This is a genomic window from Fusobacterium sp. SYSU M8D902 (assembly GCF_040199715.1).
GTDB lineage: Bacteria > Fusobacteriota > Fusobacteriia > Fusobacteriales > Fusobacteriaceae > Fusobacterium_A.
Window position 1 is genome coordinate 1 of the sequence record NZ_JBEFNA010000009.1, and the last position, 57,671, is coordinate 57,671.

The 57,671-nt window shown below is 30.8% G+C and carries 57 protein-coding genes and 1 riboswitch (1 of these 58 running past the window's edge); of the genes, 22 read left to right on the plus strand and 35 right to left on the minus strand.

Annotated elements, in window-relative coordinates:
• Positions 1-401, minus strand: a 401-nt coding sequence (locus ABNK64_RS05090; protein ID WP_349763701.1) for a Na+/H+ antiporter NhaC family protein, incomplete at its 3' end; no start/stop codon positions are given.
• Between the two features lie 99 nt (positions 402-500).
• Positions 501-675: riboswitch (Lysine riboswitch) on the minus strand.
• 167 nt (positions 676-842) lie between these two features.
• On the opposite strand from ABNK64_RS05090, the gene ABNK64_RS05095 reads away from it, so the two are divergent.
• A complete protein-coding gene (locus tag ABNK64_RS05095) occupies positions 843-1,529 on the plus strand; it encodes a Crp/Fnr family transcriptional regulator (protein WP_291256637.1) in 687 nt (228 codons plus the stop codon).
• Positions 1,530-1,568: 39 nt separating this feature from the next.
• On the opposite strand, the gene ABNK64_RS05100 is transcribed toward ABNK64_RS05095, so the two are convergent.
• From ABNK64_RS05100 to hpt, 10 genes are all read right to left on the minus strand, one after another.
• The gene (locus ABNK64_RS05100) at positions 1,569-1,847 is read right to left on the minus strand and encodes an HU family DNA-binding protein (RefSeq protein ID WP_291256636.1); all 279 of its coding nucleotides are present in this window, start codon (positions 1,845-1,847) and stop codon (positions 1,569-1,571) included.
• Positions 1,848-1,947: 100 nt separating this feature from the next.
• On the minus strand, positions 1,948-6,297 hold the full coding sequence (locus ABNK64_RS05105; protein WP_349763702.1) for a PolC-type DNA polymerase III: 4,350 nt from the start codon (positions 6,295-6,297) through the stop codon (positions 1,948-1,950).
• 18 nt (positions 6,298-6,315) lie between these two features.
• Entirely contained in the window at positions 6,316-6,879 is a 564-nt protein-coding gene (locus tag ABNK64_RS05110) for an RNA methyltransferase (protein ID WP_291256634.1), read from the minus strand.
• Positions 6,880-6,888: 9 nt separating this feature from the next.
• On the minus strand, positions 6,889-7,407 hold the full coding sequence (locus tag ABNK64_RS05115) for a gamma carbonic anhydrase family protein (RefSeq protein ID WP_291256633.1): 519 nt from the start codon (positions 7,405-7,407) through the stop codon (positions 6,889-6,891).
• Complete coding sequence (gene trmD / locus ABNK64_RS05120; RefSeq protein ID WP_291256632.1) at positions 7,407-8,132, minus strand: tRNA (guanosine(37)-N1)-methyltransferase TrmD; 726 nt, start codon at positions 8,130-8,132, stop codon at positions 7,407-7,409. Before trmD ends, ABNK64_RS05115 begins: the two co-directional genes overlap by 1 nt.
• A 1-nt stretch (position 8,133) precedes the next feature.
• Positions 8,134-8,685 (minus strand): ribosome maturation factor RimM, encoded by a 552-nt coding sequence (rimM, locus tag ABNK64_RS05125; RefSeq protein WP_291256631.1) that lies wholly within the window; start codon positions 8,683-8,685, stop codon positions 8,134-8,136.
• Between the two features lie 8 nt (positions 8,686-8,693).
• Positions 8,694-8,933: a KH domain-containing protein gene (locus tag ABNK64_RS05130; protein ID WP_291256630.1), complete on the minus strand. Its 240-nt coding sequence runs from the start codon at positions 8,931-8,933 to the stop codon at positions 8,694-8,696.
• Positions 8,934-8,943: 10 nt separating this feature from the next.
• A complete protein-coding gene (locus ABNK64_RS05135; RefSeq protein WP_291256629.1) occupies positions 8,944-9,204 on the minus strand; it encodes a DUF4911 domain-containing protein in 261 nt (86 codons plus the stop codon).
• A 47-nt stretch (positions 9,205-9,251) separates the two neighbouring features.
• The gene (gene rsmA / locus ABNK64_RS05140) at positions 9,252-10,046 is read right to left on the minus strand and encodes a 16S rRNA (adenine(1518)-N(6)/adenine(1519)-N(6))-dimethyltransferase RsmA (RefSeq protein WP_300390002.1); all 795 of its coding nucleotides are present in this window, start codon (positions 10,044-10,046) and stop codon (positions 9,252-9,254) included.
• An 11-nt stretch (positions 10,047-10,057) separates the two neighbouring features.
• Positions 10,058-10,579, minus strand: a complete 522-nt coding sequence (gene hpt / locus ABNK64_RS05145; protein WP_291256627.1) for a hypoxanthine phosphoribosyltransferase — start codon at positions 10,577-10,579, stop codon at positions 10,058-10,060.
• A 165-nt stretch (positions 10,580-10,744) separates the two neighbouring features.
• Between hpt and ABNK64_RS05150 the strand changes: the two genes are divergently transcribed.
• From ABNK64_RS05150 to ABNK64_RS05170, 5 genes are read left to right on the plus strand one after another with little or no spacing between them, the layout of a single operon-like run.
• Complete coding sequence (locus ABNK64_RS05150) at positions 10,745-11,455, plus strand: PASTA domain-containing protein (RefSeq protein WP_291256626.1); 711 nt, start codon at positions 10,745-10,747, stop codon at positions 11,453-11,455.
• A 37-nt stretch (positions 11,456-11,492) separates the two neighbouring features.
• On the plus strand, positions 11,493-12,359 hold the full coding sequence (rsgA, locus tag ABNK64_RS05155) for a ribosome small subunit-dependent GTPase A (protein ID WP_300340483.1): 867 nt from the start codon (positions 11,493-11,495) through the stop codon (positions 12,357-12,359).
• Positions 12,352-12,990, plus strand: a complete 639-nt coding sequence (rpe, locus tag ABNK64_RS05160; protein WP_349763703.1) for a ribulose-phosphate 3-epimerase — start codon at positions 12,352-12,354, stop codon at positions 12,988-12,990. Before rsgA ends, rpe begins: the two co-directional genes overlap by 8 nt.
• A gap of 12 nt (positions 12,991-13,002) precedes the next feature.
• Positions 13,003-13,677, plus strand: coding sequence for a MarR family winged helix-turn-helix transcriptional regulator (locus tag ABNK64_RS05165; RefSeq protein WP_291256640.1), 675 nt, complete (start codon positions 13,003-13,005; stop codon positions 13,675-13,677).
• Positions 13,678-13,692: 15 nt separating this feature from the next.
• Positions 13,693-15,321 (plus strand): Rqc2 family fibronectin-binding protein, encoded by a 1,629-nt coding sequence (locus ABNK64_RS05170; RefSeq protein WP_349763704.1) that lies wholly within the window; start codon positions 13,693-13,695, stop codon positions 15,319-15,321.
• 88 nt (positions 15,322-15,409) lie between these two features.
• Here the strand turns inward: ABNK64_RS05170 and ABNK64_RS05175 are convergent, their stop codons facing one another.
• The 10 genes from ABNK64_RS05175 to ABNK64_RS05220 form a co-directional block, all read right to left on the minus strand.
• Positions 15,410-15,844: a globin domain-containing protein gene (locus tag ABNK64_RS05175; RefSeq protein WP_349763705.1), complete on the minus strand. Its 435-nt coding sequence runs from the start codon at positions 15,842-15,844 to the stop codon at positions 15,410-15,412.
• A gap of 89 nt (positions 15,845-15,933) precedes the next feature.
• Positions 15,934-18,396 (minus strand): AMP-binding protein, encoded by a 2,463-nt coding sequence (locus tag ABNK64_RS05180; RefSeq protein ID WP_349763706.1) that lies wholly within the window; start codon positions 18,394-18,396, stop codon positions 15,934-15,936.
• Positions 18,397-18,727: 331 nt separating this feature from the next.
• Positions 18,728-21,220 (minus strand): AMP-binding protein, encoded by a 2,493-nt coding sequence (locus ABNK64_RS05185; protein WP_349763707.1) that lies wholly within the window; start codon positions 21,218-21,220, stop codon positions 18,728-18,730.
• A gap of 12 nt (positions 21,221-21,232) precedes the next feature.
• Positions 21,233-21,379: a hypothetical protein gene (locus ABNK64_RS05190; protein WP_291256618.1), complete on the minus strand. Its 147-nt coding sequence runs from the start codon at positions 21,377-21,379 to the stop codon at positions 21,233-21,235.
• Positions 21,380-21,395: 16 nt separating this feature from the next.
• Entirely contained in the window at positions 21,396-22,073 is a 678-nt protein-coding gene (locus tag ABNK64_RS05195; RefSeq protein ID WP_291256617.1) for a response regulator transcription factor, read from the minus strand.
• A 79-nt stretch (positions 22,074-22,152) separates the two neighbouring features.
• Positions 22,153-22,902, minus strand: coding sequence for a tRNA 2-thiocytidine biosynthesis TtcA family protein (locus ABNK64_RS05200; protein WP_291256616.1), 750 nt, complete (start codon positions 22,900-22,902; stop codon positions 22,153-22,155).
• 2 nt (positions 22,903-22,904) lie between these two features.
• Positions 22,905-23,702, minus strand: coding sequence for a PP-loop family protein (locus ABNK64_RS05205; RefSeq protein WP_349763708.1), 798 nt, complete (start codon positions 23,700-23,702; stop codon positions 22,905-22,907).
• Between the two features lie 126 nt (positions 23,703-23,828).
• Positions 23,829-24,449, minus strand: coding sequence for a uridine kinase (gene udk, locus ABNK64_RS05210; RefSeq protein WP_291256614.1), 621 nt, complete (start codon positions 24,447-24,449; stop codon positions 23,829-23,831).
• A gap of 248 nt (positions 24,450-24,697) precedes the next feature.
• Positions 24,698-27,904, minus strand: coding sequence for a carbamoyl-phosphate synthase large subunit (gene carB, locus ABNK64_RS05215; protein ID WP_300341893.1), 3,207 nt, complete (start codon positions 27,902-27,904; stop codon positions 24,698-24,700).
• Positions 27,905-27,958: 54 nt separating this feature from the next.
• Positions 27,959-28,993: a carbamoyl phosphate synthase small subunit gene (locus tag ABNK64_RS05220; RefSeq protein ID WP_291256612.1), complete on the minus strand. Its 1,035-nt coding sequence runs from the start codon at positions 28,991-28,993 to the stop codon at positions 27,959-27,961.
• Positions 28,994-29,353: 360 nt separating this feature from the next.
• Here ABNK64_RS05220 and ABNK64_RS05225 point away from each other — a divergent pair, with 360 nt between their 5' ends.
• Both ABNK64_RS05225 and ABNK64_RS05230 read left to right on the plus strand, forming a co-directional pair.
• Entirely contained in the window at positions 29,354-29,755 is a 402-nt protein-coding gene (locus ABNK64_RS05225; RefSeq protein WP_349763709.1) for a GrdX family protein, read from the plus strand.
• 13 nt (positions 29,756-29,768) lie between these two features.
• The gene (locus tag ABNK64_RS05230; protein ID WP_349763710.1) at positions 29,769-30,404 is read left to right on the plus strand and encodes a hypothetical protein; all 636 of its coding nucleotides are present in this window, start codon (positions 29,769-29,771) and stop codon (positions 30,402-30,404) included.
• Positions 30,405-30,512: 108 nt separating this feature from the next.
• Here the strand turns inward: ABNK64_RS05230 and dtd are convergent, their stop codons facing one another.
• Positions 30,513-30,971, minus strand: a complete 459-nt coding sequence (dtd, locus tag ABNK64_RS05235; protein WP_349763711.1) for a D-aminoacyl-tRNA deacylase — start codon at positions 30,969-30,971, stop codon at positions 30,513-30,515.
• A 136-nt stretch (positions 30,972-31,107) separates the two neighbouring features.
• Here dtd and ABNK64_RS05240 point away from each other — a divergent pair, with 136 nt between their 5' ends.
• The 11 genes from ABNK64_RS05240 (at position 31,108) to ABNK64_RS05290 (ending at position 42,148) form a co-directional block, all read left to right on the plus strand.
• Positions 31,108-32,619, plus strand: coding sequence for a nicotinate phosphoribosyltransferase (locus tag ABNK64_RS05240; protein WP_349763712.1), 1,512 nt, complete (start codon positions 31,108-31,110; stop codon positions 32,617-32,619).
• A gap of 24 nt (positions 32,620-32,643) precedes the next feature.
• Entirely contained in the window at positions 32,644-33,546 is a 903-nt protein-coding gene (locus tag ABNK64_RS05245; RefSeq protein WP_349763713.1) for a phosphatidylserine decarboxylase, read from the plus strand.
• A 3-nt stretch (positions 33,547-33,549) separates the two neighbouring features.
• Entirely contained in the window at positions 33,550-33,945 is a 396-nt protein-coding gene (locus tag ABNK64_RS05250; RefSeq protein WP_349763714.1) for a NusG domain II-containing protein, read from the plus strand.
• A gap of 9 nt (positions 33,946-33,954) precedes the next feature.
• Entirely contained in the window at positions 33,955-35,049 is a 1,095-nt protein-coding gene (locus tag ABNK64_RS05255; RefSeq protein ID WP_349763715.1) for an AI-2E family transporter, read from the plus strand.
• Entirely contained in the window at positions 35,042-36,196 is a 1,155-nt protein-coding gene (locus ABNK64_RS05260) for a THUMP domain-containing class I SAM-dependent RNA methyltransferase (RefSeq protein ID WP_291256604.1), read from the plus strand. Before ABNK64_RS05255 ends, ABNK64_RS05260 begins: the two co-directional genes overlap by 8 nt.
• Positions 36,177-36,848: a V-type ATP synthase subunit I domain-containing protein gene (locus ABNK64_RS05265; RefSeq protein WP_349763716.1), complete on the plus strand. Its 672-nt coding sequence runs from the start codon at positions 36,177-36,179 to the stop codon at positions 36,846-36,848. Before ABNK64_RS05260 ends, ABNK64_RS05265 begins: the two co-directional genes overlap by 20 nt.
• A gap of 144 nt (positions 36,849-36,992) precedes the next feature.
• Positions 36,993-37,517, plus strand: coding sequence for a peptidylprolyl isomerase (locus tag ABNK64_RS05270; RefSeq protein WP_291259584.1), 525 nt, complete (start codon positions 36,993-36,995; stop codon positions 37,515-37,517).
• 181 nt (positions 37,518-37,698) lie between these two features.
• Positions 37,699-39,501: a translation elongation factor 4 gene (lepA, locus tag ABNK64_RS05275; protein WP_291256602.1), complete on the plus strand. Its 1,803-nt coding sequence runs from the start codon at positions 37,699-37,701 to the stop codon at positions 39,499-39,501.
• Between the two features lie 369 nt (positions 39,502-39,870).
• On the plus strand, positions 39,871-40,344 hold the full coding sequence (locus tag ABNK64_RS05280) for a hypothetical protein (protein ID WP_349763717.1): 474 nt from the start codon (positions 39,871-39,873) through the stop codon (positions 40,342-40,344).
• Between the two features lie 30 nt (positions 40,345-40,374).
• Positions 40,375-41,277, plus strand: a complete 903-nt coding sequence (locus tag ABNK64_RS05285) for a toxin-antitoxin system YwqK family antitoxin (RefSeq protein WP_349763718.1) — start codon at positions 40,375-40,377, stop codon at positions 41,275-41,277.
• Between the two features lie 169 nt (positions 41,278-41,446).
• Positions 41,447-42,148, plus strand: coding sequence for a hypothetical protein (locus ABNK64_RS05290; RefSeq protein ID WP_349763719.1), 702 nt, complete (start codon positions 41,447-41,449; stop codon positions 42,146-42,148).
• A gap of 174 nt (positions 42,149-42,322) precedes the next feature.
• On the opposite strand, the gene gltX is transcribed toward ABNK64_RS05290, so the two are convergent.
• From gltX to ABNK64_RS05340, 10 genes are all read right to left on the minus strand, one after another.
• Positions 42,323-43,837 carry a glutamate--tRNA ligase gene (gene gltX, locus ABNK64_RS05295; RefSeq protein WP_291256584.1) on the minus strand — a complete coding sequence of 505 codons (1,515 nt, stop codon included), beginning with the start codon at positions 43,835-43,837 and terminating at the stop codon, positions 42,323-42,325.
• A gap of 97 nt (positions 43,838-43,934) precedes the next feature.
• A protein-coding gene (gene prfB, locus ABNK64_RS05300; RefSeq protein ID WP_349763720.1) for a peptide chain release factor 2 occupies positions 43,935-45,036 on the minus strand; the annotation gives its coding sequence in 2 pieces (ribosomal slippage) (positions 43,935-44,963 and positions 44,965-45,036; 1,101 coding nt in all).
• Positions 45,037-45,048: 12 nt separating this feature from the next.
• A complete protein-coding gene (locus ABNK64_RS05305; protein ID WP_300342695.1) occupies positions 45,049-45,504 on the minus strand; it encodes an NADH-quinone oxidoreductase subunit NuoE family protein in 456 nt (151 codons plus the stop codon).
• Positions 45,494-45,877: a holo-ACP synthase gene (gene acpS, locus ABNK64_RS05310; protein WP_349763721.1), complete on the minus strand. Its 384-nt coding sequence runs from the start codon at positions 45,875-45,877 to the stop codon at positions 45,494-45,496. Before acpS ends, ABNK64_RS05305 begins: the two co-directional genes overlap by 11 nt.
• A 2-nt stretch (positions 45,878-45,879) precedes the next feature.
• Entirely contained in the window at positions 45,880-46,704 is an 825-nt protein-coding gene (locus ABNK64_RS05315) for a putative RNA methyltransferase (RefSeq protein ID WP_349763722.1), read from the minus strand.
• Between the two features lie 9 nt (positions 46,705-46,713).
• On the minus strand, positions 46,714-47,472 hold the full coding sequence (locus ABNK64_RS05320) for a TatD family hydrolase (protein ID WP_349763723.1): 759 nt from the start codon (positions 47,470-47,472) through the stop codon (positions 46,714-46,716).
• A gap of 22 nt (positions 47,473-47,494) precedes the next feature.
• Complete coding sequence (gene hslO / locus ABNK64_RS05325) at positions 47,495-48,385, minus strand: Hsp33 family molecular chaperone HslO (RefSeq protein ID WP_349763724.1); 891 nt, start codon at positions 48,383-48,385, stop codon at positions 47,495-47,497.
• A 19-nt stretch (positions 48,386-48,404) separates the two neighbouring features.
• The gene (locus tag ABNK64_RS05330; protein WP_349763725.1) at positions 48,405-48,926 is read right to left on the minus strand and encodes a ComEA family DNA-binding protein; all 522 of its coding nucleotides are present in this window, start codon (positions 48,924-48,926) and stop codon (positions 48,405-48,407) included.
• A 21-nt stretch (positions 48,927-48,947) separates the two neighbouring features.
• Positions 48,948-50,363: a coproporphyrinogen III oxidase gene (locus ABNK64_RS05335; RefSeq protein WP_349763726.1), complete on the minus strand. Its 1,416-nt coding sequence runs from the start codon at positions 50,361-50,363 to the stop codon at positions 48,948-48,950.
• A 12-nt stretch (positions 50,364-50,375) separates the two neighbouring features.
• Positions 50,376-51,395, minus strand: coding sequence for a type IV pilus twitching motility protein PilT (locus ABNK64_RS05340; protein ID WP_349763727.1), 1,020 nt, complete (start codon positions 51,393-51,395; stop codon positions 50,376-50,378).
• Positions 51,396-51,519: 124 nt separating this feature from the next.
• Between ABNK64_RS05340 and ABNK64_RS05345 the strand changes: the two genes are divergently transcribed.
• From ABNK64_RS05345 to adiA, 3 genes are all read left to right on the plus strand, one after another.
• Positions 51,520-52,329 carry a Cof-type HAD-IIB family hydrolase gene (locus ABNK64_RS05345; RefSeq protein WP_300342708.1) on the plus strand — a complete coding sequence of 270 codons (810 nt, stop codon included), beginning with the start codon at positions 51,520-51,522 and terminating at the stop codon, positions 52,327-52,329.
• A 143-nt stretch (positions 52,330-52,472) separates the two neighbouring features.
• The gene (locus ABNK64_RS05350) at positions 52,473-53,903 is read left to right on the plus strand and encodes a basic amino acid/polyamine antiporter (protein ID WP_349763728.1); all 1,431 of its coding nucleotides are present in this window, start codon (positions 52,473-52,475) and stop codon (positions 53,901-53,903) included.
• A gap of 32 nt (positions 53,904-53,935) precedes the next feature.
• On the plus strand, positions 53,936-56,245 hold the full coding sequence (gene adiA, locus ABNK64_RS05355) for an arginine decarboxylase (RefSeq protein WP_349763729.1): 2,310 nt from the start codon (positions 53,936-53,938) through the stop codon (positions 56,243-56,245).
• A 74-nt stretch (positions 56,246-56,319) separates the two neighbouring features.
• On the opposite strand, the gene ABNK64_RS05360 is transcribed toward adiA, so the two are convergent.
• The 3 genes from ABNK64_RS05360 to minE form a co-directional block, all read right to left on the minus strand.
• Entirely contained in the window at positions 56,320-57,027 is a 708-nt protein-coding gene (locus ABNK64_RS05360; protein WP_349763730.1) for a hypothetical protein, read from the minus strand.
• Positions 57,017-57,538, minus strand: a complete 522-nt coding sequence (locus tag ABNK64_RS05365; RefSeq protein ID WP_349763731.1) for a DUF1007 family protein — start codon at positions 57,536-57,538, stop codon at positions 57,017-57,019. Before ABNK64_RS05365 ends, ABNK64_RS05360 begins: the two co-directional genes overlap by 11 nt.
• 96 nt (positions 57,539-57,634) lie before the next feature.
• On the minus strand, positions 57,635-57,671 hold the 3' portion of the coding sequence (gene minE / locus ABNK64_RS05370) for a cell division topological specificity factor MinE (RefSeq protein ID WP_349763732.1). It continues 227 nt past the right edge of the window; only the last 37 of its 264 coding nucleotides appear in the window; its start codon lies beyond the right edge, outside the window — the gene reads right to left on this strand; it ends in the stop codon at positions 57,635-57,637.

Sequence of the window (57,671 nt, forward strand, 5' to 3'; positions counted from 1 at the left end):
TGATTTAACCATAAGAATATTGGAGCACAAGCAGCAAAAGTACCCCAGCTTGATCCAGTAGCTATTGAAAGAATAGAGGTAACAACAACTCCAACCAAAGCAACTGTTTTTCCTGTAATTCCCAATCTCAAAGCTACATTGATGATAGCAGCTCCAACTCCAGTAGCCATAAATACCTCAGCCATAGCATAAGCCAACATCAGAATAAATAGAGCAACAGTAATCTCCCTTACATTTGCCAATGCTGCATCTACCACCTCTGAAAAGTTTCTTTTTTCTGTTACCATAGCAACTATTGCTGCAGCAACTGTTGCTAAAGGGGCTGCAAGTAAGGCATCAAACCCTGACATCATAAGTGCCGCTAAGATAAAAACCGGCATTAATTTAATAAATTCAACCATTTTAATTTTCCTCCTAAAACTTTTTTGATTTAATAAAAAAAGCACAGTCTTGAAAAGACTGTGCCATAAATTTACAATACAAAAAAAACATTGTATAAAAACACAGATAGCTCTCCATTGACTTTTATCAATGACAACAATATGAATATTCTTCATATTGCCAACAGAAAAAATTAGCATTTTTTTCTATTTCGGCAAAATCCCCTTTCTAACTGTTTCATTGCCTGCAAAACTCCACAGTTATAATCTTGTCATTTGCTCCTCTATCATTTTTTATTCGGTTTATTTTACTTCAATTTTTTATTTTTGTAAAATATATATTATATATACTTTTTAAATTTTCCTTATTTTCTATATTCTTTATCTCTTTACTAAAAAATTTATTGTAAAATCTTTTGCTTTCCTATATAATATATTATCAATATGTAAAAGGTGGTGTAAATGAAAAGAGCATTAAATAAAATTGCTTTACTTGACAACTTAGATAAAGAAACAAAAGATAGCTTATCTGCTATCTCAAAAATAAAGGAGTATAAAAAAGGTGATCTTCTATACTCACATAAGGAGAAGATAAATACTATTTATTTTATTTTAGAGGGTGTAGCTGGACTTTATAAGGCTAATGATGATAATTCAAGAAAAGTTATCTTTCTTTTAGGAGAGGGAAATCTTATAAATGAGGTAATCCTTTTTGAAAACGTTACAACTTTAAGCTGTGAGCTACTCGCTCCTACAAAGCTTCTAGAGATACCTAGATTAGAGTTTGTTAAGATTTTAGAGAGCAGTCACTCATTATCTAAGGCTGTTATTGAATCTTTAATCAAAAAAAATAAAAAATTAACTCATCAATTAAAAAATATCTCTAACTCAATCACTGTTGATAGACAGATAGCTTTCAAACTTTGGAAATTGGGAAGAGATTTTGGAAAAGAGACTCCAGAAGGAATTTTAATTGACTTTGATCTTCCAATAACATATTTAGCTGAGATGTTAGGTGCTAAGAGGGAGACTGTTTCAAGACAGGTTAAACTTCTTACTGAATTGGGATTGATAAGTGTTAATAAAAAGAGATTCACTCTTCATAAATACTCTGAATTATTGGATTATTTCCATAAAGATAGTAAATAGATTAAAAAAAAAACTCCCAAAAGGGAGTTTTTTTTATTACTATTTATTTACTTTTTCAGATAAAGCTTTTCCTGGTTTGAATTTAACAACTTTTTTAGCCTCAACTTTCATCTCTTCACCAGTTTGAGGGTTTCTACAAGTTCTAGCAGCTCTTTCAGATACTTCAAATTTTCCAAATCCTAAGAATGATACCTCTTCTCCTTTTACTAAAGCCTCTTCTAAAACATTAAGAAATGCCATAGCTTTTTTCTCAGCATCAACTTTAGTTGTAAACTCTCCCTTTTCACAATATAAATCTACAAATTCTTTTTTAGTCATTTGATTATCCTCCTTAATCTTTATAGCAATTACTATAAGTACTCATACTATCTTTTATACCACATCACTGCTAATTTTACAACTATTTTTATTTTTTTTTCTAAAAAAGAGAAATCTGGTTTGTTTCACTCAATGAATCAATAGCTTTTAAACTTTTTAATTTGTCAACTATTGTCTGAGAAACCTTTGTTCTTCTCTTTAGATCTTCAAAAGATAGGAATTTACTCTCCTCTCTCTCCTTTATAATATTATCAATAACAGCTCCTCCCAATCCTGCAAGTGCAATTAAAGGAACTCTAATCTTTCCATCTTCAATTGTAAATTTAACACCACCAGATTTATATATATCTATTGGCAAGAACTCCAATCCTCTAGCATACATCTCTACAATAATCTCACAAATAGCCATTTCAGCCTTCTTTTTAACATCCAATTTTGGCTCTTTATTTAAGATCTCTAGATGTGCCTTAGCTGATTCTGGATTTCCCATAATCTCATAATCAAAATCCTCTGCTTTTCTAGATAGATATGCAGCATAGAAAGCCAACGGATAGTGAACTTTAAAGTATGCTATTCTCATTGCCATCATTACATAAGCCACAGCATGTCCCTTAGGGAACATATATTTTATTCTTCTACAAGATTCTATATACCACTCAGCTACATTATGTTCTTTCATCAAGTCTGAATATGCTTGCCAACCTTCAGGATTTTTTGTAGGCTGTCCCTTTCTTACAAACTCCATTATCTTAAATGATGTTCCTTTCTCTATACCTTGGTCAATAAGATAGTTCATTATGTCATCACGAACTGTTATAACTTGAGAAAGTGTTGCTTGTTTTTGCCTTATAAACTCTTGAGCATTGTTTAACCAAACATCTGTTCCATGTGATAGCCCTGATATTCTAACTAATTCAGCAAAAGTCTTAGGCATTGTATCTATCAACATCTGACGTACAAATGGAGTTCCGAACTCTGGTACACCAAATGTTCCTACAACTGAATTTATCTGTTCTGGAGTTACACCTAGTGACTCTGTACTTGAGAATATCTTTAGTGTCTCTGGATCTGCAAGTGGAATTGAGTATATATCCACTCCTGTATACTCCTGTAGTAGCTTTATAGTAGTCGGATCATCATGTCCTAATATATCTAGTTTTACAAGCTGTTCGTCCATTACGTGATAGTCAAAATGAGTTGTGATTGAGTCATTTTTCTCATCATTAGCTGGTTTTTGCACTGGACAAAACTCATAGATTGTGTGGTCTCTTGGTACTACTACCATTCCTCCTGGGTGCTGTCCTGTTGTCTTTTTAGCTCCCTCACACTTCTTAGCAAGTCTAATTATCTCAGCTCTGTTATTTTTCATATCATGCTCTTCAAAATACTTTTTAACATAACCTTCAGCATTTTTTTCTGCTAGTGTAGAGATTGTTCCTGCTTTAAATACATTCTCTTTTCCAAACATCTGCTCACAATATCTATGTATCTCAGATTGGTACTCTCCTGAAAAGTTAAGGTCTATATCTGGAACTTTATCTCCATTAAATCCCATAAATACTTCAAATGGTATTGAGTATCCATCTCTTTTATACATCTGTCCACACTTTGGACATACCTTCTCTGGTAAGTCAATCCCCACTCCCTCTCTCTCTATAAATTCAGAATGTTTACACTCTGGATTGGTACAGATATAGTGAGGATAAAGGGCATTAACCTCTGTTATTCCCATCATAAAAGCTACAAGTGAAGATCCTACTGATCCTCTTGACCCTACTAGATAACCACTATCTAATGATTTTTTTACCAGCTTTTGTGCAGAGAGATAAAGCACTGAGAATCCATTTCCTATAATGGCATTTAACTCTCTTTCCAACCTTGCTGCAACAATCTCTGGAAGTGGATCGCCATAGATTCTATAAGCTTTTTCATACGTCATCTCTTTTACTATATTCTCAGCATTATCTATCTTAGGAGGATAAAATCCATCTGGAACTGGTTTTATCTTCTCTATTCTATCAGCTATAAGATTAGTATTCTCTATAACTATCTCCTTAGCCACCTCTTCTCCTAAATAACTGAACTCTTGTAACATCTCATCAGTTGTTCTAAAGAAAAATTTATTATCTATCATATATTGATTTTTTCTAAAAACTGTTCCACTACCATATAGCAAAATACTTCTAATCTTGTAATCTTCCTCTTCTAAATAGTGAACATTAGAACTAGCTGTAACCATAATTCCCTTACTCTTTGCTAATTGATAGAAATAGCTGTTCATGCTTTCAATAGCTGTAAAAGATGAGATACTTCCCGTTCCATCCTCTTCATATAGTTCAGCATAAGCTCCTTTAGGTAACAGTTCTATATAATCATAAAACTCTATATTTTTTTCTATATTTTCATAATCATATCTCATATAGTAATCAGATAACTCACTATCATTAGAAAAATGTACAGTCAATGAGTTTCCAACTATCAAGCCCTCTCTATATTTTTGAAGGTGTGACTTTAAAACTCTTGGTTTTTTATTTCCATAGTTATCTATATGAGCTTCTGAAACAAGCTTATACATATTCTTTAATCCAGCTAAATTCTCCACTAACACCATTACATTATGTGTATCTTGCTTCTTCAAATTTATTGGAAATGCTCCTGTTATCTCATTTAGATTAGTAACTCCCTTATCTAAATATCTCTCCATAAAGATGATAAACATATTTGCAGTAGCTTGTGAGTCATCTACAGCTCTATGGTGACTCTCTAAAGATAGTCCTAAGACCTTATTTAAGTTTTTCAACCCGAAGCTCTTTAAATCTGGATAAAGATCCCTAGCCATCTGAAGTGTATCTATTACTGCAGGAGTATAATCATAGCCTAACAACCTCTTTACATCTCTTCTTATAAATCCCATATCGAAAGCTGCATTGTGAGCTACCATAGTTGCATCTCCAACAAACTCCATAAACTTTGGTAACACCTCTTCTATAGTAGGCATATTGTCCACCATATCCTGAGTTATATTAGTAAGCTCCTGTATCTTTTGTGGTATAGCTTTCTTTGGATTTACTAGCTGTGAAAATCTATCTATAATTCTATTTCCTTGTAATTTCACTGCTCCTATCTCTATTATCTCATGCTCATGTGAGTTAAGTCCCATTGTCTCCAAGTCGAATACAACAAAATATTCCTCCATAATAGGTGAGTCCTTACAACTTCTTACCATCTCTGCCTCATCATCTACCATATACATCTCACAACCAAGTATTGGCTTAATATCCTTTCCTTTAGCTGCTTTATATGCAAATGGAAAAGCATGAACAACAGAGTAATCTGTAATTGCAACTGCTTGGTGTCCATAGGCAATAGCTTGTTTGATTATATCAGATATATCTGCTACCCCTACCATCTCACTCATTTTACTATGAGTATGTAATTCTACCATTTTTAATTCAGATTTATCTACTCTTGTTTCCTTAACTCTATCCAATTTATTTATAGAGTTTATCATCATTATCTCTTCATTATCTGAAAATCTATCTGTCTGTTTCTTTCCACTTATCTTTACATAGTCACCTATTTTTATCTCAAGAGGTTTATCCTTTTCTAAAAATATCTTTGTAGTTAGAGATGTCTTATTGTCAGTTACTCTAATAGTCATAATTACCCTATCATTTTTTATATCTCTTGACTCCAGTGCAAATATCTCTCCTTCAACTACACAAGTATCATCATCATATAGTTCAAAAAACTCCTCTAATGGTATTGATTTCCCTTTAATCTCCTTTGTCTTATTAGCAGAAAATCCACTTTTTGAGAATCCAGCACTCTTAACAAATACCTCTTGCGATCTATTTTTATTAATATTTTGCTGAGCATTCTTTTGATTTTCCATATCTATTTTAGCTGATAAAGTGATAATCTCATTCTGTTTCTCTTTTTCAATTTTAGAAACCTCTTGAGTAAAATCTCCCAATACAAAATTTACCCTAAAATTATATATTCCAAAGTTCTCTAAAATACTCTCTAACTTCTCATCAATTTGTGAGTTTTTTAATATATCTATAGCACTCTGTTCAGCTAATGTTATATTTATACGTTCATCTTCAATAGTTATTCTATATAGATATAAAAAAGATTTAGAGATAGCATTTCTAGCTTTCAATCTTATGATTGCTCTCTCTACTATCTCTATCAACTGCTCTTTTCTTATATCTTTCTCTAAAAAGCTTACTGTAAAATCAACTTCCAGCTCTTTTCCAAAATTTTTCTTTATATTCTCATAGATGACATCTAATTCATTTAGATCATTAACTGAAGGAACAGAACATTTAAATCTCATTTTTTTATTTCTTTGTGAGAATACAATCTCTGCAACATCTACATTTTTTATTCCCATCTTCCTAAAAATTCCATCTTGTGGTTTTATTCTTATCTCATTTCTATCCATTTGTTCCTCCAAAATAGACTATTTTTCTCCTAATAATCTATCCAATATTATAGCCACAGCAGCTCTAACTGATAGGTGATTATATTTTGTATTTCCTCTAATTGGCTCTAATATATAATCTGACATATCCATTACCTCATCAGTTAAGCCCCAACCTGTTCCAAATAGTAATAAGTATGGTCTATCATCTTCAAATATCTTCTGAGATAACTCTCCATATCCTACTGTATTAGGAAATATTCTTGCTGATGTAGTTATAATTACAGGCTTTTGTCCCTCTTTTGCCTCTATCTCAGCTATTGTATCCTCTATGCTGTTCATCACTCTAGTTATTGAGAAAGCATCCTCTCTATCCTTATTAAATTGTCCTCCTGTACCCTCTTGCCAGTACCCTATAATTCTCTCTGTCAACATTTTTTGAGCATCTACAGGAACTACTAATCTATATCCTGCTAGATCATATGTTCTACAACTTCTAGATATATCATGAATATCAAAATTTGTAACAGATGTACAAACTACACTATTATTTTTATTATAAACAGGATAGTGAACTAATCCTAAATAAACTTTTTCTCTCATTTTTTTCTCCTAAATTTCCTCTAAATTTGACTTGTATTTTTCTATATCTTCAACATAAACCTTATAGGCATATTTTAAATACTCTCTATTCTCCTCTGTGAGAGTTCTAACTACTCTAGCTGGAGAACCAGCTATGAGATCTCCCTCTTTTGCTTGAAGTTTTGGAGTGACAACTGATCCTGCTGCTACTAGACAGTTATTAGGAATTACACTACCATTTAAAATAGTGCTTCCCATTCCTATTACACACTCATCTCCAATAACACATCCATGAATAATACAGTTATGTCCTATAGTTACTCTTTCACCAATTGTCACTGGATATGGTGTATCTCCATGTACAGTTGAATTATCTTGAATGTTTGAATCTCTTCCTACTGTCACCCTACTCATATCAGCTCTTACCACTGCTCCAAACCATATAGAAACATTCTCTGAAGTAACTACATCACCTATTACAGTGGCATTATGAGCTATATAATTATTTTTTCCCAGTTTAGGGATCTTCTCTCCAAATTTATATATCATTATCTTTCCTTTCCAAGTTCCTTTTTTATCTCAGCTAGGAGCTTTTTCTCTACTTTAGTTAATTCTCTTCCCTCTAGTAAATCTTTTCTTCTGATATATGTTCTCTTCAAACTCTCTTTTAATCTCCAAGTCTCAATATTTTTATGATGCCCTGATAGCAATACAGCTGGAACTTTTAATCCTTCATACTCCGCTGGTCTCGTATACTGTGGATAATCTAGTAGTCCATTGAAGAAAGAATCATTCTCATAGGACTCTTTCTTTATAACTCCAGGAACTAATCTAGCTATACAATCAGCCATCAGCATAGCTGGTAACTCTCCTCCAGTCAAAACAAAATCCCCTATTGAAACTTCTAAATCAACTTTATTCTCCACTACTCTCTCATCTATTCCCTCATAGTGTCCTGCTATAATCGTTATCTCCTCTTCCTGTGATAAGGATATAGCTAACTGCTGATTAAATTTAACCCCTTGAGGAGTGGTATATATAACCTTTCCTTTTACTGTTTCTAAAGCTCTAAATAGTGGCTCTATCTTCATAACCATTCCAGCTCCACCACCAAATGGCATATCGTCAGCCTGCTTATGTTTATCGTAACAAAAATCTCTAATATCGATTATGTTTATCTCAAGCAATCCTCTCTCTAAAGCTTTACCTATTATACTTTCACTTTTAAATCCTGAAAACATCTCAGGAAAAAGAGTAAGAATATTTATTTTCATACTATTCCTCGTCCATTCCATCATCTTGTTGATATTTTTTACCTTTTTCCTCTTTCATTCCTTCAATTAAATGGATATATATCTCTCTTTTATCAAAGTCTATTCTCTTTACAAACTCATCTATATCTGGAACCATTATCTCTGTCTTCCCTGATTCTATAACAAGAATATCGTGAGCAGCTGTTTCAAAAATATCTACAACTAATCCTAACTCCTCATTGTTATCCACATCTATAGCCTTCATATTCAATAGATCGTTTAAAAGATACTCATCTTCTCCTATTCCTAATAGCTCTCTTCTAACCTTTATAAAACCATTTTTTAACTTTCCAGCCTCTGTTTTATTAGTTATCTCTTCAAACTCTAGAACACACTTATTTCCAACTAAATGTGATGCTGATTTTACTGTAAGGATTCTCTGATTATTAGAGTCACTCTCTATAACTATTCTATTTCCTAAAAGTATCTCTATATTCTCTATATTTGATACAACTTTTACAGCTCCTTTTAAATGATGAGTTCCTGATATTTTTCCAATTGTTAAAAGTTCCATGCACCCTCCTAATCTAAAAACTCAACGTTTACATTAAGTTTATCTTTTACTCCAGCAGCTTGCATAACTCCTCTTATAGCATTTGCTGTCAATCCATTTTTTCCAATTACTTTTCCCATCTCGCCTTGAGCAACATTCACTTTAAATACTACAGTATCATCTACCATATCATATGTAATTCTTGTTTCTGAATTATTATCCACTAACTCTTCTATGATGTATCTAATTAATTTTTCTAATTTCTCCATTTTTTCCTCCCTATTTTTTATTTATATAAAGCGATCCCTTCCAGGCTCCCTCTTCAATTATTTTTGCTTCTACTCCATAGTTTTTATCTAAATCTTCAATAATAGTTCTTGCATAATCTTTGAAATCATCAGTTGAGATCACATTTAAAAGTCCTGCATTAGCATCCACTGTTCTCACAACTCCTATTCCCTCATAGGCTTCTATTATCTTATTGATAAAATCTATGTCCTCTTTTCTACTTTGAATTAAAAATTCGTAGCTTGTTAACATAGTTCCTCCAATATTTTAAAATAGAGAGTGATGCCACTCTCTAAATTCTATTTATTTTCAAAAATTGAAATCAAGTTTAAGAAATCATCAATTGATAGATTCTCTGCTCTCTCATTTTCAGCTATTCCAGCTTTTTCTAAAACAACTCTTAACTCATCTTTAGAATATCCTAGACTTGAGAAGTTGTTCAAAAGATTTTTTCTTTTGTTAGCAAAAGCTGCTTTAACATATTTAAAGAAAATTTCCTCTTGAATCTGATTTTCATATCTCTTATCTTTATATAGTTTAATTGACATAAAAGCTGAATCCACTTTAGGAACTGGTGTGAAAAACTCCTTAGGGATAGTGAAAAGATACTCAGCCTCACCATAATATTCAACTGCTAAAGTTAAAACACTTCTCTCTTTTCCTTTTTTAGCACAGATTCTCTCTGCCACTTCCTTTTGAACCATAATATATATCTCATCTATTATCTCTCTATTTTCAATCAGCTTATTGATTATAGGTGATGTTATATAATAAGGTATATTGGCAACAACCTTTGTCCCTTCTCCTACATACTCTCTTAAATCAGTCTCTAGTACATCATTCATTACAAGAGTGTACTTAGGATTTCCATCAAATTTTTTTCTTAATATTTTTTCTAAATCTCTATCTATTTCAACAGTTACAACCTTTTTAGCTGTGTCCAAAAGTAGTGCTGTCAATGCTCCTTCACCAGGCCCTATCTCTAAAACAGTATCCTCAGCTTGAACATTTGAAACTTCCATAATCTTTCTCAACACTTCTCTCTGATCAGTTAAAAAGTTCTGTCCAAATTTTTTCTTATGTTTAAAGGACATTTTCCCTCCAATTAATTTTTTACAACTACTCCTATATAAGGTAAATTTCTATAATATTGATCATAGTCTAATCCATATCCTATTACAAATTCGTCAGGGATTTCAAATCCTACATACTCACCTTTCATCTCAACAGTTCTTCTACTAGGCTTATCTAATAGAGTACAAACTTTTAGAGATTTAACTCCTCTATCTTGGAATAATTTTTTTACGTGACTTAAAGTTAATCCAGTATCAATTATATCTTCAACTATTAAGATATCCTTATCTTTTAAATCAATAGTAGTATCTTTTGAAACTTTGATTACACCAGTACTTGTTGTTCCAGAGTAACTAGAAACACTCATAAAATCAATTACAAGAGGTAGGTTTATCTCTTTTATAAGATCACTCATAAAAACTATAGAACCTTTTAATAGTCCAATAACTACTAATTCTTTCCCTTGATAATCCTTTTCAATCTCTTTAGCTAATTCTTTGATTCTTTTTTCAACCTCTTCTCTTGTTAAAAGAGTTTTAATAGTATAATCCACTCCATATCCTCCTTTTAAAATACAACTTTGGGAAGTTATATTTTAATAAAATCAATTACGATATATTTTATCATTTAATCTAGAAATTATCAAGTAGTTATTGATATTTTATGTATCTTATGATATTATCATTATTATAAAGAAATTAAAATTATGGAGGAATTAATGGATAAAAAATTAATCTCTATTTGGGGTGGAATAATTTTAGGATTCATTTTATTGGGGATATTTTTTCTAAATATCTTTCAAATTATCTACTTTAATGAAAAATATTATAAGGTTCCTGACCTAAAAACATACACTTTAGAAAGAGCTCAAGAGATGTTAAAAGGGAGTGAACTTCATATCAGAGAGGTTGGAGAGGAGTTTTCTGATCTCCCAATAGGTGAGATATTTTTGCAAGAGCCTGAAGCTGATGCTATTGTCAAAAAAAATAGAAATATTAAGGTTTGGGTGAGCAAGGGATCTGCTCTTATTGACGTTCCCAATCTAACAGGAATGAACTTTTTAGATGCAAAAGTTATTGCTGAACAAAAGGGACTTATTGTTGATAAAGTTGTATCTATAAAGACTCAAGGTATGTATAATGAGGTGGTGGCAACTGATCCTCCTACTAATACGTTGATGACAAAAGGACAAAAAGTATCATTTCTTGTAAATGGCTCAGAACAGGTAGCTGAGATTAGAATGCCTGATATAATCGGCAAGAGTTTTGATTCAGCTTTAGAACTTCTTACCAAAAATGCACTTATAGTTGGAAATGTTGAATTTTCTTCTGTACCTGAAGTTAAGAAAAATGTTATAATAAAGAGTAGTGTAAGTGCTGGAACTAAAATTCCTGCTGGATCATCTATTGATTTAGTTATAAATAATTAAACTACTTTAGGAGGTATTAAAAATTAAAGGAAGAGTGATCAATAAAATACAGGGTTTTTACTATGTTAAGTGTGAAGACAATGTTTACGAATGTAAACTAAGAGGTATTTTAAAAAGAAAAGAGAGTAAAGATAACTGTGTCGTTGGAGATATTGTAGAGATTTCTGAAGACAATTCTATTGTAAATATCTATGAAAGAAAGAATTTGGTTGAAAGACCTTTAGTAGCAAATATAGATTATCTTGTGATACAATTTGCTGGAAAGGATCCAGATATTGACTATGAAAGATTAAACATTTTACTTTTGAGAAGTTTTTTCTACAAAATAAAGCCAATAGTTATCATCAATAAGATTGATCTGCTCACTGATGAGGAGTTAGATGAGATAAAAGAGAGATTAAGATTTTTAGAGAAATTAAACATAAGATATTTTTTAATCTCACAGAAAAAAAACATTGGAGTAGATGAGTTAAAACTATTCCTAAAAGATAGAATTACTGCCTTTGGTGGTCCGAGTGGTGTTGGAAAATCAAGTATTATAAATCTCTTGCAAAATGAGAAAAAACTTGAAACAGGTGAAACTAGTAAACGTCTGAGAAGAGGAAAGCATACTACAAAGGATACTAATCTCCTTGAATTGGAAGATGGTGGTTATATAATTGATACACCTGGTTTCTCTTCAGTAGAACTTCCAGATATAAAAGATGCTCAGGAATTGATAGCTCTTTTCCCAGAGTTTGAAAATAGAGGTGCTTGTAAATTTAACAACTGTTTACATCTGAATGAACCCTCTTGTGGAATAAAAAATGCTGTAGAGAGTGGAGAAATAAGCAAGGAAAGATATGAGTTTTATAAAAAAGTTTATGATAAATTAAAATATGAGAGGTGGAATAGATATGAGTAATATAAAAATAGCTCCTTCTATATTATCTGCTGATTTCAGCAAATTAGGAGAAGAGATTATAGCAATTGATAAGGCTGGTGCAGATTATGTACACATTGACGTTATGGACGGGATTTTTGTTCCTAACATCACTTTTGGTGCTCCTGTTATAAAAGCTATTAGAAATAAAACTGAATTAGTTTTTGATGTTCATTTAATGATAGATAAACCTGAAAGATATATTGAGGATTTTGTTAAGGCTGGTGCTGATCTAATTACTGTTCATGCTGAGTCAACTATACATCTACACAGAGTTATTCAACAGATTAAATCATTTGGAATTAAAGCTGCTGTTTCTTTAAATCCTGCAACTCCTGTTGATGTTCTTAAATATATAATTGATGAATTAGATATGGTTCTTGTTATGAGTGTTAACCCTGGATTTGGTGGACAAAAATTTATAGAGAGTTCTATACAAAAAATAAAAGATGTTAGAGCTTTGAGCAAAGATATTGATATCCAAGTAGATGGGGGAATTACTGATGCTACAATCGGAAGATGTATAGAAGCTGGTGCCAATATATTTGTAGCTGGTTCTTATGTTTTCTCTGGAGACTATAAAGAAAGAATAGAAAATTTAAAGAGAGGTTAATATATGACTGTGATGACTGAAAATATTAATAAAGTAAATGAGATATTAGAAGATTTTTATAAACTATTTTATAAAACTGAAGATATGGCTCTTAAAAGAGGTATAAAATGCTTAACTCACACTGAGTTACACCTAATTGAAGCAATTGGTGGAGAATCTCTTACTATGAATGAACTTTCTGATAAGATTGGAATAACTATGGGAACTGCTACTGTGGCTGTATCTAAGCTTACAGAAAAGGGATTTATCACTAGAATCCGTTCAAACTCTGATAGAAGAAAGGTATATGTTTCTTTAACTGACAAGGGAAGTAAAGCTTTAACTTATCACAATAACTATCATAAAATGATTATGTCTAGTATAACTGAAAATATAGCTGATAAAGATCTAAGTCATTTTATTGAGATCTTTGAACTAATTCTTGGTGCTTTACAAGAGAAAACTGATTACTTCAAACCACTTACAATCGTTGATTTTGCTGTTGGTGAAAAAGTATCAATAGTAGAAATAAAAGGAACTCCTATTGTTCAGAAATACTTTGCTGGTCACGGAATTGAAAACTTTAGTGTTGTAGAGGTTATGCCTCACTCATCTAAAGAGGTATTTGTTATAAAATCTCCTACTGGTGAGATTGTTGAATTAGATATTTTAGATGCTAAAAATCTAATTGGTATAAAAGCTGACTAAAGATGGTGATATATAATGTTTTATATTGATGGAGTATCTTTAAATAAGATAAAAGATGAACTAAAAAATAATCTTACTGGAAAAAAAATCAATAAAATTACAAAAAATACAGAGACTTCTCTATCAATATACTTTGGTAAAATGGAGCTTGTATTTTCATGTAATCCAAATTTTCCAATATGTTACATTACAAATTCAAAAGAGGGAGTTCTTGAAAGTAGTGCTGGTTTGGCAGCCAATATGAAGAAACACCTTCTCAATGCTATGCTAACTGATATCGTTCAATTGGGATTTGATAGAATACTTAATTTTAAGTTTTCTAAAATAAATGAACTTGGTGAGATCAAAAACTATAATATATATTTTGAAATTATGGGAAAATACTCAAACTTTATCTTTACAGATGAAAATGATAAGATAATTGATCTTCTTAAAAGATTCTCTCTTGAAGAGAACAGATTGAGAGCACTGTTCCCAGGCATCAGTTATGAACAACCAATTATTGAGAAAAAAATATCTCCTCTTGAACTAGATGAAAAAAGATTTGTAGAGTTTTCAGAAAATGGAACTCTTTTAAAGAGTGTAGAGGGTGTTGGAAAAGTTCTTTTACAAAGTCTCAACAGCTTTCAAGATTTTAAAGATATTTTAAATAGTAACTTAGCTCCAAAAATATTTTTAAATAGTAAAAGAATTGTCCTAGCTACTGTTCTTAATATCACTCCAAAATCTAAATATGATGAGGTTTTAGAGTTTGAATCATTCAGAGAGATCATCAACTACTACATCTCTTCTGAAAATCTTTCAAGTAGTTTTGATTCTTTAAAAAGTCAACTTATGGATAATATCATAAAGAGAGTTAAAAAGGATGAGAAAATACTTAAAGTACTAGCTAAAGAGAAAGAGGATAAGATCGATTATGAAAAATATAAGGAGCAAGGAGATATTCTAGCTTCTTGTATATACTCTGTAAAAAAAGGTATGTCTTCAGTAGATGCTTATGATTTCTATAACGATACTATGATAAAGATACCTCTAGAGCCACAACACACACCTCAAGAGAATCTTGAAAAAATCTATAAAAAATATAATAAATTAAAAAGAGGACTTGAAGCTAACTCTAGAAGAGTAGTTGAGGTTTCTCAAGATTTAGATTATCTAAACAGTATCAAACTTTTTATTGAAACAAGTAACGATATTAATAATTTAAGATTGATACATGAGGAGCTTATATCTCAAGGATATTTAAAACAAAGTAATAAAAAAGGAAAATCTAAAAAACAGAGTAGAGAGATTGGTTATGGAGTAGTTGAAGGTGAAAACTACAAAATTTTATATGGTAGAAACAATATAGAAAATGACAATCTGACTTTTAAAGTCGCTGATAAAAATGACATCTGGTTACATAGTAAAAATATTCCAGGTTCTCATGTCATTATAAAGTGTGAAGAGTTAACTGATGATATACTTTTTAGAGGGGCAGAGATTGCTGCTTTTTATAGTAAGGGCTTCACTGGAGATAAGATAAGTGTTGACTATACTCAAAAAAGATATATCAATAAACCAAAGGGTGGTAAACCCGGTTTTGTTACCTATATCAATGAAAAAAATATCCTTGTTGTAAAACCTGAAAAACTATCAGATTAAAACAACTTAAAGGAGTAAATGAAAAGGAAAAAAATTACTTCAATGTAACTTTTTTCCTTTTTTACTAACTTAATATTTTGTAACAGATCTATTTTTTATTATACATATCAGCTTCAACTTTAATAAATATATCTGCTATTACACCATAAGCTTCTCCCCAAGCTGTTAAGATCTCATCTGTTGCTGCATCTCCTAACACCTCTTTAATTGCACCTAACAAATACTTTCCAACTATTGGATAATGCTCTGGTTTAACATTTAAATTTACATGTGTCTTTCCTATTTTTTCAACAGTAGGCATTAAAACTCCTAAGTTCTCAATGTTTTGAGCAGCTGCTAAAACTGTCATAGCCAGTGCTTTAGGCTGTGATCCATCCTTTTGCTTATCTTGATCAAACATAGCTTTTATCTCTGGATTCTCTCCCAACATATTTTTATAGAAAACTTGAGTTATCTCTACACCTCTTTCCTTCAATACAGGTACTGTTGATTTTATTATATCTATTGTTTTTTGTGATAACATATTAATCCTCCTCTAAATAGTTTACTAATATAGTATACTATATTTTTCAGAAAAAATCTGTAACATATGTTACCAAATTTCAATTTTTTTTATTTTTCTACCCAGTTTAATAAAACTTCTCTAGTTTCATCTACTATCTCATCATAACTTTTATCCTTTGGAGATATAGGAGGGAAGAATTTTATCTCAACCTTAGCTGGTTTAGGGAATTTTGAGTTGCTTGGGAAGGCTTCATAAGCTCCTTTTATTCCAAAAGGTAATATATCCACATTCAACTCTTTAGCTAAAATAGCAAAAGATTTCTTAAACTCCAACATCTTTCCATCTCTTGATCTAGCTCCCTCTGGGAAGATAACTATATTTTTTCCATCTTTTAACACTTTTGCCATAGTTTGTAATACTTCACCTAGATTTTTATTTATATCTACTAATATTACATTGGAATGGTTTGCTAAAAATTTCATATGCCCTTTATTAAAGTGCTTTATCTTAGCTAGTGAGTATGAGTTCATCAAGTTTTTAAATGGTGTAGCATAGCCAAATACAAAAGCATCTAAAAAGCTTTGGTGATTTCCAGCAAAAATAACTGGTCTGTCATTAGGGATATTCTCAACACCATATTTTTTTACTCTTACATAGACAGTTAAAGGTAGCCACAATATAGCCTTTATTATGTGAATAGCTATACTCGAAGCTGGAAGATTTATCTTTCCTGCTTTATTCAAATACTCTTTCCAGTTTAGCTCTTCAAAGTTTCCTGTTCCTCTATTCTCCTTTATATAGAGAGCTAATTTTTCTACAGTTGCATTATTTACTATTATACTCTCTTCACTCTTTATTCCATAGTTAGTCTCTAAATATGTAAGTAACTCTACCATATCAAGTGAATCCAACCCTAAATCCAATTCCAAATGAGCCATTGGAGTTATCTTTTTATTTTTTATCTTTTCAAGATAAGTTTTCAACTCTTTATACTCTACATAATTAGGTTCTTCAATAGTTATATTCTCCTCCTCTTTTTTATTTATTATGGAGTTTAACATAAATCTTCTAATTTTTCCTAACTTAGTTTTTGGTAGTTCCTCTTGAACTATTCTTATATCCAGTATCTTTCTATAGTTTGGAGCTTTCCCATTATATTTGTCTATTACTCCCCACTTCAATGTCTCTTTTATATTACTAATCTTTTCATCTACTATTTTTTGGAAATTTGGGTAGACAATAGCAGTTAATACTGAATCAACCTCAGCTATGGCTATCTCCTGTATTAAGTTTGTATTAGCCATTACCCATTGTTCAATCTCAACAGGATTGATATTTTTTCCATTTGATAGAACGATCATCTCTTTTTTACGTCCTGTTACATATAGGTATCCATCTTTCATCTCTCCTAGATCTCCAGTATGTATCCAACCATCTTTATCTATTGTCTCTGCAGTTGCTTCAGGTCTTTTATAGTAACCTGCCATTACATTTCTACCCTTAGCTAGTATCTCTCCATCATCTGAAATTTTCACCTCTACACCTGGTAGTATCTTTCCAGCTGATCCTGGAACTATCTCATTTATTGGAGTAAAAGCAATCATTGGGGCAGTCTCAGTCATTCCATATCCTTCACATATTTGAATACCAAGTGTTAAAAAATCTTTTGATATTTGTGGATCTAGTTTTGAACCTCCAGATACAAAAAATCTTATACTTCCACCAAATCCTTCGTGAACCTTCTTAAATATTCTCTTTCTTATTGAGATACTATCTATCTTTTCTGCTAATTTAAAGATGCTCTTAGTTATTTTTGAAGAGTTGATCTTCTCCATAATTTTTTTATGTAGCATCTCCCAAAGTCTTGGAACTCCTATCATCATTGTTACCTTATGCTCTTGCATTGCTGTCAACATAGCTTGTGAAGACAATTCTTTTAAAAATATGATAGTAGCCCCTTCTGATAGAGGTACAACTCCAGCCCCTAGTAATGGAAATATATGGTGCATAGGTAAAAGAGCCAAAACTATATCCTCTGGTAAAAACATCTTATACTTATCAATTCCCTCTATATTTACCAAAATATTATCAAATTTTAACATTACACCCTTAGGATTTCCTGTTGTTCCTGAAGTGTATAACATCAGAGCTATATCCTCTCTGTCAGGAGCTTTTAGAACATACTCATCTATCTCTATGCTATTGCACTCAATCTCATCTACAACCACTATCTCTATCTCTTTGCCACTTAAAGCTATAGCTGACTTAGTAGCTTCTAGATTATTTTTTGAAGTATAGATATACTTAGCATCTGAGTCATTTAGATAGTATACTAACTCCTCGCCACTAAAACTAGCATCTAAACATACACAAGTTCCTCTTCTATCCCAAATTCCTAAAAAACTATATAGTAACTCAGGTCTATTTTCCATAAAGATAATTACCTTATCTTGTACTCCTATATCCACCTTTTTTGAAAAAATCTTACTCTTTTCAATTACCTCTCTATAGCTAATTTTATTTCCATCATAAATAATAGCTGTCTTATTATAATCTTTTACAAAATTCACTAAATCCCCCTCGAAATACTAAATCTCCGTTACCTCAATATTCAATAGCATCACTTTGCTAAAAACACTAAACAATCTACTTATCTTAATCCCGCAAACCCCATTTAAATTTAGATACTCAGGGATAAACACTTTTATCCCCTCAATATCTTCTACACTGTATCTAATATTTTTTGTATTTAAAACTGAACTATCTTTTATAAATTCACCTTGAATTATATCTCTACAACCAGCTCAGCCAAAAGATTGTATCTCTCTTTTCAAGACAATCCCTTCATAGCTATTTATTTCAATATAATTTCTTACTTTATCATCAATTTTAATCTCCATATTAACTCTCTTTTAACCAGTCGTTTATATCTTTTCTAGCATCATTTACTATCTCATCAACAGTTAGTTCCTCTGGCTCTATCTCATCAAAGAATTTAATATCTATTGGTGACGATTTTGGCATCTTACTTCCATATGGCATAGACTCATAAGCTCCTCTTATTCCAAAAGGAATAACAGGAATATTTAGCTCTTTTGATAAAATTGCAAATGTCTTCTTAAACTCTTGTAACTCTCCATCTCTAGTTCTAGCTCCCTCTGGGAAAATAACTAAATTTTTACCCTCTCTCAATACTTTAGCTGATATTTGTAAAGTCTCCTTCAGATTTTTATTTATATCTATTATTATGATATTTCCTTTATCAGCTAAATATCTTCTCATAGGTGTATCAAAGTGTGTTGCCACAGCTATAAAATATGTATCTTTCAATTTTTTATTTGGCATAGCTTGGTTAAATATTAAAGCATCTAGGAAACTTTGGTGATTTCCTACATAGATACTTGGTGCTTCTCCAATCTTCTCTGTATCCAATTTACGTAGACGGAAATATAGAGCAAATATTGGTTTTAATATTAACTTTGTAAATCTTGTCATAAAACTTGAACTAGGTAGCTCTAGATCTATATCTTGATTTAGAATGCTCTTCCAATCTATATTTTCCTCGTGGAACTCTCCACCTTGCTCCTTTATAAATTTAGCTATATCTAAAATATTTTTTAGGTTACTAAACTCCTCTTCATTTATCTTTACACCAAAACTTGACTCTATAAATGAAAGAATTTCAACTATATCTAAAGAGTCCAAACCTAAATCTAATTCTAGGTGAAACTGTGGTTCTACCTCAACATTGAAGCTCTCTTCAATATATTTTTTTAGCTTTCTATACTGTAAACTTATATCTTCTGGAATAGTAGCACTCTCTTTCTTTATCTCCTTGTTCTCTTTTACATTTTCATCAGCCTTATTAAGAAAATCTTTCAACATAAATCTTCTAATTTTTCCAAGCTTAGTCTTAGGTAACTCCTCTTTTACTACTTTAACTTCCAATATTTTTCTATATTTTGGGGCAGTTACATTGTATTTATCAATGATCTCCCATTTTAAAGTCTCTTTGATATTAGCTATCTTTCTCTGCTTTATCAGATCAAAATCTGGGTATACAACAGCCATTAAATGGTTGTTATACTCCATTATAGCTATCTCTTTTACCAAATCTGTTTCCTTTAATATAGAGGATTCTATATCTCCTGGATTTATATTTTTTCCATTAGATAAAACTATCATCTCTTTCTTTCTTCCAATTATGAATAGAGAATCCTTTTCAAATTTTCCTAAATCTCCTGTGTGGAACCAACCATCACTATCAATAGCCTCAGATGTTGCTTTTGGGTTCTTATAGTAACCCTTCATTACATTGGCTCCCTTTACTAATATCTCCTCATCTTCTGCTATTTTAACCTCAATATCTGGAATCAATTGTCCAACAGAACCAATAACATTGTTATTTGGACGATTAAAAGCTATTATAGGAGATGTTTCAGTAAGTCCATATCCCTCTATTATTGGTAATCCTAATGCTTTGAAATTAGCTGAAATATCTGCATCAAGCTTTGCTCCACCTGATACTAATACTCTCATTGAGCCACCTAGCTCATCTGAAACCTTTTTAAATACCTTTTTACTCAAAGCTAAACTGTCCACTTTTTTACATAAATTAAACAATTTATTGATTACATAGCTCTTAGTTATTTTTCCCATTATCGCCTTATGCAACATCTCCCATACTCTTGGAACACCTATTATTACACTTATCTTGTGTTTCTTCAAAGCTGTTTTTAACGCCTCGGAAGATAACTCCTCCAATATTACCAAGAATGTCCCAAAATACATAGGCATAAGCATTGTCAAGTTCAATGGTAGTATGTGGTGATATGGAAGTATTGCCAGTACTCTATCTTTATCATTTACCAATTCTATCTCTCTTACAGCCTTAATATTTGATTCAATATTATTAAAAGTTAACATTACACCTTTAGGATTTCCTGTTGTCCCTGAAGTGTATAGCAATAGTGCTATTTTCTCCATATCTGCTATATCCACCTCATAACTATTTGGTTCAAAATCCTCTGGAACAACTATATCATCAACTGTAATTATCTCTATCTCTCTCTTAGAAAGTTCAACTCCCTCTTTAACTCTCTCATATATTTTTTTAGATGTAAATATATAACTAGGTTCAGAGTCTGAAAATGCATAGGCAAACTGTTCACCAGTATATCCTGAATCTAGAACTACTGCTGTATTATCCCTATCCCACACTGCAAAAATAGAACAGATCATCTCAGGTCTATTCTCCATTGTAACTACAACTCTTCCCTCTGTAACATTCAACATTGTTGAGTAATACTTTATTCTACGAATAATATCTCTGTAACTATACTCCTTCTCTCCAAATATTACAGCGGTCTTATTCCTATCATATATAAACTTCATTTTTCCTCCTGATTATAGACTGTCGATTAGCTCCTCTAGCTCTTTTTTATCCTGTGTACTCAAGTCTATTCCCGATTTTAATTTTTTTAGTATCTCGCTATCCTGTGCTGACATACTTTTTTCTAAAACTTTTATTAACATTCTTTCATAAAAACTCATCTCTTTTTCTCCTTAATCACCTTAATACATAGCCAGCTCCTCGAACTGTATGAAAAAGTTTCTCTTCAAAATTTTTATCAATTTTATTTCTTAGGTGAGTTATATATACATCTACTATATTTGTATCTGATATAAAATCTATCCCCCAAATCTTCTCCTTTATCATAGTACGAGTCAAAACTATATTCCTATTTCTCATAAAATACTCTAGTAATATATACTCTCTGGTTGTCAACTCAATTGTTTTATTCCCTCTTTTAACCTCTCTAGTTAAACAATTTAGAGATAAGTCTTTTACAACTAAAATATTATCTTGAGAATCTCCTGTTCTGTCAGAACTTCTTCTCACAACTGCTCTTATTCTTGCAAGTAGCTCAACAAAAAGAAATGGTTTGACTATATAATCATCAGCTCCGCTATTTAATACTCCTATCTTAGTCTCTATATCTGTATCACTAGATACAAATATCATTCCAATTCTTTTATCTATACCTCTTATATACTTACAAAACTCAATTCCTGAGATATCTGAAATAATAGTATCAGCTATAATAAAATCATAACTTGCTATTGAAAAAAAGTGTTGTGCCTCCTCATAATTACAAGTATAATCTGCACTATACCCTGATTCCTTCAAACCTTTTGCTATATACTCTCCCTGTCTCTCATCTCGTTGAATAATTAGGATATTCATATTTTCTCCCTGTTTTCTTCATAAAAAATAATATTACACTTATAATTATACCATATTCTAAAAAAAATAGTAGTTAATTTTAGTTTAACATATCTTTTATACTATTAAATATTACACTTCTAACATCTTTGTTCTCTAACGATAACTCTTTAACTAGGTTTTTAACTCTCAACCTCTTTGAGTTTTCACTAGTTTCATATGGGCAATCAGATTGTACAACTGGTAATTCCTGTTTTTTTACATATCTTATTATATCTTTTTCCTCAACATATGCTAATGGTCTAATGACTCTTACCCCATACTCCTCTGAAATATAACTAGGTTTCATCATCTTCATATTACCTTGATAGAATACATTCATCAAAAAAGTTTCAATTATATCATCTTTATGGTGCCCTAAAGCAAGTTTATTAATATTTTGCTCCTTCATTATTCTATATAGTATTCCTCTTCTAATTCTTCCACATAAAAAGCAAGGATTTTTTACCTCCTTTTCTCCAAATAGTAGATCACTTAGATTAGTAGGCTCTACCTGTAATTTAAGCCCAAGCTCATTACAGTACTTTTCAATTTTTTCATAAGATGATTTATCAGTATTTGGATGTATGTGTATCGGAATTATCTCAAAATCTATCTGAGCTATCTTCTTTATTCTCACTAGAGCATTTAAAGTGGTCAAGCTATCCTTTCCTCCTGAGATTCCAACTGCTATTCTATCTCCCTCTTCTACCATATTATAGGTATGCATAGCTCTACCTATTGGACTCCAGATAGTTTTTCCAAACCCCTTTCCCTCAATATTTTTTAAGATCGAGTTCTTTTTTTCCATTACTATATCTCACCCTTATTTTTATTTCCTTTAGTATATCCCATTACATAATCTATATTTATATTTTTCAACGAATTAAAAATACTCTGTTTTACATTTGAGTTTGTCTTCTCTAACTCTGCTAATAGGTTTTTTATCTCTCTTCTTTTTGAGTCCACTTTTCCAGATTCAATTGGACATCCACAACTCATTGCCTTTATCTCGTTTCTTTGAGTATATGAGATTATATCCTTCTCTTTAATATAGACAAGAGGTCTAATTACAGCCATTTTTCCACTTGTAGAGCTAACCTTAGGTATCATAGTTTTCACTGTTCCTGCATAAAACATATTTATCATAGCTGTCTCTACAACATCATCAAAATGGTGTCCTAAAGCTAATTTATTATATCCTAACTCTTCAACCTTGTTATAAAGTACACCTCTTCTCATCTTAGCACATAGGAAACAAGGATTATCTGGATCCTCTCTAAAAGCTACCTCCCACACATTTGCATCAAATATTTCACAAGGAATATCAAGCTCCTCTAGATTTTTTTTAAATTGTTCCATATCCATAGAACCAAATCCTGGATTCATAGAGATAAATGCTACCTCAAAATTCTTACTTCTATCTTTTTTTAACTCTTGAAATAACTTACATAATAGTAGACTATCTTTTCCTCCTGACACACCAACTGCTATCTTATCCCCATCTTCTATCAAATTAAAATCTTTTATTCCCTTTATAAATTTACTCCATATTTTCTTTCTATATGTCGTTCTAATACTTTCTAAAACTAATTCTCCTTTATTACTCATTTGCCCTCCTAAAAATATAGTAAATACAATACATTATAATATTTTTTACTATTTATGTCTACAATTTTAATTTTATACAATATAAAAATAAGAACACTTCAAATAAAGTGTCCTTACTATTATACTCTATTTATTTAGATGTCCTCTTAAAGTGCTTAAAATCATATCAATAGCCACTTTATTCTCTCCACCTCTAGGAATTATTATATCTGCATAACGTTTGCTTGGCTCACAAAACTCTAAATACATTGGTTTTACTGTTGTAAGATATTGATTCTTTACTGATTCAAAACTTCTTCCTCTCTCGTTCATATCTCTCTCTATTCTTCTCAATATCATTTCATCTGCATCTGTATCAACATATATCTTTACATCAAATAACTCTCTTATTTCAGGTACTGCAAAAATTAGTATCCCTTCAACTATAATTATCTTTGACGGATTGATCTTTACAACACCATCTTTTCTAGAGTGAGTTGTAAAATCATAAATAGGTCTCTCTATAACTTCACCATTTTTTAAAGCTACCAGATGTTTTCTTAATAAATCAAACTCTATTGAATCAGGATGATCAAAATTTACCTTTGCTTTTTCCTCTAAAGTCATATTTGTTAATTCTCTATAGTATGCATCTTGCTCTACTAAAGCTGCATCATCAGCTTTAAAAGCTTTTACTAAATTGTTTGCAACAGTTGTTTTTCCACTTCCACTTCCTCCTGCTACTCCAATTAAAATGCAATCTCTCATATTTTATTTCCTCCCATATCAATATACTGTTTTTTTCTTATTTTTATTATTATATCATATTTTTATATAAAAAATAAATAATTATCTTTATTAAGAAAAAAATAATAATTTAAAACCGAGGTAAATAAAAAGGGAAAAATCACTATAATCAGTATTATCTAAACACTAATTTTAAAAGTAACTTTTTCCCTTTTCTAAAGATTATTTCAATAATCTCAATTTAAATTTTTAATATCTACAATCTCAAATTAGATTTTACTTACATCAAATACATCTAATTTATTCTCATCAATATGGCTATCTTGCATTCTTAAGATTGCATTGATTGTATCTAATGAAGTAAGTACATCTACACCATATTCAATAGCAGCTCTTCTCATTTTAAATCCATCTCTTTGAGCGTCATTTGCTTTTGTAGGTGTATTGATTAATAGATCTACTTGTCTATTTTTTAATACATCATCAATGTTAGGTGAAGCCTCTCCCATTCTATTGATTAAAGTTGATTCAACTCCGTGTTCAGCTAGGAATTTTTGTGTTCCCTTAGTTGCAAACAGAGTAGATCCATGTCTTACTAAGCTCTTAGCTATTGGTAAGAACTCCTCTTTATCTTTATCTCTAATAGTTACTAATATCTTTCTATCTTGAATTAAGTGAACTCTCTTAGCTCCTAATAATCCCTTATAGATTGCCTCATCTACATTATTTCCTACTCCTAGTACCTCTCCTGTTGATCTCATCTCTGGTCCTAATGATACCTCAACACTTGATAATTTTTCAGTAGAGAATACTGGTACTTTTACAGCTACTAAGTTAGGTTTCTTATAGATTCCTGTTCCATAACCTATCTCTTCTAATGACTCTCCTAAGATTATTCTTGTTGCTATCTCAATTACAGGAAGTCCAGATATTTTTGATATATATGGAACTGTTCTTGAAGATCTTGGGTTAACTTCTATTACATATAACTCATTTTCATAAGCTATAAATTGAATATTCATCATACCCTTTGTTTCTAAAGCTTGAGAAATCTTTTTAGTTATCTCTAATACTTTTTCCTCTGTTCCCTCATATAGATTTTGTTGAGGATAGATAGTGATTGAGTCTCCTGAGTGAACTCCTGCTCTCTCTAAGTGCTCCATTATTCCTGGAATTAATACATCTTTACCATCACAGATAGCATCTACTTCTAATTCTATTCCATTTAAGTATTTATCAATTAATACTGGGTTTTCTGGGTCTCTTTCAAATGATGACTCTAAGTATTTTACTAAGTTGTACTCATCATGACAGATCTCCATTCCTTGTCCTCCAAGTACGTAAGAAGGTCTTACTAATACTGGATATTTTATCTCATTAGCTATCTCGATTCCGTGGTTAATATCCCAAACTGCTCTTCCTTTTGGTCTCTTAATATCTAACTCTTCCATCATTGCTTCAAATTTCTCTCTATCTTCTGCCTCATCTATTTTTTCAGCTGAAGTTCCTAATATCTTTATTCCTCTATCAGATAGAGCATTAGCAAGTTTTATAGCAGTTTGTCCTCCAAATTGAAGTACAACTCCTTCTGGTTTCTCTTTTTCAATTATATTTAAAACATCTTCTAAGATTAATGGCTCAAAGTATAATCTATCAGCTGTATTATAGTCAGTTGATACAGTTTCTGGGTTATTGTTTATGATTATGCTCTCTATTCCCATTTTCTTTAGTGTTTTTATTGAGTGAACTGTACAGTAGTCAAACTCTATTCCTTGTCCAATTCTTATTGGTCCTGAACCGATAACTATTATCTTTCTTTTATTTTCTACTTCTACTTCATCATGCTCATCATAAGTTGAGTATAGGTAAGATGTTTGAGCTTTAAACTCAGCAGCACAAGTATCTACTCTCTTATAAGCTGGTATTATGTGATGCTCTTCTCTTTTTGTTCTGATGTCATCTTCAGTAACATTCATCAATTCAGCAATTCCTCTATCAGAGAATCCTTTTTTCTTTAATTTTCTTAAATACTCTGGATCTAAATCTTTAAATTTAGTTTTCTTTAAGATCTCCTCTTGTCTTACTAACCACTCGATTTTTTCCATAAAGAACTTATCTATACCAGTGATTTTTTGTAATTTTTCTTTGATATATCCTCTTCTTAACATTTCAGCAACTACGAATATTCTCTCATCATCAGGTCTCACAACTGCTTTCTTTAACTCTTCCATAGTTAATTTCTTAACTGAAGGGTGCTCAAGGTTAAATCTTCCTATCTCTAATGATTTTAATCCTTTTAAGAAAGCTGCCTCAAAGTTATCTCCAATTGACATAACCTCTCCAGTTGCCATCATTTTTGTACCTAATACTTTATTTGCATTTTTGAACTTATCAAATGGCCACTTAGGAATTTTTGCAACTATATAGTCTATAGTTGGCTCTGTACAAGCATATGATTCCCCTGTTACTTCGTTTATTATCTCATCAAGTGTATATCCTAAAGCAAGTTTTGTTGATACTCTTGCTATTGGATAACCAGTTGCTTTAGAAGCTAGTGCTGATGAACGAGAAACTCTTGGGTTAATTTCAATAATAGCATATTTCATTGATTTTGGGTGTAGAGCAAACTGAACGTTACATCCTCCAATTACTCCTACCTCATCTAATATTTTTAAAGCTGATTTTTTTAACATTACAGCTTCTTTATGAGATAAAGTTTGTGTTGGAGCTACAACTATTGAATCTCCAGTATGGATTCCAACTGGGTCAACGTTTTCCATATTACATATTGTAATACAGTTTCCATTCTTATCTCTCATTACCTCATACTCTATCTCTTTCCAACCTAAGATAGATTTTTCTATTAACACTTGTCCAACTCTTGATAATTTTAATCCTTTTAATAGTATCTCTTCTAATTCCTTTTGAGTGTAGGCAATTCCTCCACCAGTTCCTCCCATTGTATAAGCTGGTCTTACTACAACTGGATAACCGATCTGTGCAGCAACTTTAATTCCATCTTCTAAACTCTCTACTATCTCACTCTCAATACAAGGCTCTCCAATTTTCTCCATTGTTTCTCTGAAGATCTCTCTGTCCTCACCTTTTTTTATTGATTCAACAGAAGTTCCTATTACTCTTACTCCATATTTTTCTAATATACCCTTCTCTGTTAATTCAACAGCAAGGTTTAATGCAGTTTGTCCTCCCATTCCAGCAAGAAGTGAATCTGGTCTCTCTTTAGCTATTACTTTCTCTACAAATTCTGCTGTGATTGGCTCTATATATATTCTATCTGCAACAGCTTTATCAGTCATTATTGTTGCAGGGTTAGAGTTTATTAATACAACTTCTATTCCCTCGTTTTTTAATGTTTCACAAGCTTGTGTTCCTGAGTAGTCAAACTCTGCTGCTTGTCCTATGATAATTGGTCCTGAACCTATTACTAATACTTTTTTTATTGATTTATCTAACATCATTTCCTCCTAAAATTTTGTTAAATTCTATACCTTAAATAACCTAAAAATTTATTACACAAGTTTTAAAAAATTTTCGAAAACATCATTTGAATCTCTATATAAATCTGGCATATATTGAACTCCACAGATTTTTAAAGCTTCATTTTTTATTCCTTCGATTGTTTTTACGTTAACTCCTTGATGAGTTACCTCAAATCCTTCAGGAGCCTCACTTACTACATATCCTGTATTTTGAGAAGTGATTATTACCTTTCCAGTCTCTAGATTTTTTACTGGATATCCACCTCTATGACCATATTTTAATTTTTCTACTTTTCCACCAAAGGCAAGTGCTATTACCTGCTCTCCTAATACTTCTCCAAATATTGCTATCTTACCAGCTAATTTTTTTACCTCTTCTATTGTCTCACTTAAATTCTCTGGATTTCCAGGTCCATTTGAAATTACTAATGCATCTAAGTTTTGAGCTAGTATCTCTTCAGCTTTTGTGTTATATGGGAATACTACTACGTTAAATCCCTTCTCTTTCATATAGTTAAGAGTACTATTTTTTACTCCTAAATCAAGAACTCCAACTCTTTTTCCCTCATTAGCTATCTCATAGATCTCTTTTGTACTTACTTCAGCTACTGCTTCCTTAGTTGAAAATCTATCAAATCTCTCTTGGATCTCTTTTTTTGTTAAATCTTCAGCTGTTATTATAGCTTTCATAGCACCATTATCTCTAATTATTTGAGTAAGGTATCTTGTATCAATTCCTTTAAATCCAGTTACATTATATTGTCTTAAGAAACCATCTAAAGTCATTTCGCATCTAAAGTTATTTGGTAGCTTTGCATCTTCCTTTATTATTAAAGCTCTTACTTGAACTTTATTAGATTCCATATCCTCTATGTTTATTCCATAGTTTCCTATCATAGGGTATGTCATCACTACCATTTGTCCGCAATTTGAAGGATCAGTTAAGATCTCTTGGTAACCAGTCATTCCTGTGTTGAATCCTATCTCACCAACTGTCTCTCCTAACTCTCCAAAAATTTTCCCTTCAAAACTCATACCATTTTCAAGAATAAGTTTTCCTCTCACTTTGACCTCCTACATTTCTTAACATACTAAAATTTTCCCAAAAAAAATGATATAACATCAAATGTCATATCACCATCTTTAAATAATAATTAATAAATTTTAAAATAAATATATTTTTAAAAGAAAAATCGAAAGAAATATTAAGAAAATAATCATTAAACTTAGAATTTCTAATACTTAATAAACTCTTCATACTACTCCCTCCAATTTGTACCTTTTTTTTTACTAAAAGTAATTATATCTACTTTTTTAATTTCTGTCAACACTTTTTTTATTTATTTTTATTTTTAATATTTTTTTCTTTCCTCTTGACTATTCTCTATTTATGTGTTAATAAAATAACGGGGAGGTTGAATACTCATGGATTATATTATAATAACTAACAATAGCAAAGTATATAACATTTATAAAGAGAGCAATGAAGTGCTTTTTTTTCAAAAAAAAGATCTATTAGAGTTACTTGAAATAATTAGAGATAAGATTTATGAAGGGCATATTTTACTCTCAGATCCTATACTTAGTAATCTTAATAACTTTGATAATCCTTATAAATCAATTGCTATTTCAAAGGATAATTTTTTAGGAGATCTTTTTATTAAAGATGATTCACAGCAAAAATTTATAGATACCTCTATAAATATTGCTAAAAAATTACCATTTAGAGAGAAAATAAATGAATTAAGTGAAGAAAAATTAGAAGAGTACAGATTTATTGATTTAAACTTATTGGTTACATTCATTAAAAAATTTGATAATTTTTAACTGAGGTGAATACATGAAATACTTTGAAAGAGTTTTAGACAGGATGAAATTCAAATTTATACCTGTTATTTCAACAAGGGACAATCTAATATTTGGTTATAAGGTTATGAAAGATTTTTCCACTCTGGGATTCAATGATAAGGAGTATATGTATCAAATGGCTTGTGAAGAGAAGATATTTGACAATTTTGCTCTTGATATGTTTGAAAAAGCTTGTAGGGAGATTCTTGAGAAAAACTTTATAAAAACTCATTTTTTCTACACTATTAGATTTAATCTACTACAAGATTATAAATATTTCTTTAAAAAGGTAGATGAAATCATAAAAAATTTAAATCTCGATCCTGAACTTTTTATATTTGATATAAAAGGTGTAATTGATTGGTATAATTTTCATAAAACTTTTTCTAATAAGTTTAAATATAAAGTTGTGATAAAAGAGGAACGAAACTTTGCTTTTAACTTCTCTATAATAGAGAGTTCTAAAGCTAAATTTGTAGAACCTCGTACTTTAGAAACACTCATTTTTATGAAAGAAAATGTAGAGATAGAACAACCACTAATCTTCAATCTTTTCTATAGTCAAGGCTTAGATTCTATATTTTTAAAAAATCTTGGAATTGATTATTACTATGATTCCAATAGTTAATCTACGCATTTTTTATAAAAAATCTAAAGAATTGTTAATACGATAAAAGTTTGATCACTTAATCAATCTTAAAATGTATAACAATTCTTTATTTTTTCTAATTTAATTTTATTTTAGATTGGCCACATCTGCTGTATCAATAACTAATGTCACAGGTCCATCATTTAAAAGTTCAACTTTCATATCAGCACCAAAAATTCCACACTCAGTTTTTATTCCAAAACTTCTGCATTTCTCTAAAAACTTTTCATATAAAGGATTAGCTAAATCTGGTTTAGCTGCCTCTGTAAACCCTGGACGACGTCCCTTTATGCAATTTCCATATAGAGTAAATTGAGATATTACTAGCAATTCTCCCTTTATATCCTCCAAACCTAAGTTCATTTTTCCCTCTGCGTCCTCAAAAATTCTCAAGTCTTTTATCTTACTTGCTAACCAGTTTACTTCCTTTTCTCCATCAGTATGTGTCACACCTAACAGTACCATTAGCCCTTTTTCTATTTTTCCAACTATCTCTCCATCTACAGTGACAGATGCATATTTTACCCTTTGTATTACTGCTCTCATACTTTTCACCTCAATACATTTTACTTAATATCATAACATTATTTTTCACAAAAGAGAAGATGATTCTAGAAATATTGTGAAAATAGTGATATAATTACATAGAAATATCTTTAAAATTTATAAGGAGAAGAGTTTTATGATAAGAAAAAAAACATTAACGGAATTTGCAAAAGTTATAAATTCAGATAGATATCAATATACAGAGAGTGATATTTTTCTAATGGAGCACATGGAGGAAAAAATAGCTATTTTTGATGTTTTTTTCAGAAAAACTGAAGATGGTGGTTTTGCTGTAGTAGCAGGTGTTCAAGAAGTTATCAACCTAATCGAAATTCTAAATAACACATCTACTGAGGAGAAAAGAATGTATTTTTCTGAGATAATTGAAGAGCAACACTTAGTAGATTATCTTTCTAATATGAAATTTACTGGTGATATTTATGCTATGAGAGATGGAGAGATAGCTTATCCTAATGAGCCTGTGTTAACAATAAAAGCTCCTCTAATTCAGGCAAAAATCTTAGAAACTCCTATACTTAATATTCTTAATATGCAGATGGCTATTGCTACTAAGGCTTCTAGAGTCACTAGAGCTGCCTATCCAGTTCCTGTTTCATCTTTTGGAAGTAGAAGAGCTCATGGATTTGACAGTGCTGTTGCTGGAAATAAAGCTGCTGTTATAGGTGGATGTGTCAACCACTCTAATTTGGTTACTGAGTATAAATATGGTATCCCTAGTATAGGTACTATGGCTCACTCATATGTGCAGACTTTTGGTGTTGGAAGTGAAGCAGAGAGAACTGCTTTTGAAACTTTTATAAAACATAGACAAAATAGAGAGAAAAATGCTTTAATCCTCCTAATTGACACTTATAATACTTTAGGAATGGGAATTAAAAATGCAATTGAAGCTTTTAAAAATTGTGGGATAGATGATTCATACAAGGGAATTTATGGAATTAGAATAGATTCTGGAGACTTGGCATATCTTTCTAAAAAGTGTAGAGCAATCCTAGATGAAGCTGGATTTAAAAAAGCTAAAATTGTACTAACTAACTCACTGAATGAGGAGTTAATAAGATCTCTTAGAGAGCAGGGTGTTTGTGCTGATATCTATGGTGTTGGTGATGAGATTGCTGTAAGTAAGTCTAATCCTTGTTTTGGTGGAGTATATAAAATTGTTCAGATTGATAATAATCCTGTTATTAAACTTTCTGAAGATGTTGTTAAAATTTCCAATCCTGGATTTAAAGAGGTATATAGAGTCTATGATAATCATGGATTTGCCTATGCTGATCTGATTACTCTTATGAATGGTGACTCTGATAGAGAACTACTTATTCAAGGAAAAAATCTTACTATTAGAGATGAAAAATATGATTTTAAATTTAGTGACTTAAAAAAGGGAGAGTATACAATTAAAAGACTTACTAATGATTATATAATCAATGGTGAGATTAATACTACTGAATATGAGAGATTATTTGATATAATGGGTTGTCAAAAATACTATCTAGACAGTCTAAAAAAAGTCTCTCCTGAAAGAAAAAGACTTGAAAATCCACATAAATATAAAGTTGACCTTTCAGCTGATCTACTTGAATTAAAATACAAACTAATAAAAAATATCAAAGCTGAAATTAGATAGACATTATTTTAGAAAGGTGTAATTATGGAGTTTAATAAAATTAAGTATATTGAGAGAAAAACAGGGGAGATTAAGATTGAAAAGGTGCCAGGAGAGAAATATTTAAAATTTCTATACTACAATCCTCTTGGAGAACTTCCTCTAAACCTTGTGGTAAAAAAGAAATTTCTTACTGATTACTATGGTAAACAGATGGATAAGAAGGAGTCTACTAAAAAGATCCCTAGTTTTATAAAGGAAGCGGATATCAACATTGAAGAAGCTAAAAAAACTATTGATCAATTTACCTCTTTTAATGATTTTTTCTATAGAGAATTAAAAGATGGTGCTAGAAGTATTGACTTTGATGAAAATGTTCTAACTTCACCAGCAGATGGGAAAATCCTTGTATTTGAAAATTTGGAAAAAGAGAAAGAGCTCTTTATAAAAGGGGATAAATTTACTTTGAAGGAGTTCTTTCAAGATAGTGAACTAGCTAAAAAATATGAGGGTGGAGTTTTTCTAATTGTGAGATTAGCTCCTATAGATTATCATAGATTTCATTTTCCTTGTGATGGAAAAATAGGTGCAAGTAAACTTATCAATGGTGATTACTTCTCTGTTTCTACCCATGCAATCAAGAAAAATTTTAGAATTTTTTGTGAAAATAAGAGAGAGTTTTCCATTCTACAAACTAAAAATTTTGGTGATATAGCTATGTTTGAGGTTGGAGCTACTATGGTCGGTGGAATAAAACAGAGCTACACTCCAGATAGTTTTGTAAAAAAAGGAGAAGAGAAGGGATACTTCTATTTTGGTGGATCTACTTGTATTCTTGTGTTTGAAAAAGATAAGATAAAAATAGATAAAGACCTAATAGAGAATACAAAAAATGGAATTGAAACAAAAGTTTATATGGGAGAAAAAATAGGAGTTGCTTTCAATTAATATATGAAAAACAAAAGAAAATACTTTAGAATTGGGGATTTGGTTATATATCTATTTTTTATAGCTTTTTTTTCTATCTTAGGAGCCAAAGTCCTCAAATTAGGAGAGGAGAAACCTTCAAAAGTTGAGATCTATGTTGATGGAAATTTAAAATATGTCTACCCTTTACAAAAAGAGGAGAGAGATATTTTTGTTGATACAGTCCTAGGTGGTGTTAATGTTAAATTTAAAGATAATAAAGTTAGAGTTACTACATCTAATTCACCTAGAAAAATCAATGTTAAAAGAGGTTGGATAAGTTCACCTGGTGAAGCTATAATTGGTATTCCTGATAAATTATTTATCAAAATTGTGGGGGAAAAAAATAATAGTGATGATCTAGATTATATTATTAAATAGAGGTGAAAAATGTCTAAAGAAAAATCTTTAAAATTCTTAGGAATTGGTATTATTTTAGTAGTTATTCAAAGCTTTTTTCAAGAACATGAAGCTTTTATAGCTATATATAGTAAGTATGTTGGGTATTTAACCCCACTTATCTACGCTTTTTTTATAACTATATTTTTAGATCCTGTAGTTTCTTTAATAGAAGAAAAATTCAATATGAAGAGGATTTTAGCTGTAATATCTACAATTATCTTAGTTGGTTTCATCATTTTTATTGGAATAGCCATAATCGTTCCTCAAGTTGGTAAAAGTTTGAGAGAGCTATATGATAAACTTCCTGTGATGCAGGAGCAAATTGAAAAATATGCAACTTTAGGAATTGATTTTCTAAAAGAAAAAAATATTCTAACTATTGGTGATGCCGAGATCAGAGAGAGTATCAATAGTTTCATAAGAGATAATATGACATCTATACAGGATTTTGGACTATCTGCTTTCTGGAATATTGTTTGGTGGGGGGTTGCCCTTACAAAATTTTTTATTGGATTCTTTCTAGCCTTCCTAATTTTAATTGATAAAGAATATTTTATTGGTTTTTTGAGAAATATTTTTTCAATTATCTTTGGAGCAGAAAAAAGTTCAGCTACTATTGACTTTTTGGAAAAATCTAGAAAAATTCTAATGAGCTATATCTGGGGTAGAATTATTGTTTCTACTGCAGTTGGTTTTATTACCTTTGCTGTAATGTTTGTGACAAAAACACCATATGCTGTAATCAGTGGTATTATGATTGGGTTAGGAAATATGATCCCATACATTGGATCTATTGTGGCTGGAATTATTGCTGTTTTCTTGGTAGCACTTGCAAACCCATACAAGTTAATCTTCTTAGCCTTAGCAATTACAATTGCACAGCTTGTAGATGGTTGGATAATTGGTCCTAAAATTGTCAGTGAAACAGTTGGTATGAGAACATTTTGGATTGTGCTTTCTGTATTGATTGGTGGTAGCCTTTTTGGTCCAGTGGGTATGTTCTTTGGGGTCCCTATATTTGGAATGTTAAAATTAATTTACTTAAAACTTTTAAGAAAAGAGGAGAAACAAATAGATGAATGATAAGATAACTTTAATTGCCTCTACTACTATGGGAGTAGAGAGTGTTGTAAGAGATGAGTGTATAGCTCTAGGCTTTGATAATGTTAAAGCTTTTAACGGAAGAGTTGAGTTTGATGGAACTATAAGTGATATTATCAAAGCTAATCTTCACTTAAGATGTGCTGATAGAGTATTTATTAAGATGGGGGAGTTTAAAGCTGTCACTTTTGAGGAACTTTTTACTAATATAAAAAGATTACCTTGGGGAGATATTATTGAAGAGAATGGAGAATTCCCTGTAAGTTGGGTAAGTTCTGTTAAATCTAAGCTTTTTTCTAAATCTGATATACAGAAAATAACTAAAAAAGCTATTGTAGAGAAATTAAAAGAGAAGTATGGAAAAAGTTATTTCTATGAAGATGGAGCTAAATTTGCTATAAAAATTCAAGCTCATAATGATATATTTCTTGTGATGATTGACACCAGTGGAGATCCTTTACATAAAAGAGGTTATAGAGCTATTAAAAATGAAGCTCCTATAAAAGAGACTATGGCTGCTGCTCTTGTTCTACTATCAAGATGGAAAGGTGGAGAACTACCTCTAGTAGATCCAATGTGTGGTACAGGAACTTTACTTATTGAAGCTGCTATGATAGCTAGGAATATAGCCCCAGGTGCTAATAGAAATTTTGCTTGTGAAGATTGGAAACTTATCCCTGAAGATCAATGGATAGATGCAAGAGATGAAGCATTTTCTATGGAAGATTATGATAAAGAGGTAAAAATCTATGGTTCTGATATTGATCCAGATACTGTTGAAATTGCAAGAAAAAATATGCAAAAAGCTGGAGTTGAAGATGATATAGTTCTTGAGTGTCAAAACTTTTTGGATATGGAAAGAGATGAAGAGTATGGAGCACTTATCACAAATCCACCATATGGAGATAGACTTTTAGATGAGGAAGCTGTTGAAAGATTGTATGGCTTACTTGGAGATATTTGTAGAATGAGAATACCAAAATGGTCTTACTATATTATCACATCTCACAAAGGTTTTGAGAAAGCTTTTGGTAAAAAATCTACAAAAAATAGAAAATTATATAATGGTGGTATAGAGTGTCACTACTATCAATATTATGGAGAGAGAAATGGAAAGAAAAGAGTATAATGAGATTCTAAAATTTTCTATTGAGGTTATACTTCAAATTTTTATAAAAATTAACAGAAGATTAGATGAATTAAATAATAACGGAGAAATCTCAGCTGTTGAGATTTTAGAAAATGAAGTTATTCCAAAATATGAGAAACTTTTAAAGGGATTAAAAGCTGAAATTATTGAGGATGATCAAGAAAAATCAATAGATAGTGAAAAAATTGAAAATATAAAAAAATATATTTTTGATATTATGAAAGAGAACAATCTAACTGAGGAATTTATAGATTCTCAAATAAAAATCAGAGAAGAGTTAAAAGATAATTCAGGTGCTGAAGTTGTAAAAAAACTTTTTGAATATGAAAAGAAACAGATGGAAAATACTAAGTACAATCTTTTGGATAAGGTCAATTCAGTATTAGATCGTGAAGATAAACTTGCTATGGATCTTAAAAATGCTATACAAGAGGAGGAGCAAATTGAATGTATTTACAGATTGCAACCTGTTCGTGAAGAGTATAGAGCCTTGGAAGAAAAGATACTAAGAGTTCAAAAAAATATAGATAATATCAATAAAAAGCTGGCTTCTCAATGGGCCTACGAGATATATGGTACTATTTCTAAAGATAATATGCTAAACACATATAATCAAACTATGAAAAATTAAAAAAATATGTTAGAATATGGAGGAACTATGAAATTTTTAAAAATAGTTATTCTTCTGCTAATAATAGCTGGAGGATTTTATTATCAAGCTCATAAAAAAGCTGGTAAACCATTGAATATTAAGGAGGGAAATCACGTGGAAAATATAGTATTAAATGCTAAAATAAAAACTACTAAGGGAGATATCAATTTAAAATTATTCCCAGAAGTTGCACCAATGACAGTTACAAACTTTGTACACCTATCTAAAAGAGGTTATTATGATGGATTAAAATTCCATAGAGTAATTGCTGATTTCATGATTCAAGGTGGAGATCCTACTGGTACAGGTGCTGGTGGACCTGGTTACCAATTTGGTGATGAATTTAAAGAGGGAGTAGTATTTGATAGAAAAGGATTATTAGCTATGGCTAATGCTGGACCTAATACAAATGGTTCTCAATTCTTTATAACTCATGTACCTACTGATTGGTTAAACTATAAACACACAATATTTGGTGAGGTTGTTTCTGAAGATGACCAAAAAATAGTTGATAATGTTGCTCAAGGAGATATTATAGAAACTATTGAAATCAGTGGAGATGTAGATGCTTTCTTAGCAGCTCAAGCTGAACTTGTAAAAAACATAGATGATATATTAGCTCAAACTATGCCTAACTTAAAAAAATAGTGTATTTTTAAGTTAAAATTAAATAGCTAATCTATTGAAAGGAAAAAGTTACTTCTAGTGGCTGATGCTTATTAGAATAATCTTTTTCCTTTTTTCATCTCTAAGTAAAAAAATATTGTATTTTTTTGTATTATCTTTTATAATATTATGTGAATAAATAGATTTAGATTAGGAGGTAATAATGTTACAAAAACATAAAAGAAACTTCTCTATCATTGCACATATAGATCATGGAAAGTCAACTATTGCAGATAGACTACTTGAATATACTGGTGCTGTTTCTAAAAGAGAGATGAAAGAGCAACTTCTTGACTCTATGGATTTGGAGAGAGAGAAGGGAATAACTATAAAAGCTCAAGCAGTAACTCTATACTACAAAGCAAAAGATGGAATAGAGTATGAGTTAAACTTAATTGATACTCCAGGACACGTGGACTTTATTTATGAGGTTTCAAGATCTCTATCAGCTTGTGAAGGAGCTCTACTTGTTGTAGATGCTGCTCAAGGAGTAGAGGCACAAACTCTTGCCAATGTGTATTTAGCAATTGAAAATAACCTTGAGATTGTTCCTGTTATCAATAAAATAGATCTTCCTGCTGCTGATCCAGATAAGGTAAAGTTAGAGATAGAAGATGTAATCGGTCTACCTGCTGATGATGCTGTTATGTGTTCAGGTAAAACTGGAATTGGTATTGAAGAGCTATTAGAAGCAATAGTTCAAAGAGTCCCTGCTCCTGAGTATGATGAGGAAGCTCCTCTAAAAGCTTTAATATTCGACTCTAAATTTGACGATTATAGAGGGGTAATTACATATGTTAAAGTTTTAGATGGTTGTATTAAAAAAGGAGATAAAATTAGAATTTGGTCAACTGAAAAAGATTTTGATGTCTTAGAAGTTGGAGTATTCTCTCCTACTATGAAACCTCAAAACGAACTTACTTCTGGTTCAGTTGGTTATATAATCACAGGAGTTAAAACTATTCATGATACTAGAGTTGGAGATACTATCACACATACTAATAGACCTTGTATCTTCCCATTAGAAGGATTCAAACCTGCTCAATCAATGGTATTTGCTGGAGTTTATCCACTATTTACTGATGATTATGAAGATTTGAGAGAAGCTTTAGAAAAATTACAACTTAATGATGCTTCACTTACATTTGTTCCTGAAACTTCAATAGCTCTAGGATTTGGATTCAGATGTGGATTCTTAGGATTATTACATATGGAAATTATTGTTGAAAGACTTAGAAGAGAGTACAATATAGATCTTATCTCTACTACACCTTCAGTTGAATATAGAGTAAATATGGAAAATCAAGAGGTCTTAGTTATTGATAACCCTTGTGAATTCCCAGATGGTGGAAGAGGTAGAATGTCTGTTGAAGAGCCATTTATAAGAGGTAAGGTAATTGTTCCTAAAGATTATGTTGGTAACGTAATGGAACTATGTCAAGAGAAGAGAGGAATATTTATCGGTATGGATTTCATTGATGAAAATAGATCAATGTTAACTTATGAACTTCCTCTTGCTGAGATCGTTATAGATTTCTATGATAAACTTAAGTCAAGAACTAAGGGTTATGCTTCATTCGAATATGAGTTGGTTGGATATAAAGAATCTGATCTTGTAAAAGTTGATATACTTGTTTCTGGTAAACCTGTAGATGCCTTCTCATTTATAGCTCACAAAGATGGTGCTTATAGTAGAGGTAGAGCAATCTGTGAAAAGTTAAAAGAGGTTATCCCTAGACAACAATTTGAAATCCCTATCCAAGCTGCTCTAGGAGCAAAGGTTATAGCTAGAGAAACTATAAAAGCTTATAGAAAGAACGTTATAGCTAAATGTTATGGTGGAGATATTACAAGAAAGAAAAAACTTCTTGAAAAACAAAAAGAAGGAAAGAAAAGAATGAAGAGCATAGGAAATGTTGAAATTCCTCAAGAGGCTTTCGTTTCTGTATTAAAATTGAATGATTAATGTTTTAGGGACTGCAGATTTACAGTCCCTATTTTTTTACCTTCTAAATTGGAGTGATTTTAAATTTCTAGTATTATCATTTTCAACTCTCATAAGTAATCTACAATGTGTCCAACTCAATTCGCTACGCAATGCGTAGCTTTTTGGAAAAGTTAAAAACATTTAATAAACACTATTTTATATTTATATAATTTTTAAACTTACATTTGCTATAATTAATTTTTTGTAGTATACTCATATCAACTAGAAATATTATAAAACTTTATATTCTAATCACAAAGAGGTGATGCTTATGACAAAAATTATTTTTTTAATTCAAGAATAATTTTGTTATGAGCATTTTTTTATTAAAGAAAAAAGGAGTTAAATATGTTAAAAATAATAGGAATAGTTTTCATAGCAATAGGAAGTTTCAATCTTTTTCAATACAACAAAACTATGAAAGATAATATTTGTGTAAAAGGAGTTCTTATTGATTATACTTATTCTCCAACATTAAGAAGAAGCTTTCCTATATTTAGATACACAATAGATGGAATAACTTATAAAGAAGAGTACAGAGGTAGTTATACATCTAAAAAACAAGTGGATGAATTAAAAAATATAAATATTGATCAGATGCCAAAAGCAACTAGAAATTTTATGAAAAAATTAAAAGACACTAATTATGTAGAATATGAAATTGGAAAAGAGTATAAGTTATTAGTAAATAAAAATAATCCTAAAGAATATTGGATAGCTGAAGATGGAACTAATAAAGGAAGAGAATATATTTGTTTAGGAATAGGAACTATATTTTTAATAATATCATTTATTTCAAAAATTATTAAAATAATATTTTAATAATAAGATAATGAAATTAGGAGATCCTCTATGAAAGTTAAAGTCATTTTAGGGATAGTAGTTTTATTTATAATATCAGTTGGAACTTATACTTATCAAAATAGATATTATTTTTATAGATATTTACCTGCAAAAGATGAATTCAAACTTCAAAATATCAATTCTAAATTATATGATGAGAATAATAAAATATTTAGTGGTAGAGTCAAAAGTGGAAGTGATTCATACCTTAATATCTACTCTTACAAAGATGGAGAGCTAGATGGATTAAACGTCATATATTTTAAAAATAATATCAAAGAGATAGGACATTGGAAAAAAGGAAAACAGAATGGACTTTTCCAATTATACACAGAAGATGGAATCCTAATTGACAATGCTAACTTTAAAAATGGAGAAAGAGATGGACTTACAGAACAATATTATGGTGATACAGGGAACTTAAGGGTATCTGCAAATTATAAAAATGGTATACTTGAGGGAAAATTTAAAGCATACTATTCAAATGGAAATCTTCAAGGAGAAGTAATTTATAAAAATGGTGAGATGAATGGAGAATTCAAAGAATATCACGAAAATAAAAATATAAGACTTTCAGGAAGTTATAAAAATAATCTACAGGACGGTGAATGGAAATCTTATTTAGAAGATGGTACTTTAGAATCAATAATAAACTATAAAGATGGAGAACTTAATGGTCTAAAAGAAGATTATTATAAAAATGGAAATGTATGGACAAGACAAGAATTTAAAAATAATACTCAAGAAGGAATTTATGAAGTTTATTATGATAATGGCAATCTTCAATTAAAAGCTAAAATAAATAATGGAAAAATGATAGAGGAGCAAAGGTTTAACATAGATGGAACACTTTATGATGAGAATGATGATCGAATAGTTATTAAGGATTCAGTAGATTTTCAAAAGAAGTAGGAAATTCCTTTTATTTATAGTAAATTATGAGAATTTAAAAAAATAAATCTTGAAGAATTTATTTTTCCTGAGATAGATAGTTATTATAGAGAAAATAATGTGTTACAGAAATTTTTTGATATAACTGTATCTGTAAAAAATCATTCATAAAATATAGGAGATTATAGCAATGAAAAAGATTTTAATTATTATAATTTGTTTTTTTATTAATATTTCTACAATTTTATTTGGAAATACTCTTTCAATTAATTCAGAAAAAATGGAGAATAAAGACAGTATGATACAATATAATAATAAATTTGGAATTGAAGTCAATGGAACATATTTTCCTATCCCTAGTGCTTTAAAAGAATTTATTAATAATGGTTGGAAAATAAGTGATAAAAAGCCCTATTTTTTAAATCCACTAGTTGGAGAAGATTACTATAACATGCGTACAAATTGGTCATTATCAAAAGATAAAAAAAGTATTTTAAAAGGTGGAAAGATTATTAGACTTTTAGAAAAAGATGGTGTACTCTTGGAAGTTACAATAGCCAATCAAAATATCTTGGAGAATGATAGTCCTACCCAAGCTATTGAAGAGGGTATAGTAAATTCTATGATCATATTTTATAATGAAACATGTGATAGCATAAAATTAAACAATAAAGAGTTGAAAAATTTAACTCCTGATATCTTAATCAAAAATTTTCCTTTAAGTGATGGCTGGCAACATATTCCAACAAATTACAGTAACCATCCAGAATTAGGAATATCATTAGAGTATACCATTACAAAAATAATGGATAATAATGAAATAAGTATCACTATCTATTTTAATTTAGAAAATAGAGCTTTTAAAATAGAAGTATCCAATCAAAACTTTTAGAAGATAATTTTTTATAGTATATCTATTTAGGAGGTAAAAATGAAAAAAATAATTTCAATCTTAACTCTATTAATATTTACATTATCATATTCAGAAGAAAAATCTGCTGTAAAATTAATCAAAAAAACTCAAAATTAAAGTAAAAGATGGTGCTAAAATTAGCACCATCTAATCTTATAATACGTTATATTTTTCTATCATAGCTTTCATTCTATTTAATGTTCTTGTTTTACCAATTATAAATAGAACGTTGTATAGGTCAGCACCTCTAGCCTGTCCTGTAATAACAGCTCTAAGTGGCATATAAACTTTAGCAGGTCCCTCTCCGATTTCATCTAATGTAGAGTGTAGTAATTCCTTAGCCTCTTCTACTGTGAAATCTTCTCCTTCCCAAGCTTCAAGTTTTTTCATAAACAATTTTATTGACTCTTTTCCAACTGGATCAAGTATAGATTCATTTAGTTTCTCTACACTTTTTCTCTCTTTTTTGTTCATCTCTTCAGTTACTACTGGAAGTTCAAATGTATCCTCAAAGTAAACTGCAGATTCTTTTGCTATCTCTTTAAGAGTTTGAGCAGATTCTCTTAAAATCTCTACTATCTTAACAAGAGCTCTGTACTCATGCTCAGATACCTCTTCTCCTACATATCCTAACTGTCTAAAGAAAGGTATAGCTAGATCTGTAAGTTCATTGATATCTTTCATTCTCATATGGTGGTTATTAACCCATCCAAGTTTTACAAGGTCAAATACTGGTCCTCCTAAAGACACTTTATCAATGTTGAAGTTGTCTATGAACTCTTGTAATGTGAATATCTCCTTATTCTCTCCAAATGAATATCCCATTAATCCTAAGAAGTTTACTATTCCCTCTTTTAAGTATCCCTCTTCTTTATACCAAATTAATGATACAGGATTTTTTCTCTTTGATATTTTTGTTCTATCAGCATTTCTAAGTAATGGCATGTGGATAAATTCAGGTTGATCCCAACCAAATGCTTTATATAATTGGATATGTTTAGGAGTTGATGCTATCCACTCTTCTGCTCTTATAACGTGAGTTATTCCCATTAAGTGGTCATCAACTACGTTTGCTAAGTGATAAGTAGGGAATCCATCAGCTTTTAAAAGTACTTGGTCATCTATCTTATTGTTCTCAAATACAATATCCCCTCTTAATCTGTCGTGAATAACTGTTTCTCCCTCATAAGGCATCTTTAATCTTATTACATAAGGTTCTCCAGCATCTAATTTAGCTTGGATCTCTTCTGGAGTTAATGAACGGCAGTGTCCATCATATCCAGGAGCTTTTCCCATTGCTTTTTGTCTCTCTCTTAATTTCTCAAGTCTATCTTGAGTACAGAAACAGTAGTATGCTCCACCTTGTTCAACAAGTTTTCTAGCATAATCTCCGTATAGATGGAATCTCTCTGATTGTCTGTATGGTCCATACTCTCCAGATACATCTGGACCCTCTGCATAGTTTAATCCTAACCAGTGAAGGGCATCAAATATCATTTGCTCTGACCCTTCAGTATATCTATTTTGGTCAGTATCTTCTATTCTTAGGATGAAATCTCCTCCATTAGAATTAGCAAATGCTAAGTTAAATAAAGCTATATAAGCTGTACCTACGTGAGGATCTCCAGTAGGTGATGGAGCTATTCTTGTTCTTACTTTTTTTTCCATTGTTCCCTCTCCCATATAAATAATAAATAGTTTTCTCTAAATTTTATCACAATTTTTAATTTTTTAAAGTGTTATTTGTAACTTTTCCCAATTTTTATTATTTTAGCTTATTCCATCTCAAATATCCATTGATAAATATATCTATATCTCCATCCATAACTGCCTTAATATTTCCAGATTCACAGTTTGTTCTATGATCTTTTACCATAGTATATGGCTGAAACACATATGAACGAATTTGGTTTCCCCAACCTATATCACTCTGTTCTCCCTGTAACTTTCTAAGTTCTTCCTCTTTCTTCTTCATCTCTAATTCTATCAATTTAGATTTTAGAAGTTTCATAGCAGTCTCTCTGTTACTCAACTGAGATCTCTCTCTTTGGCAAGTTACAACTATACCTGTAGGAAAGTGTGTAATTCTAACAGCTGAATCTGTCATATTGACGTGCTGTCCTCCAGCTCCACTTGCTCTATACGTATCTACCCTTATCTCAGTTGGATCTATATTTACCTCTATACTATCATCTACCTCTGGCACTACCTCAACAGAGGCAAAAGAGGTATGTCTTTTCTTATTAGCATCAAAAGGTGATATTCTTACAAGTCTATGTACACCTTTTTCACTTTTTAAGTATCCAAAAGCATTCATTCCCTCTATCATAAAGGTTATAGATTTTATTCCAACACTATCACCAGGCATAAAATCCATCTCACTTATCTTATACTTTTTATCACTACACCATCTTGAATACATTCTATATAGCATATCAGCCCAATCACAAGCCTCTGTTCCTCCAGCTCCTGAATGTATAGTTACAATTGCATTGTTAGAGTCATAGTCACCATCTAATAAAAGTCTAGTATCAAAATGCTCTACATCTCTTCCTAAAATTTGATGTTTCTCCTCTAACTCATCTTGAAAATCTACTTCTCCCTGTTCTACAAACTCAATAAGAACCTCTTCATTTTCAATCTCTGATACAAGATTTTTAAACTCAGCAACTAATTCCTTTTCTCCATTCATCTCTTTTATTATAGCTGAACTTGTCCTTTTGTCATTCCAAAAGTTATCTTCCATAGTCTTTTTTTCAAGTTCTGATATCTTAAGTTCTCTCTTATCTAAGTCAAAGAGACCCCCTTATATCTTCTATTTTTTTCTTATACTCAGAAAACTCTCTCTTTATATCTAATATATCCAAAATTTCCTCCTATTACAATCCTAGCTTTCTCTTTACATCTTGTAAATTCATCAAACTATAAATTACTCCATCAATAGATACATTGGGACCTTTAGCACATCTTCCAAAACATCTCTTAGTAGTAAGCAGTATCTTCCCATCTTTAGATAACCCTTTCTCATCAGGTTCTAATATTTTTACAAGCTCGTTGTATATCTGCTGTCCTCCTGCAGGTCCACAATTCATTCCCACACAGACAGCAACTTCCTTTACTCTCGAATCCTTTCCTCTAAACTTAGGATAAAAGTTAATAGTATTCTCAATGGTTATCTCCATCAATCCCGTCTTTTCAGCAATAAATTTTTGAACCTCTTTAGGTATAGCTCCAAGTCTATCCAGTACATAGTTTAAAATTTTTACATCATCTTTTTTATCTGATAATTTAGCAATAAACTCCTCTAATTCACTATAAAAATCTTTATCTATCAATTTTCTCTCCTTCTTCTATGATTATAGCCATAGCCACTGCATAATCTTTTGAATGTGAGATTGAAAGTTCAACTCTCTTACCTTTTAGCTTCTCTTTCAGAGAATTTTTTAAAATTACACAGGGTTTTCCCAATTCATCATTTAGTATCTCAATATCTGTTAGATTAAATCCTCTTACCCCTGTTCCCAAAGCTTTTGAGATTGCTTCCTTAGCTGAAAATCTTCCAGCATAACTAGCTCCTCTTCCCAAACCTTTTTTCTCTATTATCTCTATCTCTTGATCTGTATAGATTCTTTTTTTGAAACTCTCATTTTTAATAGCCTTTTCAATTCTTGCTATCTCAATAATATCATTTCCAATTCCAAATATCATAGCTATTCCTTTTCAAACACATCAATATTTACATCAATAGTTATCTCTAAACTATCTAGGCTGAATAATCTTTCAACTCCAGCTTTGGGACTTCTCCATTTATACGGAGTCATATCAAATAGATTTCTTATACTCTCATTTTCTTTTATAAAAGATTTTCCAACACAGTTTACTCTTTTACAGTGCTTGAATATTTTTAAATCCTCAATAGGTGAGTAAAACTCTGTTCTTACACTCTCGTAAACCACTTTTTTCAACTCTATTAGATGATTCTCACCAGTAGAAACCACAATTAACTTTCCACCTTTTTTCAGTGTTCTCATCTTCTCTTCAGGAATTATCTTTGCAAACATACAGATGATAAAATCTAAGCTCTCATCTGCTACTGGAATATTTGTAGCACTTGCTACTATCCAATCTATATTCTTATAGGTTTTAGCTGCACTTATCACAGCCTCTTTTGATATATCAATCCCTACTATTCTGCTCTCAATCTCCAAATTTTCTAAAAACTTTTTTATATTTCCTGTATAATATCCCTCTCCACAACCTATATCTAATATATTTACAGATTTTTTATTCTCAAGATTCTCTTTTATAAGCTCATTTACACTATTTGAAATTATCTTATAATAGTCCTTTTCCAAAAATCTCTTTCTGCTAAGCACCATCTCCTTGTCATCTCCAGGAGTTTTACTATGTTTTTGATTAGAGAGTAAAAGATTTAGATACCCTTGTTTTCCCATATCAAAAGAGTGGTTATTTTCACATCTATATGTTCTCTCATTTTTTATCAATTTTTCTTTACAAACAGGACAGATTATCATATTTTCCCCTTATATCATCTTATATGCTTTTTTAGTATTTTCATTGATAATTCTTGCTACCTCTTCAAAAGAGATCTCTTTTAATTCAGCTATTTTTTCAGCTACATACTTCACATATATAGGTTCATTTCTCTTTCCTCTATTTGGTACAGGAGCCATATATGGGCAATCTGTTTCTAATATCAATCTATCTAATGGTATATCTTTTACTACCTCTACCAATTTTTTAGCATTTTTAAAAGTTAAAACACCACCTATTCCCAAATAAAATCTATCTATTACCTCTTTAGCTGAATCAACAGATCCTGGATAACAGTGGAATATTCCTCCTACATCTGGAAACTCCTTTAAAATTTTAAGTGTATCTTCCATAGCATCTCTTGAATGGATTACAACAGGTTTTCCAACTCTTCTTGCCAACTCCATCTGCTTTCTAAAACCAGCTTGTTGTACCTCTTTTGGTTGACTCATCCAGTAATAATCTAAACCGATCTCACCAATAGCTAAAATTTTCTCGTTTTTGGCTAACTCCTCTAGCTCTCTTTCAACCTCTTCACTATAACCTTCAATATCCACAGGATGTACTCCTACTACTCCATAGATAAAATCATATTTGTTAGCATACTCTACACTTATCTTACTACTTGGAAGATCATAACCAATGTTTACAGCAAACTCTAACTCATCTTTTATTCTATTTAAAACTTCATCTCTATCTTCATCAAACTGCTCATTATTTAGATGAGCGTGTGAATCTATTAATTTCATCTACTCTACCTCATACTCTCTATTATTTTCCTAATATATCTTTAAAATCATCCTCTACAAATTTATATCTCTTTCCACAGAAGTGGCATTCTGCCTCTAGCTCCTTCTCATTTTTGAAAATATCTTCTAACTGATCTTTTCCTAAAGTTATAAGCCCTCTATAAAACTTATCAGCTGAACAGTTACAGTTATATTTTACCTCTCTCTCCTCTAATATCTCATAATCTTCTACTAATTTTTCAGCATTTTCATCATTCATATCCTCATATAGAAGTTTTGCTATTCTTTTTATATCCATTCCACCAGCCATAAGTTCTGTCATTGGTCTGATAGCTCCTATTTTTTGCTCTAAAGCTGTTATAAAATCGTCATCAGCATCTGGAAGAAGCTGTATCATATATCCCCCAGCATATTCAACTGTATTCTCATCTTTTAATTTTACACCTAAAGCTATTACAGTTGGAGTTTGCTCTGAGTTATAGAAATAATAAGCTAAATCTTGAGCAATTTCACCTGAATTTATCTCTGATAAACCTACATACGGCTCTTTTAATCCCATATCTTTTATTATCTTTAAGATTCCTTTTCCTACTAGAGTCCCTACATCAGATCTTCCATTATCTTTTAATGGTACATCAGCACTTGGATTTGAAAGATATCCCTTCACTCCTCCATCAGAATCTGCTGTTACAACCATATTATTTAACTCTCCATTTGTATCTGTTCTAAGAGTTAATACATCATTTCCCTTTAAAGTACTTCCTATAATTACACCAGCAGTTAATAATCTTCCAAAAGCATCTATAGCAGTTGGACTACATCTATGTATATTTTGAGCCTCTTGTACTATATCTGTTGTATCCACAACAAAAAATCTCGCATTCTTACTAACTCCTCTTATTAATTTACCCATTCTCTATCACTTCACTTCCTTAAAATTTATCATACTTTATTATTGTTTTATATTTTTTATAATCCTTCTCTGAAAGAACTTCCATCAAATCTAGATTACTGCTTATTTTACCATTTTTATTTAAATATTTCCTAATATTTTTAATATCTTTTTTATCAAAACCATAATACTGCAAAAGTTGATCATTAGCTTCATTGATATATAGAGGTTTCTTCTCTATCTCAGTTTTTATCAAAAACTTGCCCTTTAACTTTTCATAGGTAGCTGATCCTATCCCTTTTATTCTCTTTAACTCATTTAAATTCTCAAAGCCACCTGTCTCCTCTCTGTACTCCACTATCATTCTAGCCAATCTCAAAGTGATTCCAGCTCCTGCCATCTCCTCTTTTGTAGCACTATTTATATCTAAAAACTTACTCTCTTCATCTAAAACATTTTCACTCATTATTATATCAAAATTTTCATTGTTTTTAAAAGAATTTCCATAAATTCCAATTGATACTGAAAAAATAATGATTATTAATATAAAAATTTTTCTCATATTTCCCCCACTATCATCTTATTATATAGTTTCTCTCTCTTTCAATCTTAAAAATAGCTGTTTCTTAGCTTCCATTCTCTCCTCCATCTCTCTTATATAAAGAGCTGGATCCTTAGGGTTTACATATCTTTCTATATAATCTCTATACTCATTTTCAGGAAGAACTATCTTAGTGATCGCTCCACCACCTAATCCCATAGTAGATTGATTTTCCTCTATCATCTCAATATTAAATACAGATTCACAAGCTATTTTTGAGTATCCTATATTCTCTCCCCACTCCATTATATTTTTTTGTCTATATAGATAGTATGGGAACATTCCCTTTTTCTCTATTAAATCCTTTATTCTACCTATTATTCTCTTTCCATCTAATTCTACTCTATCTTGACTCTCCTTAAATAGATTAGAGGCTCTTTTGAAAGCTAGTGTGTGTACTGTCAAGTTTTCAATATCAAACTTCTCTAGCTCTCCAAGAGTATAGAGCACATCTTCAGTAGTCTCATCTGGCAAGCCCACTATTATATCCATATTAACTATAAATCCTAACTCTTTTGCCTTTATAAAATACTTTTCAAAATTCTCTCTATTAAATCTTCTATTTACTTTTTTTAGAGTTTCCTCTTTAAAAGTTTGTGGATTCAAGCTTATTCTATCAACTCCATATCTTTTAGCTATCTCAAGTTTTTTCTCAGTTAGAGTGTCCTCTCTTCCAGCTTCAAATGTAAACTCTCTCACTTCACTCATATCTATATATCTATTTACAGCTTGTAATACATCTTCCAAATCTTTTTCTGTCAATGTACTCGGTGTTCCACCACCTATATATATTGAAGAGATTCTAAAATCCTCTCTCTTTAAAAACTCTCCAGTTAATTCGATCTCCTTTAGTAAAGTTTTTACAAAATCCTTATAGTATCTTCCCACTCCACTACTCAATTCATATGATGCAAATGAACAGTACTTACACTTAGTAGGACAAAATGGGATTCCAATATATAGATTTATATGCTCTCTATCTAAAAACTCCAACTCTTTTTTTACTACTTCAATTAGAAGATCTATCTTTTCCTCAGTTACTAATAAAAACTCCTGCATCATCTTCTTTATCTCTTCATAGCTATATCCCAAAGCTAAAAATCTTCTCACTACCTTAGTTGGTCTGACTCCCATCAAACCTCCCCAAGAGTACTCTTTTTTAAAAAACTTTAACAGTAGAATTTTTACCATTGTTATCTCTTGATCCTCTATTCTTCCATCTTGATCAGGATATCTAAATACCTCTTTTCTCCCTTCAATCTCTAACTCTACTACTATTTCACCATCTATTTTTTCTATTTTTATATCCAAACTCTTATCAGAAGCTTCAGGTACCATAACTCTTGCAAACTCCTCTATACTTCTGTGATTCATTTGAAAATTTGAATTAATTAACACATTTTCCTCCAATTACTTTAAGTTCTCTTCATACTCCTCTTGAGAAATTATTTTTTTACTATACAACTCCTCTAAATAGTTTCTCATAAGTATCATACCTTTTTTTCTATTCAATTCTATTATACTGTTAATTTGATTTGTTTTGTTATTTAAGATTAAATTGCTTATTGCTGGAGTTGAAACCAATATCTCATAGGCACCAACTCTTTTTCCTTGAAGAGTGTTCACAAGTTTTTGGCTTACAATACCTCTCAATGTAGAGGCTAATTTAACTCTTACCTCGTTTTGCTCCTCAGCAGGAAAAACATCAGTTATTCTATTTATACTTTCACTTGCACTGTTTGTATGTAGTGTGCCCAAGACTAGATGCCCTGTTTCAGCAGCTGTTAGAGCAGCTCCTATACTCTCTCTATCTCTCAACTCTCCCACCATTATAACATCTGGATCCTGTCTTAAAACACTCTTTAATCCTTGAATAAAACTTAGTGTATCCTTACCTACCTCTCTCTGTCTTATCAAAGATTTTTTACTCTTAAAAATATACTCAATAGGATCTTCCAATGTTATTATATTCAATGCCTTACTCTCATTTAGCTCCTCTATCATTGCTGAAAGTGTTGTGCTCTTTCCACTTCCACTGGGACCTGTAATCAAAATTAAACCTTTTTTACTGTTGAGTAGCTCTTTTAAAATTATTGGTAATCCCAGCTCTTCCATACTCAAGTTGGCTCTCTCTATCAATCTAATAGATACTGCTATATTGGATTTTTCCCAATGAAAATTAGCCCTGTATCTAAATCCTCTAGAATCTTCAAAACTACAATCCAAATCTCTATTCTGATATAAGATATTTTTTTCTCTCTCATTTAAGATCAGATCTACTAATAGATTTAAAAATCTTCTATCTACTCTCTCCTCTCCTATGAACTCTATTCTTCCATTTAATCTAAATATTGGTAATTCCTCACATACTAAATGTATGTCTGATGCCCTCTGTTCTCTAGCTTCTAACAAAAGATTTTCAAGTAACATCATCTACCTCCATCTATTCAATATACAGAATTTACTATATATTATACCATTTATTCTCTATTCTTCAAATAGAAAAAATTCTAATTCTATGTTATAATGTAAAGAAAAATTCTGAGGTGATATTTTGTCTTATAAAATAATCTTTACTGACCTAGATGATACTCTTTTAAACTCTGAGAAAAAAATATCTCAAGTTGATAAGGAAGCTATTATGAGAGCTCAAGAAGCTGGAGTTAAATTTGTACTCGCTTCTGGTAGACCTACATTCGCTATGAAAGCTCTAGCTGAAGAGTTAGAATTAGCAAAATATGGAAGTTTTATTCTATCTTTTAACGGTTCTATTATAACTGATTGTAAAAGTAACAAAAATCTTTTTGAAGCTAGTCTTACAAAAGAGGATCTACATCTTATGTATGATTTTGCAAAGGAGAATAACACAGATATTTTAACATATATTGATGATACAATTATATCTGAAACTGAGAGTGAATATATAGATGTTGAAGTTGATCTAACAAAGATGCCACACAAAGTTGTTAAAAACTTTAAAGAAGCTGTCTATACATCTGCTGTTAAGTGTATGTTATTAGAGGAGCCTTCATATTTAAAAGAAGTGGATACAAAACTAAAGAGCAAATATGGTGATAGTTACAGTATTGCTATATCTAAACCTTTCTTCTTAGAGGTTACTAAACTAGGAGTTGACAAAGGAGTGGCTCTTAGAAAATTAGTGGATATACTTGGACTTAAGATTGAGGAAAGTATAGCTGTTGGAGATTCTTACAATGATCTTCCTATGCTTAAAGCTGCTGGTTTAGCTGCCTGTGTTGCCAATGCCAATGAGGATATAAAAAGGGTTTGCTCATTCATCTCAAAATCTAATGATGAGGGTGGAATGGCATATTTAATTGACAAATTAATTTTTAACAAATAGGTAATTTATTAAGACTGAAAACAGGTTAAAAAAAGGCTGTTTTCAGTCTTTTTTTATTTTCAATTTCTCCTCTCATAATTCCTTCTTATTATAATCACATAAACTTGTTATAAAGAGATTAATTCAACAAACAGGAGGTATATATGGAATCTAAAAACAACAAATTAGGCTTAATTGGACTTGTTGCAATTGTTGTCAGTTCAATGATTGGTGGTGGTATATTTAATCTCCCTTCCAATATGAGTATTGATGCTGGATTCATAGCTGTCATCCTCTCTTGGGTTATAACAGCTATTGGAATTTACTTTCTTGCAAATACATTCAGTATCCTAGCTGATAACAATCCTGAATTAGAATCAGGTATATATGCTTATGCTAAAACAGGATTTGGAAAATTCGTTGGTTGTGAAATAGCATGGGGATATTGGTTAAGTTCAATCTTTGGAAATGTGGCCTTTGCTGTATTGCTAATGCAAACAATTGGATACTTTTATCCAATATTTAACGGTGAAAACATTCAATCTTTTATAGGTGGATCTGTCTTTATCTGGTTGATGTATTTTATTGCTATTTGCGGTGTTTCAAAAGCTACATTCTTAAATAACATTGCTACCTTTGCTAAACTTTTAGTTTTAGCTGTCATTCTATTTTTCTTTGTAAAAGGTTTCAATTCAGATATTGCTACCTATGATATGATGGGAAAAATTGAGCATTTAGGTAGTATGACACAACAAATTAAGAGTACTATGCTTATTACTCTTTGGTCTTTCATAGGTTTGGAAGGAGCTGTAGTTTTATCTGGAAGAGCTAGAAATCCAAAAGATGTAGGAAAAGCTACAATCTTAGGAATTGCCGTTTGTATAGTTATTTTCTCTGCACTTTCAATACTATCATTCGGAGTTTTTCATCAAGCTCAATTATCAAAATTACCTAACCCTTCAACTGCTTATGTCCTTGAAAAAATAGTAGGACATTGGGGAGCTACTTTTGTAAATATTGGTATTATAATAGCTCTACTTGGGTGTTGGTTATCTTGGACAGTTATAACTGCTGAAGTTCCTTATATTGCTGCAAAAGATGGAGTTTTCCCTAATTTTCTTGTAAAAGTTGATAAAAATGAAACTCCTACATCTTCACTTCTTATGTCTACAATAGCTATGCAATTAGCTATGCTTGTTGTTCTATTCAATAAGAATGCTTGGCTTTTCCTTGTAGATATAACAGGATTGATGATTATTCCTCCATACATTGTAAGTACATTTTTCTTAATTAAAGAGGTAACTTGTGGTAAGTTAACTCATCTTGAACCTAAAAAGAAAAGATTTGCTTTTATGTCTGGTTTAATTGCTGCCATATTCACTCTTTGGCTTTTATTCTCTTCACAATTATCTTTACTTCTAGTATCTACTACAATATTTGCCTTAGGAATTATTGTATATGTAGTTTCACAAAAACAGATTAGAAGCAATGATATGTTCACTTGTAAAGATAAGGTTATAGCTTTTCTCTTAAGTGGAATTGGTATAATCTCAATTATTTTACTTTTATTAGGTAAGTTAAATCTTAATTCATAAATTTATTTTTAATATATAGGAGATGATTTTATATGAAAAGTTTAGATGGTGAAATATTTCAAGTTTTATTTGTTCACGATTTTAAAAAGAACGAAGAAAACAGTATCAAAGGTGCTTTACACTCTTTAAAAGAGGAGATCTTAAAAAGAGGAATACAGATTGTAAATGCCAACTCTATTGAGGATGCTAATGATATTATAAAGCTCAATAAAGACATTGATTGTATGCTTATTGACTGGGATTCTAAACATGGTATAAAAGGTCAAGAGGATAAACTTGAACATCTAATTATACAATTACATAAAAGACAAGAGAATGTTCCTGTTTTTCTACTTGCTGAAAATGAAAGAGCTCTTGACTCTTTAAAATCTGAAACTTTTACTTTAATTGATGAATACGTATGGCTTCTTGAGGATTCATCAGCTTTCATTATGGAGCGTATCTCTGCTGCTATTGAAAGATATAGAAAACAACTACTTCCTCCTCTTGCAGCAGCTATTATGAAATATGAGAAGAAAGCTGAATACTCTTGGGCTGCACCTGGACACCAAGGTGGTGTTGGTTTTACTAAAACTGCTGTAGGTAAGAAGTTCTATGATTTCTATGGAGAAAACCTATTTAGAACAGATATGGGTATAGAGAGAGCTGAATTGGGATCTCTACTTGACCATACTGGATATTTTGGTGAATCTGAACAATATGCTGCAAAAGTTTTTGGTTCAGATAGAACTTATTCTGTTTTAGGTGGAACATCTGGTTCTAATAGAACAATTATGCAGGCATGTATAAAAGATAACGATATTGTTTTAGCTGATAGAAACTGTCATAAATCTATAGAACAAGGTTTAATCTTAGGTGGGGGGCTTCCTATATATATGATTCCTACAAGAAATAGATATGGAATTATTGGTCCTATCCTCCCTGAACAAATGGAAAAAGAGACAATATTGAAAAAGATACAAAACAATCCTGTTATTCAAGAGAAAAACAGAGAAAATGAAAAACCAGTATATTCAGTAGTTACTAACTGTACATATGATGGTGTTACTTATAATGCTAAAAAAGTAGAAAAGCTTTTAGAATCTTCATCTGATATTATTCACTTTGATGAAGCTTGGTATGGATATGCTAGATTTAATAAGATCTATGAAGATCATTTCGCTATGAGAGGTGAGCCTGAAAAATATAATCAAGGACCAACTATTTTTGCTACACACTCTACACATAAACTTTTAAATGCTCTTTCTCAAGGATCATTTATTCATGTAAGATATGGTAAAAAATCAATGGATGAGAACAGATTTAACCAAGCATATATGATGCATGCTACAACTTCTCCTCTATATGCTATTGCTGTTTCAAATGATATTGCTGCTGCTATGATGGATGGAGAATCTGGTATCTCTCTAATGGAAGAGGTAGTAGAGGAAGCTGTTGAGTTTCGTAAAGTTATTGGAAAACTTTATGCCGAATACACTAAAGAGAATGATTGGTTCTTTAAACCTTGGAATGCTGAATCATACAAAGAAAAACATTCAGGTAAAGTCGTTCCTTTCTATGAGGCTGATACTAAAACACTAGCTAACGATCAAGATTTTTGGATAATGCACCCAGAAGATTCTTGGCACGGATTTAAAAATCTTCCTGAAAATTGGTGTATGCTAGATCCAATAAAAGTAAGTATTTTAACTCCAGGAATGGGAGAAGATGGTGAATTACTAGATAAAGGTGTCCCTGCTGCTCTAGTTTCAGCTTTCCTAAATAAATATGGAATTGTACCTACTAGAACTACTGATTTCCAATTGATGTTCCTTTTCTCTATGGGAGTAACTAAAGGAAAATGGGGAACTCTTGTAAGTGTTCTATCAGAATTTAAAAGACTTTATGATAGAAATGCCCCTATAAGTAAAGTTTTACCTGATCTTGTAGACAGTCACAAGGAGATCTATGAAGATATGGGAATTAAAGATCTTGGAGATAAGATGTTTGAATACCTTAGAGAACATAATTTAGGCGAAGTTTTAAATAAAGCTTACTCTAGTCTACCTAAAATCGAAATAACTCCAAGAGAAGCTTATAACTCAATTGTTAGCAATGATGTAGAACTAGTTCCTGCAGACAAATTGGTAAATAGAATAGCTGCCAACTCAGTTATTCCTTATCCACCTGGAATACCTATGCTTATGTCAGGAGAAAACTTCGGTGATGAAAATAGCCCACAAATAAAATACCTAGAGGCACTATCACTTTGGGATAAAGCTTTCCCTGGATTTGAACATGATACAGAGGGAACTGAAGTTATAGATGGTATCTACCATGTGCTTTGTGTAAAAGAAAAATAAGGCAAGGGTCTGTTGCATTTTTAATAATTCTCACAAAAAGTGCTGAAAAGAATTTTTTCTTCTCAGCACTTATTTTATATTAAAATATATATACCTAAAAATAGAATCAAAATATTAATAACCAAATTAAAGTAATTAATATAATTCTCTTTCAAATTTAAAGAAATATTTATTTGTTTGACAACAATTGAGAATACACTTAAAGCAATAAATACCCCTGTAGACATACAAAACATCAAATAAAAGAAAGGGAGACTCCTATTTAAAGTATGACCCAAGAGAAGGACACTTAATACTCCTGAACAAGGAAAGAAAATTCCGATAACAAAATGAGAGCTTTGTAGAAACTTAATTCTATCTTCTAAAAATAGATTAAATAGTGACAACAGAATTAAAGTTATACCATATATATTTTTAGTTGCTATATCTAAAATTTGTAGTTGTGAAATGGCTTTGATAAAAAATATAGCAATAAAATAGCTAATTACACCTTGAATATATGCTATCAAAGCTGATAATATTATTAATTTAGAAGTTTTATATTTTAAACTAAGTTTGAATATATAAGTTTTTCCATGTCCCGGAGAAAATGAGTGAATAAAACCATAGCAAAATACAAAAAGCAGATAATATACTATATCTTTTTTTCTTAACGAAATTGCTATCTGTTTCATAATAGACAAATTTATTTTTTGTAATCCCAAATATATATTTTTATGAAATACAATAGCCAGAAAAAATGTTAAAATTAACGCTAAATAATATATTTTTTTATTTTTCATTCACAATTACCTCAAATTCTTTAGGATAAACCATATCATAGTAATATGCTTTCTTTTTATTTTCTTTAAAATCTGTTACAAAGTTTAAATTACTATTATTTTCTATTTTAAAAGAGTTTTCATCATAGTCATAATCATAAAAATACTCCCTGTCATAGATAGTAATCAATAATCTATCATCCTTTTTTAATTCTATTGGAAAGTTAAAGGTAATATTTAAAATTATATTATCACTGCTAGAATCAATCTCTTTTTTTATAACACTTTTCTCCAATATTTTTCCATTGTAACTAATCTTCAAATCATTAAAAATATTTTTATATAGCTCTTCACTCCCATTATTTTCTTTTACCAACAGAGTATTCATTTCATCTAATATCAATTCCAAGTCAACTACTACTTCTTTTGTATTCAATTTTAAATTAAAAGAGCCTTCAAAAAATACATGTGGATGTGCAGATAAAAATGTTGATACAAATATAAAATAAAGTATAATCAGTAATTTTTTCATAAATTTTAAATCACTCTCCTCTTAAATTAAAAGGATTGATTCCTAAAATATAGAAATCAATCCCCTTATCATAATTTTCAAATATTATTTCAACTCTTATGCTTTTTTTGTTCTCAATGGAATATTTGCTACC

Bases quoted from the DNA above. Each gene is read 5' to 3' on its own strand.
- hslO (WP_349763724.1), bottom strand. From the start codon at position 48,385: ATGGGTAAATTAATAAGAGGAGTTAGTAAGAATGCGAGATTTTTTGTT.
- ABNK64_RS05250 (WP_349763714.1), top strand. From the start codon at position 33,550: ATGAAAAACAAAAGAAAATACTTTAGAATTGGGGATTTGGTTATATAT.
- ABNK64_RS05170 (WP_349763704.1), top strand. From the start codon at position 13,693: ATGTTTTATATTGATGGAGTATCTTTAAATAAGATAAAAGATGAACTA.
- ABNK64_RS05245 (WP_349763713.1), top strand. From the start codon at position 32,644: ATGGAGTTTAATAAAATTAAGTATATTGAGAGAAAAACAGGGGAGATT.
- ABNK64_RS05225 (WP_349763709.1), top strand. From the start codon at position 29,354: ATGGATTATATTATAATAACTAACAATAGCAAAGTATATAACATTTAT.
- dtd (WP_349763711.1), bottom strand. From the start codon at position 30,971: ATGAGAGCAGTAATACAAAGGGTAAAATATGCATCTGTCACTGTAGAT.
- ABNK64_RS05105 (WP_349763702.1), bottom strand. From the start codon at position 6,297: ATGGATAGAAATGAGATAAGAATAAAACCACAAGATGGAATTTTTAGG.
- ABNK64_RS05230 (WP_349763710.1), top strand. From the start codon at position 29,769: ATGAAATACTTTGAAAGAGTTTTAGACAGGATGAAATTCAAATTTATA.
- ABNK64_RS05360 (WP_349763730.1), bottom strand. From the start codon at position 57,027: ATGAAAAATAAAAAAATATATTATTTAGCGTTAATTTTAACATTTTTT.
- lepA (WP_291256602.1), top strand. From the start codon at position 37,699: ATGTTACAAAAACATAAAAGAAACTTCTCTATCATTGCACATATAGAT.
- adiA (WP_349763729.1), top strand. From the start codon at position 53,936: ATGAAAAGTTTAGATGGTGAAATATTTCAAGTTTTATTTGTTCACGAT.
- ABNK64_RS05265 (WP_349763716.1), top strand. From the start codon at position 36,177: ATGGAAAGAAAAGAGTATAATGAGATTCTAAAATTTTCTATTGAGGTT.
- ABNK64_RS05280 (WP_349763717.1), top strand. From the start codon at position 39,871: ATGTTAAAAATAATAGGAATAGTTTTCATAGCAATAGGAAGTTTCAAT.
- ABNK64_RS05320 (WP_349763723.1), bottom strand. From the start codon at position 47,472: ATGAAATTAATAGATTCACACGCTCATCTAAATAATGAGCAGTTTGAT.
- gltX (WP_291256584.1), bottom strand. From the start codon at position 43,837: ATGGAAAAAAAAGTAAGAACAAGAATAGCTCCATCACCTACTGGAGAT.
- udk (WP_291256614.1), bottom strand. From the start codon at position 24,449: ATGAGAGATTGCATTTTAATTGGAGTAGCAGGAGGAAGTGGAAGTGGA.
- ABNK64_RS05205 (WP_349763708.1), bottom strand. From the start codon at position 23,702: ATGAGTAATAAAGGAGAATTAGTTTTAGAAAGTATTAGAACGACATAT.
- ABNK64_RS05190 (WP_291256618.1), bottom strand. From the start codon at position 21,379: ATGAGTTTTTATGAAAGAATGTTAATAAAAGTTTTAGAAAAAAGTATG.
- ABNK64_RS05200 (WP_291256616.1), bottom strand. From the start codon at position 22,902: ATGGAAAAAAAGAACTCGATCTTAAAAAATATTGAGGGAAAGGGGTTT.
- ABNK64_RS05110 (WP_291256634.1), bottom strand. From the start codon at position 6,879: ATGAGAGAAAAAGTTTATTTAGGATTAGTTCACTATCCTGTTTATAAT.
- ABNK64_RS05350 (WP_349763728.1), top strand. From the start codon at position 52,473: ATGGAATCTAAAAACAACAAATTAGGCTTAATTGGACTTGTTGCAATT.
- ABNK64_RS05115 (WP_291256633.1), bottom strand. From the start codon at position 7,407: ATGATATATAAATTTGGAGAGAAGATCCCTAAACTGGGAAAAAATAAT.
- ABNK64_RS05150 (WP_291256626.1), top strand. From the start codon at position 10,745: ATGGATAAAAAATTAATCTCTATTTGGGGTGGAATAATTTTAGGATTC.
- ABNK64_RS05290 (WP_349763719.1), top strand. From the start codon at position 41,447: ATGAAAAAGATTTTAATTATTATAATTTGTTTTTTTATTAATATTTCT.
- ABNK64_RS05240 (WP_349763712.1), top strand. From the start codon at position 31,108: ATGATAAGAAAAAAAACATTAACGGAATTTGCAAAAGTTATAAATTCA.
- ABNK64_RS05285 (WP_349763718.1), top strand. From the start codon at position 40,375: ATGAAAGTTAAAGTCATTTTAGGGATAGTAGTTTTATTTATAATATCA.
- ABNK64_RS05330 (WP_349763725.1), bottom strand. From the start codon at position 48,926: ATGAGAAAAATTTTTATATTAATAATCATTATTTTTTCAGTATCAATT.
- carB (WP_300341893.1), bottom strand. From the start codon at position 27,904: ATGTTAGATAAATCAATAAAAAAAGTATTAGTAATAGGTTCAGGACCA.
- rpe (WP_349763703.1), top strand. From the start codon at position 12,352: ATGAGTAATATAAAAATAGCTCCTTCTATATTATCTGCTGATTTCAGC.
- ABNK64_RS05255 (WP_349763715.1), top strand. From the start codon at position 33,955: ATGTCTAAAGAAAAATCTTTAAAATTCTTAGGAATTGGTATTATTTTA.
- ABNK64_RS05340 (WP_349763727.1), bottom strand. From the start codon at position 51,395: ATGTTACTTGAAAATCTTTTGTTAGAAGCTAGAGAACAGAGGGCATCA.
- acpS (WP_349763721.1), bottom strand. From the start codon at position 45,877: ATGATATTTGGAATTGGAAATGATATTATTGAGATAGCAAGAATTGAA.
- ABNK64_RS05175 (WP_349763705.1), bottom strand. From the start codon at position 15,844: ATGTTATCACAAAAAACAATAGATATAATAAAATCAACAGTACCTGTA.
- ABNK64_RS05195 (WP_291256617.1), bottom strand. From the start codon at position 22,073: ATGAATATCCTAATTATTCAACGAGATGAGAGACAGGGAGAGTATATA.
- ABNK64_RS05260 (WP_291256604.1), top strand. From the start codon at position 35,042: ATGAATGATAAGATAACTTTAATTGCCTCTACTACTATGGGAGTAGAG.
- ABNK64_RS05135 (WP_291256629.1), bottom strand. From the start codon at position 9,204: ATGTTAACAAGCTACGAATTTTTAATTCAAAGTAGAAAAGAGGACATA.
- ABNK64_RS05165 (WP_291256640.1), top strand. From the start codon at position 13,003: ATGACTGAAAATATTAATAAAGTAAATGAGATATTAGAAGATTTTTAT.
- trmD (WP_291256632.1), bottom strand. From the start codon at position 8,132: ATGAAAATAAATATTCTTACTCTTTTTCCTGAGATGTTTTCAGGATTT.
- ABNK64_RS05185 (WP_349763707.1), bottom strand. From the start codon at position 21,220: ATGAAGTTTATATATGATAGGAATAAGACCGCTGTAATATTTGGAGAG.
- ABNK64_RS05315 (WP_349763722.1), bottom strand. From the start codon at position 46,704: ATGATAATCTGTCCTGTTTGTAAAGAAAAATTGATAAAAAATGAGAGA.
- rimM (WP_291256631.1), bottom strand. From the start codon at position 8,685: ATGGAACTTTTAACAATTGGAAAAATATCAGGAACTCATCATTTAAAA.
- rsmA (WP_300390002.1), bottom strand. From the start codon at position 10,046: ATGTCCTTTAAACATAAGAAAAAATTTGGACAGAACTTTTTAACTGAT.
- ABNK64_RS05130 (WP_291256630.1), bottom strand. From the start codon at position 8,933: ATGGAGAAATTAGAAAAATTAATTAGATACATCATAGAAGAGTTAGTG.
- ABNK64_RS05095 (WP_291256637.1), top strand. From the start codon at position 843: ATGAAAAGAGCATTAAATAAAATTGCTTTACTTGACAACTTAGATAAA.
- ABNK64_RS05100 (WP_291256636.1), bottom strand. From the start codon at position 1,847: ATGACTAAAAAAGAATTTGTAGATTTATATTGTGAAAAGGGAGAGTTT.
- ABNK64_RS05365 (WP_349763731.1), bottom strand. From the start codon at position 57,538: ATGAAAAAATTACTGATTATACTTTATTTTATATTTGTATCAACATTT.